This window comes from Sediminibacterium sp. FW305-C-269 (assembly GCF_058231045.1).
This window is the reverse complement of sequence record NZ_JBIQXQ010000001.1, coordinates 114506-172176: the sequence shown is the minus strand read 5'-3', so window position 1 is coordinate 172176 and position 57671 is coordinate 114506. Positions and strand designations below refer to the sequence as shown.

Here is a 57671-nt window from a genome sequence, read left to right as displayed (position 1 = left end):
CATTCAATGGCAACGGTGGTGGCAATGGATGGCTCGGATGAGTTCCTGTCCCAGGCTTTTAACAAAGCGATCGGTTCCGCCAAAGATGCATCAACGGATGAATGATCCTCATATGCTTTTACAAGGGCCGGAATCAATACATCAAAAGCAGCCAGATGTGTATCGTAACCCGATGCGATGGTCTTGTCGAGGGTGTAGGCAGTATTGGCATCCAGTATTTTGGTAGCATTCACGCCACGGAAATTCTCACCCATGGGTGCCATGTAGGCCGGGAAATTTTCTTTTTTAGGAGAGCTGCTTCCCGATACGGTGAAGGGGGTGGAATTACAGTTCTGGATCCATCCCGTGGCCGGATTTTTTACCTGTATCAGTTCATCCAGTGTGTGCAACCCTTTCCACTCGGTAAGCGGGGTGGTGCCGTCCACGGGTTTTGACCAGTTGTATCTGGGATCACGCTTTGGCATGAAATTACCATGCCAGTAAGCGATATTACCCTTGTCATCCGCATACACGGTGTTGTTGGAGGTGTTGGCCAGCAGCTCCATGGTTTTTTTGAATTCCACATAATCCCTGGCTTTAGTCCGTTCCCAGGATTGTATGATGCCTTTTACGGAACGGTTATTGGCTTTTACGCTGATCCAGTTACCGTTTCGCCGGGCCATCACCGGACCATGATGCGTATAGTAAGTGGTGATGGTCTTGCTTTGCAACTGCCCGTTACTGAGGTACCTGAGTGTGATGTTCTTTGTGCCCACAGGTTTTGTGGTACCATCATATTCATACACCCATTGGTTGCCTTTTTTGCTCACTTTCTCTATATAAGCGTCGGCCACATCGCTGTAACTGCTGGTGTGCATCCATCCCAGGTGCTGGTTAAATCCCTGGTAGATGAAGAACTGCCCCCAGGTAACGGCCCCGTATGCATGTAAGCCCTCCTCACTCTGAACGGCCACTTCGGGACGGAAATAAAAAGTGACATGCGGATTGATATACAGTATTGCATTACCCGATGCGGTCTTAGCAGGTGCAAGGGCAAAACCATTGGAACCACCCGGTAAGGGATCCACTTCAGGTGTGATCAGGGCTGCGGTCACTGCCGGTTCACCGGAATAAAAACTTTTCAGTTCATTCACGCTGATGTCTGCCACATCAATGGCGCCAATGCTGCCATCGGTCCATAACATGGGATACCAGGGCTGGAACCGGGTTAGCAGGGCAGGTTTTACCGAAGGGTGTTTGTAGAGATAATAGTTGATGCCATCTGCATAGGCATTGAGCAGTTTCTGTAACCAGGCGGGACTGTTCCGATAATCCTTTACCGCATCGGCCGAATCGATGATCATCCGGATCTGCAGGTCGTTGTACAGGTCTTTTTCTCCGTTCACTTCTGACAGTCTGCCCAGTTTTTCAATGTAGTTCATCTCCACTCTTTTGAAATCGTCTTCGCATTGTGCGTAGAGCAGTCCGAAAACAGCATCGGCATCAGTTTTTCCGTATATATGCGGGATGCCCCAGTTGTCGCGGATGATGGTTACTTTTTTTGCCTGCTGCTCCCATTGGCTGATCTCCGTTTTTGAAAAAGGCTGTGCCAGCAAATGGATAGGTGCAATCAGCAATAAGAATAGCTTTCGCATGTTTAGTTTCTTTTCTGGTGAATCTTATTTGAGTTTTCGCATAAAGTATTCTGCTACCGCATTGTATACGGTGACCGCGTTGTTCCAGTTCATCCAGTGATGGGTATCGTCTACGACCATCATGGTCTCAAAAGGTACACTGTGTTTTTCAAGGCGGTTGATGAGGTCTACACTCTGGTTGAATCGCACGTTCCTGTCATCGTCTGCGTGGATGATCAGTACCGGCGATTTCCATGTTCTAACAGACGACACGGGTGAGGAGGCCCAGGCGGTCTGTAAGGCTTTTTCGTAATCGGGTGCTTTCTCATATTTCTCTCCCGCAGTCATCAGGGCAGCCTGTGTTCCCCAATCGTGCACACCATGAATATCTACCCCGGCGGCAAATATTTTTGAATCTCTGGCCAATGCCATAGCGGTAAGATACCCTCCGTAGGAACCGCCGTAAATGCCAATACGTTTGGCATCCACAAAGGATTGTTCCTGTAACCATTTCCCGGCAGCCTGTATGTCCTGGTATTCGGCAGCCCCGAAAGCACCGCCGTTTTTGGCCTGGTGAAATTCATACCCATAACCAATGCCCAGGCGATAATTCACTACCAGTACCACAAATCCCTGACTGGCCAGGTATTGGTTGGCCGCATAGGCATTGGAATAATAGTCTGAATAGTTCCAGCCCAGCAGCATTTGGCGCGGTGGTCCTCCATGTACGTATACAATGGCGGGTTTTTTTGAAGGGCTTGTTCCTTCGGGCATGAACAGGTCTGCATGTACCGTTACTCCATCGGCAGCTTTGAATAATACCTGTTTGGGTGTCACCAGTTTGTGACGTGGGAAATCTGCAGGAACCCTGTCTTCGCAGAGTAAGCGTATCTTTTTATCGCCGTTCAGCGGCATGACAGCTGGTAATGGACTCTGCTGTGCGGTTGCACTGATAAAAGCCAGGCTGTTACCGCCATCGGTTACAACAGGGGTCCACTCAAGTCCGCTGCCGGGTGTCAGTACCTGCATATCCGCTTTGTCTACACTTACGATGGCTGCATGCCTTCTTTCTATATCCAGCGGATCATTACCGGTATTGGCGCTGAAGGTCAGCTTTTTCCTGTCAGTGCTTAGGGTGATGTGTTCACACATGAAATTACCGGGTGTCAGCAACAACTCTTTTCCACCGGTAGCAGCTATGGAGTACAAATGCGGCCAGCCATCCTGGTAAGATAGAAAAACGATCCGGCCATTGGTAGCCCAGTGCAGGTTGGTACCACCATGTGTGGTGGGCGCAGAGCCGCGCAGGGTGGTGGGTGCTTTCCACAAAAGCGTTTCTTTACCGGTATGTACATCGGCCGTATAGATGCTCCATGGCTGGTGTTTTTTAGCCATCAAAGAATCGGGCTCTCCACCAGCCCCCGGTCTTCTTACAAAAACGATCTGTTTGCCATCCGGTGACCAGCGTGGGCTGAGGTCGCGGTAAAAAGATGCCGCGATCCATTTGATGGGACTTGCCGCATCCGTATAGATGCCGATAATGGAATGATCGCCCCGGTTGGATACGAACAGGACTGCGGTTCCGTCCGGATGCCATTCCAGTGAGCTTACCGATCCTCTTGTGGTAAATAGATTTTTGGCAGCAGCAGCGCCATCTGTCGGGGCCAGCCATACCTGCCCGTTTTTGATAAAGGCAACTGTTTTGCCGTCGGGAGAAATTTCCGGTGCATCGCCTTCTGACAGGTATTTGGTATCTCCACCGGCAAAGGGCACACTGGCTATCTGCACTTTAAAAGGGTTCACATCGTGTGAGGCGTTGATGGGCAGACCTGCATCGTAATTGGAACCATGATCGCCGCCACGAACAAATACCACCCATTTACCATCATCCGAAAGCGTAAGGCTGGTGATCTCCTGTCCGTCGTTACGGTTGAAAGCGGTCAGCTTCCTGGGTGTAAATGCGGGACCTTCTGCAACGTATACATTTCGAACACCCTGTTCGTCCAATGACCAGGCTATCCGTGAACCTTGAGCGGCAGCATGTAATTCGGTAGGGAAGGGATAGTTCTTGTAAGATCGAAAAGGAATGTCCTGTGCCCATACCTGCAGGGGCAGCAATAACAGCAGCAGTGCTTTTCTCATGTGTGTTTATTTTGGAAGAATACAATATGGCTTGGAGCGTTTGATAACGCGTTCCTGCTATTTTTCGTTCGCCTGTAAAACCCTGAGGATATTGCCGCCCATGATTTTAGTGATATCCTTTTTGCTGTATCCTCTTTCCAGCAATGCCTTGGTAATGACGGGATAGGTGGTTACATCATCCAGCTGCTGCGGGGCGGAATTGATGCCATCGAAATCAGAACCCAATCCTACATGGTCAACCCCTGCCAGCTTTACGATATAATCCAGGTGATCCAGTAACATGGATAAAGGGGCCCTGGCAGCCTGTGCCTCTTCCACATATTTATCAGCGATCAGGGTAATGGCATATTCCCGCTGCATGCCTGTTTTCACCAGTGAATCGAGTTCTGCCATGTGCGACCGGATAAACAGCGTTTCTTTTCTTTTGGAACTGCTGTCTACAAAACCGGAATAGAAATTCAGGTCGATCACCCCTCCGTTCTTACCTACGGCAATGATCTGTTCGTCTTTCAGGTTCCGGAACGAAGGACAAAGTGCATACGCATTGCTATGCGAAACGATGACGGGTTTGGTGGTGGTCTGTATGGCATCCCAGAAAGTCTGTTCGCCCACATGTGAAAGATCCACCATCATACCTAACTCATTCATCCGTTTGATCACCTGTTTGCCAAAATCGGTAAGTCCTTTGGTGGTGGCGGCCAGGCTGTCTTTTTTTCCTGTTTCCAGCATGGCCGATGTTGCCCAGGAGGGAGAATTATTCCAGGTCAGGGTCATATACCGGGTTCCACGGGCATAGAGTTTGTCCAGGTTCTCCAGTTTGTCTTCGATCATGTGCCCGCCTTCCACACCGAACATAGCCGCCAGTTTCCCCTGCCTGATAGCGCGTTTCAGCTCTTTTGTATTCTTTACGATGGCGATCTTATCTGGGTTGCGCGCCACTACTGCATCCAGTGTGTCCATTTCACGGTTGGCCCAGGCAAATGGGTTCTCTTTGCTGCCATCGCACCATACGGAAAAGATCTGTACATCCACACCTCCCTCTTTAAAACGGTTCAGATCCGAGTGGGTCCTGCCTTTCAGGTTATCATCCATACTTACTTTTTTCTCCATACAGGCAGTAAGGATATCGTTGTGCGAATCGATCACGATCGCATTCTTGTGGATCTTCTGGTACTGTTGTGCCTGAACGGTGAAAGGGATGAGGAGGAGTGCTAGTTTTTTTAACATGGTAAGTTATTAACGGGTGAGCAGGTTACGGATCTGTTGGATGGTATTCTCGAATTGGTCAGATGCATTGTTGCAGAGGATGATCAGTGTTTTCTGTTTGCCGATGAAACGCATGATCTCTGTCTTGTAGCCGGGATTGTCTCCATTGTGCCATACGATCAGACCGGATGGGTCGTTGGTGACGGGGATCCATCCAAAACCATAATTGGAGATACTTCCGTTGTTCAACACCATGGGTTTGAAGGCTTCTGCCAGCGTGGATTGTTTGACGAGTTTTTCCGTGTAGAGAGCCTGGTCCCATTTCAGCAGGTCCTGTGCAGTGGAACTGATGCGCCCGGGTCCTTTTCGGTTACCCAGCCAGATGGTGTAATCGGAGGATGGGAAAGAATCGGCACGGATAAAATCATTTTTTTCCTTCACATAGATATGCCCGATGGCGAAATTCTGTACCGCTGCTTTTTCCGCCAGCGTTCGGATGGCGGTATGTTTCATGCCGAGTTTCCGGAAGATCTCTGCCTGGCAGAATTCTATGAAGTCACGACCGCTCACTTTTTCAGCGATGCTGGCCAGTAATACATACCCGGTGTTGCTGTACTGGTATTTCTCTCCCGGCTCAAATAGCTTGGGTGGGGCATACCGGTTCAGGTATGCCAGTATATCAGGGTTCCCGGCTACCTTGCTCTTATCCCAATGGGTATCCATGATCTCCTGGTAGTCGGGTAATCCGCTGGTATGGGTAAGCAGGTGGCGTATGGTAATGCCTTTGTAAGGGATGTCCAAATATTTCTCCACCAGGTCGTCGTATTGCAGCAGGGCTTTCTCGTGCAACATCATGATCACCATGGCGGTGAACTGTTTACTTACCGAAGCCAGTTCAAATACATCGGTTTTTTGCAGGGGTTCCTTATCTGCGAATCTCCGGTACCCCATTACTTTTTCATACACGACCTTCCCTTTCTCTGCAATCAATACCACAGCATTGATAGGTTGTTTACCGGCTGCGGGAAGTAAAATGGAATCAATGCCCCTGTATTCCTGTTTCTGGGCATATCCCAGTGTACAGGCAAATAACAGTGTTGCCAAAAAGTATGTTCTCATGGTCAGTTTTTCAGACGTAAAGTAGTGCCGGCCCGGGTACCATTGTGTTTGCCCTGGTCCACCGTTACCTGCCCGTTCACCAGCACGTATTGAAAACCGGTGCTGTACTGGTGTGGTTTGTCGTAGGTGGAGAGGTCCTGCACTTTCTGCTCATCGAACAACACAATATCTGCTGCAAAACCTTCGCGAAGTAATCCACGGTCGTACAGCTGGAACTTCTGTGCGGGCAGGGATGTCATTCTGCGGATGGCTTCTTCCAGTGAGATCACTTTTTCTTCACGCACATATTTGCCCAATACCCTGGCATTGGTGCCATACCCCCTGGGATGCGGGTTGCCCGAAGCGTATACACGGATGCTGGCATCGCTGGCAAACATGTTGAAGGGATATTGCATGATGGCTTTCACATCTTCGTTACCCATACCATGGAACACCATACCTGCGCCGCCCTGCTCCATCATTTCCATAATGGTCTCGGTCTCTTCTTTGGCCTTGTGTTTTCTGCCTTTCATCAGGTTCACTTCCTCAATACTTTTTCCGTTAAAAGTGCTGTCTGCCCGGAAAGAAGCCACCACCGGGTAACTGAAATGTTTGAGTTTGCGTTTCTTCAACCGTTTCAGCATATGTTCTGCAACCTGTTTCCTGATATCGGGGCGGGCCAGTCTGGCCTTAATGGAGTCCTGCCCGTCGGCCAGCACCCAGTCCGGTAATAAGGTACTCAGTGAAGTGCTGCTGGCAGTATAGGGATACTGGTCGATGGTGACATCCAGCCCTTCCTCCCGGGCTTTGATGATCATGGGTAGGGTTTCCCTGCTGCGTCCCCAGTTCTGTTGGCCGCTCAATTTAAAATGTGAGATCTCTACCGGTATCCTGGCTTCCCTGCCAATATGCAGGGCTTCTTCAATGGCCTGGGTAACGCTGTCGCCCTCATCGCGCATATGGCTGGCATATACACCATGGTATTTGGCGGCCGCTTTGGCCAATCGAACCACTTCTTCGGTCTTGGAATAGGTTCCGGGAATATAAATGAGGCCGGTAGACAACCCTACGGCACCGTCTTTCATGGCCTGTTCCACGATCGATTCCATCTGCTGCATCTCCGCTTCGTTGGGGTCACGGTTGGCCGAGCCCATGGCGGCTTTGCGCACATCATTATGACCGATCAGGGTGGCTACATTGATGGAGAGTTGCAAACTGTCCAGCATGGAGAAATACCGGCCTATGTTCACGTTGGAGCCACCACAGTTACCGGTGACTACAGAGGTCACGCCATCATAAATGAAATTATCGGCCGTGGGTTGCCTTTTTTCTTCCCCTTCAATATGGGTGTGTACATCGATGAACCCGGGGGCAACCACCAGTCCGCTGGCATCAATGGTCCTGGGTGACGACCAGCGGCTAAGCTTGCCTACGGCTGCGATCCGTCCTTTCTGTATGGCAATATCGCCATAGAACCAGCTGTTGCCGGTACCGTCCATGATCTTGCCGTTTTTGATGAGGATATCGGCCTGCTGGCCATATCCCAGGGCCGTCAGCAGCAAACAGGTGCAAAACAGAAGCAATCGCATAATCAATCGTTGAGGGTCATGAAATTAAGTAATCTCTGAATAGTCTGCGCGCTTCCCCGGTAAAACTGTAGTTTTGCCAACTTTAATAGAAGGATATGCTGAATAAGCTTGATGCGATAAAAGCGAGATTTGAACAGGTGGGTATTGCCCTCACCAACCCGGAAGTGATTAATAACCAGAAGGAATTTGGCGCTTACAGCAAAGAATACCGTTCTCTGGAGAAGATCGTGAAACCTTACGAGGAATATAAGAAAGTACTGGCCGACTACGATTTTGCCAAAGAGGCCCAGAATGGTACCGATGAGGAGATGCGCGAACTGGCCAAAATGGAGCTGCCCGAACTGGAGCAGCGAAAGGAAACGCTGGAAAAAGAACTGACCAAACTGCTGATACCCAAAGATCCCCAGGACGATAAAAATGCGATTCTCGAGATCCGTGCCGGAACGGGTGGTGATGAGGCCAGCCTGTTTGCCGGCGACCTGCTGGGCATGTACCTCCGTTATTGTTCACGTAAGGGCTGGAAAACAGCGATCGTAAGTGAAAGCGAAGGAACGGTAGGCGGTTATAAGGAAGTGGTGGTGGAAGTGACCGGCGAAGACGTATACGGAACCCTGAAATTCGAATCTGGTGTACACCGGGTACAGCGGGTGCCGGATACAGAAACACAGGGCCGCGTGCATACCTCCGCTGCAACCGTTGCGGTGATGCCTGAAGCGGAAGAAGTGGATTTTGAACTGAAAGAGAGCGATGTAAAAATGGAGACCGCCCGAAGTGGTGGTGCGGGTGGACAGAACGTAAACAAAGTAGAGACCAAAGTATTTCTTACCCATATTCCCACAGGTGTGGTAGTGGTTTGCCAGACCGAACGTTCACAGCTGGGCAACCGCGAAAAAGCCATGGCCATGTTGCGTACCAAACTCTACGAAGAGCAGGTGCGTAAGCAGGAAGATGAGATCGCGCGGCAACGTAAAACCCTGGTCAGCACAGGAGACCGAAGTGCCAAGATCCGCACCTATAACTGGCCGCAGGGACGCGTTACCGATCACCGGATCGGGCTTACTTCCTATAACCTGGATGCCGTGATCAATGGTGATATCGATGAATTCATCGAAGCCCTGCAGATGGCAGAGAATGCCGCCAAAATGGTGAACCAATAAAAGGTTCCTGTAACTTTAGCAGTGTATCCAAAAACCTGCTGAATGAAACCTTCTGTATGCTTCTTATGGTTCCTGTTGCCTTTGCTGGGTATTGGCCAGGGACAGAACCTTCAGTTCATGAAGGAATCCAATGCTTTTTTGCAGGATGTGAACGGCCATCCACTGATGCTGCGCTCGGAGTATGCCATTGAAGGCAGCCCTTTTTTCCATAGCGAATATTGTACGGCAGAACTGAAGGTGCGTAACGGAAGATCCTACAGCGGGATCAAGGTAAAACTGAACCTGCAGGAGAACCTCGTGATCTATGATGCGGGCGACGGGAAGGAAATGGTGTCGGTACCCCCTATCGAAAGGATCCTATTCACAGACTGCAATGATGTATCTAAAAATACGATACTGCAAAGCGGTTTTCCCGCAGTGGATGCACAGACCACAAACAGTTTTTACCAGTTGCTGGACTCAGGCAGGCTGCAGTTGCTGAAACATATCGGGATCAACTATAAGGATATCAAGTATTATGGCAGCAACCAGACCACCCGCGTATTCACGCAGAAGGAAACCTATTATGTGTACAGCCCTGAGAAAGGCATGCGGAAAATAGCTGCGAAAGACAACAGCTCGGTCATCGCTTTGCTGGGCGATCATGGGCAGGAACTGGCTGCCTATGTTTCATCCAATGACCTGCGATGCAAAAAAGAGGAAGACCTGCTGAAACTGGTTCGCTATTACAACGGGTTAGCGCGTTGAATTCAGTGCTCAGTTGTTCTTTACCTGTTCTTCTGTTTCCCTGATCTTACGTTCCCATGCCCAGGCGGTCTGCATCATGTCCCGCAGGTTGTAACGGATCTTCCAGCCCAGCTCTGTAACGGCCAGGTTATTGTTGGCGTAGATGGCAATCACATCGCCTGGGCGTCGAGGACCGATCTCGTAATTCAGTTTTACGCCGCTCACTTCCTCAAACATATGAATGGCTTCGAGTACGGTCACACCATCGCCGGTGCCCAGGTTAAAGACATCGCAGCGGGTCTTGTTCTTTCTGGATGCCAGGTACTGGATCGCGAGTGTGTGTGCATGGGCAATGTCACAGACATGGATATAATCACGGACACAGCTGCCGTCACGGGTATCGTAATCATTTCCATGTACCCACATTTTCGGCAGTTTGCCGATAGCGGTCTGTGTGATCACGGGTACCAGGTTCTGGGGTTTGCCAACCGGGATCTCGCCGATCAGCGTGGAAGGATGTGCACCTACCGGGTTGAAATAACGCAGCAGGATGGTAGACAGACCAGGTAAGGCTTTGGTAAAATCCTGCAATATCTGTTCTCCCATCTGTTTGGTGGCGCCATAGGGCGATTCTGCTTTTTTGATGGGGGATGCTTCTGTTACCGGTATCTCATCAGGGTTGCCATAGACCGTACAGGAAGAGGAGAAAACGAAATTCGGGATATTGAACTCCTGCACACATTTGAGCAGGTTGATCAATCCGAAAATATTGTTCTCGTAATAACGTATGGGTTCCTCAACCGATTCGCCAACGGCTTTGTAAGCAGCAAAATGGATGATGCCGCTGATGTCAGGATTCTCCTGGAATACGGCACGTGTTTCGTCGAAATTCTTGAGGTCCACCGTATAATTCTTGACCTTTTTACCGGTGATCTGTTCAATACCGTTCAGGGCATAACTGGTTGACCTGGAATTATCATCCACAGAAACCACAGAGAAGCCGTTTTCTAACAGATCTACAATGGTGTGTGAACCAATAAAACCGCATCCGCCGGTAACGAGGATCTTAGACATACTGATAAGTTATCCTGCAAGATAATTTGATATGCAGAATAAAATTCATTTTACCGTCGGGCTTAGATAAATAGTTTCAGCAGGTAGTATACCAATGCCGCAATGGCTGCGGAAATAGGAATGGTCATGATCCAGGCCCATAACAGGTTTACGGTCACTCCCCAGCGTACGGCACTCAAACGTTTGGTGGCGCCAACGCCGATGATGGAACCGGTAATGGTATGGGTGGTAGATACCGGGATCTTGAAATGTTCTGTCATGAACAGGGTAATGGCACCTGCGGTTTCAGCGGCCACACCTTCCAGCGGGGTCACTTTGGTGATGCGGGTACCCATGGTTTTCACGATCTTCCAACCGCCGCTCATGGTTCCCAGGCCAATGGCCAGGAAGCTGCAGAAAGGCACCCAGCTGTATTCATTCACGAACTGGTTAAAGTCCATGACATTGCCTTTGACCGTCTTTTCGTAATAGATCATGGCGGCACCGATGATCCCCATCACTTTCTGGGCGTCATTGCCACCGTGGCCAAGACTGAAGGCCGCCGAAGATACCAGCTGTAGTTTCTTGAACCAGTTCTCTGCCTTATACGGGTTCGATCGTTTGCATAAGTGTACAATCAGGATCGTGATCATGAAGGCGATGAACATACCGATCAGCGGGGCCATGAAAATAAAGAGGAAAGTGGGTACCACTTTTACGTAATTGATCACATCCACCCCATTCTCACTGAAACCGCCGGCATGTGCCAGCGCAGCACCAACGAATCCACCCATCAAAGTATGCGAAGAACTGGAAGGGATACCGAACCACCAGGTAACCAGGTTCCAGATGATGGCGGCAATGATACCCGCCAGGATCACTTCCAGGGTGATGAATTCTCCATGAACCCATTTGGCTACCGTATTACCGATGCCGAATTCCTTGAAGATATATTTTGAAATGAAAAAAGCAGCGAAGTTGAAAAAAGCAGCCCAAAGCACTGCCTGGAAAGGGGTGAGTACCTTGGTAGAGACTACTGTGGCGATCGAATTGGCTGCATCATGAAACCCGTTGATATAATCGAAGATGAAAGCGAGCGCAATAATGATGATAAGGATCGTAAACATATTGTTTAATTAGTAATCAGTAGTCAGTAATGAATAATTATTGTGCTGCTGTTGATGGTAATAAGGAATGAAAGAGGCCTTATTTCTAATTATTAATTACCAATTACCCATTAAATTATGCGTATTTGATGATAATGGATTCGATCACGTTGGCCGCGTCCTCACATTTGTCGGTAACGATCTCCATTACCTGGTAGATCTCTCTTTTCTTGATCACTTCCTTGAAGTCGTTCTCCTGCTGGAAAAGCATTTCAATACTCATATCAAACACATCATCCGCCTGGTTCTCGATACTGTTCACTTTTACCATGGCTTCTGTCATCTCGCGCAGGTTCTTCATATCACGCAGACCCAAAACGGCTTTTTTGATCTCGATAGAACCCTGCAGGATCAGGTCGGCCATCTTCTGGATACCGGTATCGTTCGGGTTTACATTATAGAAATTGATTTTCTTGGCACAGGCATAGATATAATCTGCGATATCGTCAAGCGCACTGGCCAGGTAGTGTATGTCTTCACGGTCAAAAGGAGTGATGAAATTGCGGCCCAGTTCTGTGAAGATACGGTGGGTATTATCGTCGTTCTTATGCTCCAGGTCCTCTATCTGCGACAATACCGACACGCGTTTGTTGGCATCGGGTTCACTCACCATTTCTTTGAGTTTGATACCCATCTCATGCACTTTCTCGGCAACGTCTTCAAACAGTTCATAGAAGACCTTGTTCTTTGGCATGAAAAAGCGACCGAAGTTGTTGATACCCATACATTCAAAATTTAGGCAAAAGTAACATTATGGACTGCAAAGTTGACTCCATTCAATCAATTAATGATTTGGTAACATTGGATTTTCCTGTTTTTTCGTATCAAAATGACCATTTTGAGCCCTTTTGGTAATGATTTGGTCTCTTTTTGTTCATTTTCCGGTAATGTACCTATCGCAACTTTGCAACACAGTAAGCAATGGCAATAGCATTTTCTCATGTTCGGCCCCGATGTCTATCGGGGCTTTTTGAATGATGAACGCTGAACAAGGAATGATGAATGTTGAATGGGAAAGACGGTTCAACATTCATCATTCCTTGTTCAACATTCATCATTCCCTAGTCTTTTCTCGCTTCAAGGGTAAATCCTATGGTGGTACCCACGTCCAGTTTACTGCGTACGTGCATGGTCTGGCCATGTGCTTCGATGATATGTTTGCAGATGGCCAGTCCCAGGCCGGTGCCGCCTACGTCGCGGCTTCTGCCCCGGTCGGTTCGGTAAAAACGTTCAAAAATGCGGGGTAAATGTTCCTCCGAGATACCGATACCGTCATCACTGAGTTCGATGAGCACATGCCGGCCATCGGTCTTGTAGATGCTGGCTACGATGCTGCCATCCTGTTTTCCGTATTTGGTGGCATTCTCTACCAGGTTATTCAACACCTGCCGGATCTTTTCCTTGTCTGCAAAGACCGTGATGGGCGATTCGCAGCCTTTTTTGATACTGCAGCGGATATTTTTTGCATGGGTCTTGATAGAGAGTGCTTCAAAGGTTTCGCGTATCAGGTCCTGGATCACAAAATTCACCTTGTACAGTGGCTGCTGTCCGCTTTCCAGCTTCGATATCTCGTCCAGGTCCTCTACCAGGTTCACCATCCGCTCCACATTGCGTGCCGTATTTTCCAGGAAACGTTTGCTTAGTTCAGGGTTCTCCATGGCCCCGCCCAGCAAAGTATCCACGTATCCCTGTATGGCGAAAATGGGTGTTTTGAACTCGTGTGCCAGGTTTTGCAGGAATTCTTTGCGGTAGGCTTCATTGGTCTTCAGCAGTTCTATCTCAGCACTACGCTGCTCGGCCCATTGCTCCACATCCTGCCTCACTTCATCAATACCTTTCTGGGGAAGGATATATTTATAATAGGTCTCTTCCCGTTTGCTGGCCTTGGTCTGGTAAATGAACTTGTAAATGAGTTTGATCTTACGGTAGATGAAGGACTCCAATACAAAACGGATCAACAGGTAACTGCCTACAAAAGTGATGCCCAGCGAAGTCACTGCAATGACCCAATCAGGCCGTAATATCCAGATACCCACCGAGATAGGGATCGATAGGATCAGCGCTGTAAAAGCCGATAACTGTTGCGGAGATAGGTTCTTGGTCTTGAACATCTATTCAAAGTTACTGGATTCTGGTTTCTGGATGCTGGATACTAGATGCTGGATGCTGGATGTTTAACTATAATTCAAACTTATACCCCACGCCCTTCACGGTGGTGATGCAGTCTACTCCCAGTTTCTGGCGCACTTTGCGGATATGTACGTCGATGGTACGGTCGCCCACGATCACATCGTTGCCCCATACCTGGGACAGGATCTCGTTGCGGAGGAACACTCTGCCGGGGCGTGAGGCCAGCAGGTACAGCAGTTCGAACTCTTTTTTGGCCAGGACCACTTCCTGGTTGTTGATGGTGACCAGGAATTTGACCGGGTCGATGGTGATATTACCCAGTACGATGCTCTTTCCTGTATTGTTATCGTCTTTGTTCAATCTTCTGAACAATGCGTTTACGCGGCTGATCAGCACTTTGGGGCTGATGGGTTTGTTCACATAATCGTCGGCTCCGGTCTCCAGTCCTTTGATCTGGGAGGCTTCATCACTCATGGCGGTCAGGAATATGATGAGTGTATCCTGGAACATAGGTTGTGATCGGAGGATCTGGCAAACTTCCACCCCTGTTTTCCTGGGCATCATCACATCCAGGATGATGAGGTCGGGGTGAAGCTGTTTGGCACGTTCAATGGCTTCGTTGCCGTCTTTGGCGGTGTATACCTCATAGCCTTCTTTACCAAGGTTGTAACTGACTATCTCCAGAATATCGGGCTCATCATCGGCGATCAGTATCTGTTTGGGCTTTGCTTCCATGAGTTAACCTAATGTTTACACAAAATTAATTTTAAAGAACCGCAATTGCAGGTTTTGGCTTTATTATGTTATTGTTAACTGCATTTGGCCCGAAATATGGGTCTTCTTACAAATGAACCTATTTTTGACCCCGTATATGGATAGAAAAAAGATTTTCGGTACAATATCCGCTGTATTCCTCGCAATTTTTGTCATGGCGCAGGAAGAGCTGCCCATGCCTGAGATACCGGCCGCCAGAGAGTTCCATCATGAGACCATACTGATCACTCTGAACCAGATCACGCACCTGAAAAGTAAATCGGACAGCCTGATCCCGTTTACGGGCAATGTACAGCTCGACAGGCCCATCGACCGTAATCTCCGTTTGCGTATCCATAACCTGCGTGCCAGGATCGAAATGAACAAGGACCTCAACGATAATGCCAAATTCAAATGGCTACGTGGGGTGAATGAAATGCTGACCGGTTTTTTATCCGCCTACCGTTCCAGGTCCATGACCCCCGCCATGCTGCCGGTACTGGCAAAAGCCTATGAAGATGCGATGCTGGCCGACCTGTCGGGCAATTCCATCCTGCCGGTGATCGTTGAGAACAGTATCGAGGTCGGCGACATCCTGCTCAATAATTTTGCTTTGAAGAACAATGAAGGTGTGGCGGCTGCCGGCGATTACCTGGTCTTGAAAAGCTGCCAGCGCAATCCCGACGATATCCTGAAGATACTGACCCGTTATCCCGATAACCGGTTTGCCGACAGCCTCATTGTGCAGGCCGCTTTGCGCAACCAGGAGGAACTGTATACCTATGCAGCGGTGCCCAATGCATTGGGTAGAAGGATCCAATCGTCCGGCCACCCCCTGGTAAAGATCATCGGTCGCCTGGCCCTCACCAAAACGGGCCGCATGTATTTCCCCTTCCTCGATAACCTTTACCGCAACAAGATCACGATGGATTCCATCACACCGTATGTGATCAATGACTCTTCTATGGGTTATTACCAGTTGCTTGTAAAAACAAGGATCGATTATGCCATGCGCATGCAGCGGGGCGATACGCCCATGGCCGCAGAGATATTGACCAATAAACTGCGCAGCAAGGCGGTAGAACTTTTCATCAACGAGATCAATGCCCTGCATGATGTTTCGAATGAACAGGTACGTTTCCGTAAACTGGAGCACCTGGGCCCGGAAGAACTGTATTACCTGGCAGTGATGGGCGAGGAAGAGATCTATACCTCCAGTTTTGTGGTGGGTGTCTATCCAAGGATCTTCCAGCGCATGCGGGTACCGAGGGCCGATAGCCTGTTACGGATGGTGCATGGCGATTATTATAAGAAGTTCATCAAGATCTGTGCGGCCTATAACACGCTGGACAATTTCCTGGGACGGATGGACCGGTATACTGCTGAGAACCTGATGCGCAGGTTCGTGAATGGACTGGATGTTTCGCCAACACTGGAAGATGCGGTGGATGTGGCCGATTCGTACGCCAGTATCTACCAGAAAGACCTGCGTAAGCTGATCCTGGCGCAGGTTCAGGTGAACCTGGCAGCCAGTACGGAAAATCACAATAAAAGAGGAACACTGATATATGAATTACTGAATACCATTTTCCTGTCGATGGACTCGACCAGTAAAGTGAATATCGCTGAGCGCCTGGGTATCGACCCTGTATACATCATGCCCAGAAAATCATTGCAGGATGCCACAGGCCGGATCATTGTACAGCAGTTCTCATATGGCGATAAGGATGCACGCAATTATTTTGGTGCTTTCATGAGCCGTTTCAGCAATGCCAACTGGCGCATTGTGCGCAAACCGCAGTGGGTGGAGATCAGTTCGGTGAAAGGTACCCCCATCACCATTTACGCCAACCTGCCGCTGGATGAAACCAGGGAACTGGACCTGCAGGCGCAGGACAGCCTGATCAGTTATTTTGAACATAAGAACCTGGCACCCAGTATTGTGATACACCGTGGACATAGTTATTATGTTGGGGAGACCATTAAAAGGTTACCCTCCAGCGCCAAGATCGTATTGTTGGGCAGTTGCGGAGGTTACCAGAAACTGAATGATATCCTGAAGATCTGTCCGCAGGCCCATATCATCTCTTCCAAACAGGTGGCAGCAGGCGTGCTGAACCAGAGCCTGATAGATGCCATCACCGACAGGTTACGGTTGGGTAAGGACCTGAATTGGGAAGAACTCTGGAAAACGGTGAAAGGCAGGGTAGGAGCAGGTTACCGCGAGAAATTCGATGACTATATTCCCCCGCACCGGAACCTCGGAGCCATTTTCATCATGGCCTATGATAAGGCGGCAAACAGGTAGTGATTACAGGAATGGGTTATGCGTTTTCTCGTAACCAATGGTAGTGGATGGTCCATGCCCGGGGTACACCACCACTTCATCGGGTAATACAAAGAGTTTTTCGCGGATGTTTTTGAGCAGGGTCTCATGGTTCCCGCCCGGCAGGTCGGTGCGGCCAATACTTTCGCGGAACAGCACATCGCCACCTACCAGGAATCCCTGCTCCTCGCAATAGAAACAGATGCTGGCGGGTGAGTGTCCCGGAGCCAATATCACTTTCAAGGCATCATTACCCAGCCGGATCGTATCTCCTTCTTCCAGAAAATGCAGCGGACCGCTATAGTTCTGGAAGGGCAACCCCCATTTTTCGCCGGATAAGGGAGCAAGTTTTAACATTTGTTCCTCACCGGCATGCAGGTGCAGCTCCAGGTTCCAGGTTTCAGAGACCCATTTGTTCCCGAAAACATGGTCCAGGTGGCAATGGGTGTTCAGCAACCTTACCGGTTCCAGCTGCGTATCATCTATAAACTTTTTTAACGTTTCCTGTTCAGCAGTGAAGTAACATCCGGGATCAATTATAATAGCTTTGTTCTGCTCATTATACAGCACATAGGTATTTTCCTGAACAGGGCTGAACGTAAAAAACCTGACCTTGATCATAGTGTATTTTACCTGCTTTTAATGGTAAATGACTAATTTTAAAATACTAAAGTTCGGATATGCAAGTGAATCGAATCGCTCTATTTGTTTTTTTTACCGGTTTTCTTTTTCCCGCCATGCTAAACGCACAGGTGAACTCTGTGGAGTTTGGCAAGAACCGGGTTCAGCATAAGAAATTCATCTGGAAATTTTACCAGTCGCCCAACTTCAATACCTATGTGGCACAGGGTGGCGTGGAACTGGGAAAATTTGTGGCGCAGGTTGCTGAGGAAGAACTGAGACCGATCGAGAATTTCATTGAATATTCATTGCAGCGCCGCGCCAATATCGTGGTGTACAACAGCTATAACGATTTTAAAAGCAGTAATATCGGATTGGGAAGTGACTGGCAGAACTCCGGCGGACTGACCAAGCTGGTCAACAATAAACTGGTGGTGTATTTCGATGGTAATCACGAACACCTGAAACGACAGATACGCGAGGGCATTGCAAGGGTGCTGACAGATAACCTGCTTTTTGGAGATGATATCGGCGAGTTCGCCAGTAACCAGGCTTTGCTGGACCTGCCCAAATGGCTGGTTGACGGGTATGTGTCGTATGCAGCCGAACCCTGGAGCACTGCTAAAGATGACGAATTGAAAAGTGCGATACTGGGCGGCCGTTACAATTCCTTTTACCAGTTCGCTTTTGAGAAACCGGTACTGGCAGGCCATGCTTTCTGGTACTATATCGGTGAAAAATACCGTAAGGAAAATATTACCTATCTCTTATACCTGGCACGCATTTACAAGAACCTCAACAATGCCTGTTTGCGGGTTTGTAAAAGAAAATTCAAAGAAGTATTGTCCGATTTCATGCAGTACCAGCAGGAACTGTATGCCAAAGATATCCGCCAGCGCCGCAACCAGCCCAAGGGGCAGCTGAACGTATCAGAAGATGTTTCCAAGAATGATTATTTCCGGTTCCAGGCCAATCCCAATCCCAAAAGCAGTACCTATGGTGTGGTGGAATTCAAGAAAGGCCAGTACCGGGTAAAGCTGATGGAGAATTTTTATGACGCACGCACTTTATTGAAGATCGGCGTACGCACCAACCAGGGAGATATCAATCCCAATTATCCCATTCTTGCGTGGGATGGGAAGGGCACCCGCTTACTGGTGGTATACTGGGAGAGCGGAAAAGTGAAAATGTTCGTGTACGATATCATCGCCAAGATCAAACGGTACAAACAGGAGATCACCGGATTCGACCAGGTGCTCGATGCTTCGTTCATGCTGGACGCCAATACACTGGTGATGAGTGCCGTGAAGAATGGCCATTCGGATATCTATACCTATAAGATAGATGCAGATAAAGCCACCCAGATCACCAATGATGTGTATGATGACCTGGATCCCAGTTTTGTGTCTTTCCCCAACCGTTCGGGGATCATTTATGCATCCAACCGCCCCAGTCCTGATGCGCCGAACCAGGATACGGTGTTGCCCAGTAAATACCCTTTCAATATTTACATGGTGGATATCCTGAACGACAGCAAACAGAAACAACTGGCCAAACTCACCGATGTGAAAATGGGGAATGCCCGTTATCCCATGCAATACAATACCAACCATTTCACTTTTGTATCCGATGAAAATGGTATCGGCAACCGTTGGGCAGGTTTCTTTGCCACCCAGCGGAACGGACTGGATACCCTGTATTATATCGGTGATGAGTTGCTGCGTAATCCATCGCCCAAAGAATTCGATTCCACGCTGGTGGCATGGCAGAAACAGGAGCCGGACAGCGTAAGTTATTTCCAGGTGTACAAAGACTCTACCTATACCTTCCCCATCACGAATTACCAGAGCACCCTGCTCGAAACCAGGATCGCCGGTAATAATGGATTGGTGAGCGAAGTGAGAAGAGAGGGCGACTTCAAATTCCTGTACAAGCTGAAAGTGGATGAGCAGGCGCTGGCCAAACGCAATGTGAATGCAAGGCCCACGGAATATGTACGCAAGCTGACCGCAGAGAAAAAAGCCAGCGAAGGCAAAGCGATCATCTACAGCAAAAAAGCGGTGGCAGATACTACGAAAAAAGTAAAAGACTTCTTTCAGAACGAGTTCGCTGATGAAAAACCTGACAGTGCCAGTTATGCGATCCAGAATCAATTGCTGGCTGCACAGCCAAAGACTTCTGTATTGAGCCGCTCCCGTTTGTTCGATTACCGTCTTAAGTTCAGTTCCGATTATGCGTTGGTCGGGTTTACCAATAATATTCTGATCAACCGCTATCAACCTTATGGCGGAGGCTCAGGACCAATCCGGCTGAACAATGGTAATGATTTCAATTTCACATTCCGCGTGGGCGCCAGCGACCTGATGGAGGATCAGAAATTTGTAGGAGGTATCCGTTTTGGTACCAACCTGAGCGATAAAGATGTGTTCTTCTCCTACCAGAACCTGCGCAGGCGTTTTGATTGGGGACTCACTTATTACCGCAGTAACGTCAGCAATTTTTACAGCACCAGTTTCAACACCATGTTGTATACGAACCTGTACCAGTTCAACATCTCTTATCCTTTCAACGAGGTAAAGAGCTTCCGGGCAACAGTAGGTTTACGAAGCGACAGGGGGGTACTCCGTTCGTACAACAACAACTCAGGGTACCCGGATCCGAATGCACTGAAATTCAATGACACGGTTACCCGGTACATCGTATCGCGATTCGAGTATGTGCATGACAATACCATCAACCCGACACAGAACATCTGGAACGGACTCCGTTACAAGATCTATTTTGATGTGAACATGCCTACTTTCAAAACAGCGATGAATAATGGGAAATCCACGCTGAATCTTGGTTTTGATGCCAGGTATTACCATAAGATCTACCGGAACTTTATCTGGGCCGGCCGTGCCGCCGGTGATTTCTCCTGGGGCGGACAAAAGATCCTCTATTACCTGGGTGGGGTAGATGGCTGGATCAGTCCTAAGTTCAATAATAACCAGCCGGCAGCCGATCAGACCTATGCGTTCCAGTCGCTTACTTTGAATATGCGTGGTTATAACCAGAATATCGCCAACGGAAACAATGCGGTGGTGATCAACAGTGAATTCCGGTTCCCTGTGTTCTCAACCTTACTCAACCGGCCTATCAACAATGCGTTCCTGCGTAATTTCCAGCTGGTACAGTTCCTTGACCTGGGAACGGCCTGGAATGGCAAATACAATGGTATCAAACGTCCGGGTGAAGTGATCACTGCGCCCAATACGCCCATCCTGGTACGAATTGATGCAGGCGGTTTAGGACCCTTTGCCGGTGGTTATGGATTTGGCGTACGCAGTACGGCACTGGGCTATTTTGTGAAACTGGATGCGGGCTGGCCCATGAAAGGATTGTTCCTGGGCAAACCGGTATGGTATTTTTCTTTAGGGTTTGATTTCTAACAGATGACCGAACGATATATAAAAAGAGCGCATGATTGCATGCGCTCTTTTTATATGCAGTAAGTAGGCTCAGAAGATCCTCGGTATAAAAATGACCGAGCCGATGATGACAGAAAAGATGGCCGACCACACAACGGCTGCCGCTGCCACATCCTTTACGATCCGGATGCGGGGATCGATATCCGGCTGAATTTTGTTGCAGAGCTCTTCCAGTGCATGGTTCAACATTTCCAGCGAGGGTACGATGGAACAGCATAAGAGCAATGCCATCCATTCGGTAGCGGATACCTGGTAATACCATCCGGCAGCGATCACCAGCAGGATGATGCCGACATGTATCCTGCCGTTCCTGTCGTTCCGGATAAAATGGAACAGTCCGCTGAATGCGTGTTGAAAGGAACGGAGCAGGCGATTGTTTTTCATACGGGCCTTTTTAATGAGCCATATCTGAACCATTGTGCGTTGTATCGTCGCTTAAATGCGGTTCACGTAACTGTACGGGTGCCACATACTTCTTACGCATCTGCATGTTCAGCAGTTCCACGATGAAGGAGAAGGCCATGGCAAAGTATACATAGTTCTTCAGGTGCAGGTCGTGTGTGCCCTGGCTGTCCCAGCCCTCTACCAGCAGCACAAAACCGATCATCACCAGGAATGACAGTGCCAGCATTTTCAGTGTAGGGTGTCTGTGAATGAATGCGGAGATCCTGGGACTGAACAGGAACATCACGATCATAGCGATAACAACCGCTGCGATCATCACTTCCACGCGTTTGGCAGTACCGCCGGCAGTGATGATACTGTCGAAACTGAATACCATATCGATCAGCATGATCTGCGCCACTGCATTGCCAAAACCCAGGGGTTTGGTAGAAATACCAGCAGCCACATCCGCCTCGCCTTCCAGTTTGTGGTGGATCTCTTTTACGGTCTTATAGATCAGGAACAGACCACCCGCCAGCATTACCAGGCTGGCCAGGTCAAATTCTTTTCCGAATGCATTGAATAAGGGTTTGCCTTTTTGCGCCAGTAACCAGCTTAAGCCGAATAATAAAATGGTGCGGGTGATCATACCGGTGACCATCCAAATGAACCTGGATTTAGCCTGAAGCGATTTGGGTAAACGATTCATGATGATGCTCACGAAGATCACATTATCGATACCCAGCACGATTTCCAGGATCACCAGTACGAGGAAACTGATCAGATTTTCAGAAGTAAACAACGCTTCCATGAAGATTTCAGGGTTTAAGGGTTAGCAGCAAGATATTGACAAATATTTTTTACGATGCAGGGGCCTTCATAGATGAATCCGGTCCAGACCTGCACCAACGAAGCGCCGGCATCCAGTTTTTCCCTGGCATCGGCGCCGGTAAAAATACCGCCGCTGGCAATGATGGGTATATTGTTTTGTGTCTGCTGCGAAAGGTATTGCACCACTTCTGTAGCACGTTCCCGAACGGGTCTGCCGCTCAGGCCACCGGCACCGATGTGTTGCAGTTTTGCATCGGGTGTGAGCAAGTGGCTCCGGCTGATCGTGGTATTGGTGGCTACCAGACCACTCAGTTGTACTTCGAAGGAAAGAGAGACGATATCATCCAGCTGTTCCTTTGTCAGGTCCGGGGCTATTTTCAGCAACAGGGGCTTGGGTTTGTTCTTACCCTGGTTCTGATCCTGCAGTTGCGAGAGGATCTTTTTCAGGGAGTCTTTTTCCTGCAGTTCGCGTAAACCGGGTGTGTTGGGTGAACTTACGTTCACAACAAAATAATCCACTTCGTTAAACAGTCCGTCAAAACAGGCACTATAATCTTTCCAGGCATCTTCATTGGGGGTTACCTTGTTTTTGCCAATATTACCACCGATGATGAGCTGCTGCTGTTGCGATTTCCTGTTATTCCATAACACCAACCGCTCCCGGATGCTGTTGAGACCCTCGTTGTTAAAACCCATACGGTTGATCAGGGCCTTGTCGGCCGGCAAACGGAACAAACGGGGTTTGTCGTTACCGGGCTGCGCTTTCGGGGTTACCGTACCTATTTCTATGAATCCGAAACCCAGCGCCTCCAGCTCGCGCAGGTAAAGCGCATTTTTGTCAAAACCGGCGCCCAGTCCCACGGGGTTAGCGAAGGGAAGCCCGAAGACCTCTTTCTGTAAAACTTCTCCCTTGAACGAGAAACCGTTGTGTATCAATGAACGGATCGGACCAATGCTGCATCCCGCTCTTAGCAGGTTCATCGATAGATAATGGGCTTCCTCCGGTGGAAAACAGAATAGGATTTGCCGGATAAGAGGGTAGATCATACTGCGAAGATACGGAAGCCGTTTTGGGATTTAGACCTGAGAATCAGACCTGCATACCGGATAAGCCTGTTTTACGGTCTGCTGATACCCATTCAGAACGGCTGGTAAAATTCCCTCAATTTGGTTGCATAAACAACCTTTTATTGGTTTTTTCCCTACATTTGATTCAGTAAAATCCTTTCTTATGCAGGAAGCATATATTGTAGCCGGTTACCGAACCGCGGTAGCAAAGAGTAAAAGAGGCGGTTTCCGCTTTTACCGCCCGGATGACCTGGCGGTGGAAGTGATCAAAGGCCTGATGGCTTCCGTGCCACAGCTGGATGCCAAACGTGTGGATGATGTGATCGTAGGCAATGCTGTTCCGGAAGCGGAACAGGGACTGCAGTTTGGACGAATCATTTCAGCGCGGGCACTGGGTATTGATGCAGCCGGCATCACCATTAACCGGTATTGCGCCAGCGGACTCGAAAGTATCGCCATGGCTACGGCCAAGATCCGTACGGGTATGGCTGAGTGTATCATTGCAGGTGGTACGGAAAGTATGAGCCTGGTACCCACTGCGGGCTGGAAAACTGTTCCTTCCTATTCCATTGCCAAAGATGAGCCCGATTATTACCTGAGCATGGGACTGACTGCCGAAGCAGTGGCTAAAGAATACCAGGTCAGCCGCGAAGACCAGGACCTGTTTGCCTACCATTCGCACCAGAAAGCGATGAAGGCCATTGAGAATGGATACTTCAAGAGTGGTATTTTACCCATCAACGTAGAAGAGACCTATGTGAATGAAAAAGGGAAAAAAGCAACCCGCTCTTATATGGTAGATACCGATGAGGGTGTAAGGGCCGATACTACGGTAGAAGTGCTGGCAAAATTAAAACCTGCATTTGCCATGGGCGGTTCTGTTACAGCGGGCAACTCGTCACAAACCAGTGATGGTGCGGCTTTTGCGCTGGTCATGAGCGAGCGCATGGTGGTGGAACTGGGACTGAAACCGATCGGTCGTCTGGTGAACTGTGCTTCTGCAGGTGTGCATCCGCGCATTATGGGAATTGGCCCGGTTGCTGCTATTCCGAAAGTATTGAAGCAGGCCAATATGAGCCTGGCCGATATTGACCTGATCGAGTTGAATGAAGCTTTCGCTTCCCAATCGCTGGCAGTGATCCGTGAGCTGGGTCTGAATCCCGATATTGTTAACATCAATGGCGGCGCCATTGCATTGGGGCACCCCCTGGGTTGCACCGGCTGTAAACTCACCGTTCAGGTGTTGAATGATATGAAAAGACTGAATAAAAAATATGGAATGGTTTCGGCCTGCGTAGGTGGTGGGCAAGGTATTGCAGGAATTATCGAAAACTTATAACCTGAAGTAATTCAATCGTATACGAAAAAAGACCCTGCTGCAAAGCGGGGTTTTGTTTTACCAGGGCAGCCAATTGCCGTAAAATCGTCAGAATAAAGCATGATGAATATCATTTATTTGAGGTGGTATTTGGTGTAACTTTATAGTCATAAATAACAGCCATGAAAAACATTTTGGTTCCCACCGATTTTTCTGCCACCGCGCAAAATGCTGCGAAGTATGCATTGCAACTGGCAGGACAGCTGGGCACTCCCAAAGTGATCCTCTACAATGCCTACCAGGCACCGCTGATGATCGATCCCATGGTGCCCGCTGTTCAGTTGCTGGACGAGGAGCAGTTGCGTAAAAGCAGCCAGGAAGCCCTGGATAAATTCAAACTGCTGTTAACACCTTTCTGTCCGCCTAACTGCACACTGGATACTTTTTGCGAATATGCTTTGCTGAATAACGGACTGGATACGGCCTGTGTAACCAATGATGCAGGATTGATCGTGATGGGTATCACCGGTGGAGGTGTTCTCGAAGAAAAACTGATCGGCAGCAATACGGTTTCGGTTGCGCAGCATTCCAATACACCCGTGATCATTGTTCCCAGGAACACTACTTTTTCCCCGATCAAATCTGTGATGTTATTGAGTGATTTTGATAAAGCCGATAAGACCATTCCGGTAAAGGCTGTGAAAAGGGTTATAGAAGAAACCAAGGCAAAACTATTGGTGTTCAATATGGAAGAACCACCACACGAAGATGCGTTTATGTATCCCTCTAAAATGATGGGTGAAAGCTATGCAGTGCATACACTGCTGCAGGACCTGAACCCTGAATATCATTTCTCGCCGAACAAAAACTATGTAGAAGCTGTGAACAATTTCGCACTGGAATTCCAGGTCGACCTGATCATTACGATCCCGAAAAAGCACAGTTTCTTTGAGAGCCTGTTCAGTACGAGTCATACCACACAATTGGCTTTTCATACCCATGTGCCGCTGATGGTAGTGCATGGATAATAGTGTACTTATTAAGCAATCTGGTCCTACGGAAAGCCTGAATACATAGTTCAGGCTTTCTTATTTTTCCCTCTGCAGTAATCAGCTGTTTATCGTGGCTGTTAGTAAGATCCCGTTTCCTGATTTGTGTTTTATGCAATAATCGATCAACATTAAAAGAAGGGTGAGAGACATTACAGGTACAAAAAGAATGCTTGCCATTAATCTGATTGGTACGGGAGCAGAAGTGATCGATAATATAAAAATTCCCTGGATCTCGTGACTGATTCTTCCGCAATAACCGTAAGTGAAGCGAATGTTCTCGATACGGAAGCCAGCGTGGATCAGTTTGTTCGTGAGCGCTTCTTCCTGGTAGATCCTTTTTCGGTCATTGATCGTTTCGTAATGTTCGTAACGGTTAAGCAGATATTTGTAAAGCGAAAGGTGCAGTCTGCCATTAACGGGTGAATACAATAGAAATTTCCCGTTCGGTTGTAGCATGCTGGCAATGTTCTGTAACGCTGCGTCATCTTTGGCTATGTATTGCAAAACACCGACACAAGTAATAATGTCAGCTTTGTTTTGATCAGCCGAGATTTCGATATCTGAAAGAATCAGGGATGTGTTGGCAGGAGCCACCTTTGTTAAGAATTGGATATTGGATATATTGTTATCTATGCCGATCGTTTTCCAGGCCGGGAACGCTTTGCTGATAGGGATCAGGTACTGTCCTTCGCCACATCCAATATCAATCCAGGTGCCAGGGTTGGTGGCAGACCGAAGCATATGCTTGATCGCAGGAAGAACATGCCATTTGCGGAGCTGTAAAAGAAAATTGAATTGGTAAATGGCATGGATCAATCCCGGGAATCGAAACAATGCCGGCGGGTATTCAAACTTGGAAATTTTGGTAAGGGGAGGACCTGTAGGATTTTTATATTTCATGTATGGTTATGACTTTCTACCCTGCAACGTATCAGTTCAAATAGCGTATTCATCATGAATACGCTGTTAAGAAAGGTATTTCCCCACGATCGGCACCCTTCTGCCCACACCAAACGCTTTGGGCGATACGCGGATGATGGGACAGAACTGATTGCGCTTGTATTCGTTGGTGTTCACCATTTTCAGTGTTCGGTCTACCAGTGCGGCATCAAACCCCTGGGCTTTGATCTCTGCCGGTCCGAGGCGTTTTTCAATGTATTGATACAGGATCTGGTCTAAGACCGAATAGTCAGGTAAACTGTCGCTGTCCTTCTGGTTCGGCCTCAGTTCTGCACTGGGTGCTTTGGTGATGATATTCTCCGGTATGATCTCCTGGTTGCGGTTGATGTAACGTGCCAACGCATACACCTGCAGTTTGTAACAATCGCCCAGTACGCCCAGTCCGCCGGCCATATCGCCGTACAATGTTCCGTAACCGGTAGCCAGTTCACTTTTGTTGGAAGTGTTGAGCAATATATAACCGAACTTATTGGAAATGCCCATCAACAGGTTACCCCGGCTGCGGCTCTGGATATTTTCTTCTGCCAGTGAAAAAGGCAGGTCGCCAAAAACAGGTTTCAGCGTTTTCAGGACAGCATCATACACATCATTGATGCGGATAATATCATACGGGTTGCCGAGGTTTTTACTCAGTTGCACGGCATCATCCACTGAATGTTCGGTAGAGTAGGGCGAGGGCATCAGGATGGCGCGCACATGCTCTTTTCCCAAAGCATCGCAGGCAATGGCCAGGGTTACGGCAGAATCGATCCCGCCGGAAGATCCAAGGATGGCTTTGGTGAAACCCATTTTGCCAAAATAATCCCGTATGCCCATGATCAGGGCATCGTATACCTGTTGGATATTGAGTTCGGGCTCCAGGGTGGCAGGGTTCAGTTCCTTATCGGGTACACGGCTGGCAGGTTCAATAATGGGAGCATCGATACTGCCATCGTCCAGCAATACCACACTGTCCATGGCTTCCTTGAACATGGGGAAGGCTTTGCAGAGATTGGCATCTTTATCAAATATGAGCGAAGCTCCATCGAATACCACTTCTGTCTGGCTGCCGATGGCATTGCAGTAGAACATCGGTAGCCTGTATTTAAGCACATTGGCCTTGATCACCGATTTACGGTCTTCGTCGTGGGTATAATCGAATGGCGAAGCGCTCAGGTTCAGCATGATATCGGGTTGCTGCTCCATCAGTTTGTCCATGGGACAGATACGGTACAGCGGATTATCGCCCAGATTCCATATATCCTCACAGATCGTGATCGCTAATTTTTTCCCTTTGAAAGGAACTACCTGCCAGTCGAATGCGGGTTCAAAATACCGGTATTCATCAAACACATCATAGGTGGGTAACAGGGTTTTGTGGATCTCGGCCTTGATCTCTTTTTCGTACAGGAAAAAAGCGGCGTTGAACAGGCTTTTTCCCCGCTGTTTTGTATTCCTGGCCGGACTGCCTATCAGCACACCGATCGTGTCGGCCTCCTGCCTGATCTGGTCAACAGCTGCATAACATTTATGGATGAAATCGTCGAACTCTACAAAATCCCTTGCCGGATAACCGCTTACACACATTTCGCTGAAAAGGATCAGGTCACCGCCCTGTGCTTTCGCTTCCCTGATGGCGCTGATGATCTTCCGGGTGTTGCTTTCAAAATTGCCGATATGATAATTCTGCTGTGCTAAAAATACCTTCATGCCGTAAAGTTGCGTAACTTTTTGGGAGTTTTTCATTTTTCGGTCTACAACCTTCCGCCAATGGTCACCCTTTGTACCAAAAGAAAAGTACTGTTATGCTGGTCCTGTTTTGTTATGGCGATCGCGTTGCAGGCACAGACCAATGACTTTCGTTTCTTTCCTGTAAAAGAACAGGCTGTTCTGCAACAGGTTATGGCAGGTATGTTGGGCAGCCGTTTCTTTTTGATGAACCCGCAGTCACTGCCGGGCCTACGGTTACATATTTATGATACCGTTACAAAGACAGGAACTACGCATAGCTATCCGTTTCCTCAGCCCATATCTGCCGTACAGGTACAGGATACGCTGATCCGTTTCCTGGCAACTTCCCGGGAACAGGATGGCCTGGTGGCCTCTCTGCTGGAACTGGACAAAGATGGCCAGGTCATTCGCCGGCAGCAATTGCCGCTACCCGGATTACAGGGGCCTGTTCGTTTGCTCACCAGCAACGACTCGCGGTTTTGGTTATTCAGCCAGGTGGTCAGGAAAAATGCAGACTCTGCCATACTGCGTGCGGTACTTGCCGATGCGGATGGTAAGATCCGGAAACAACTACTGTACAGTTTCCGTCATCACGCAGAACTGGAAGCCGACCCGGAACTGTTCCTCGATAACCAGGGTAATACACATGTACTGGTGTATGATAAGTATACCAATTACCGCATGTCTTCCGGTCTCACCGTAAATACGGTTCCTGCCAATGAGGAACTGATCGTAAGTGAAACATTCACTTTTGAGAAAGTGAAACTGAAGACCATGCGCGTGTTCCAGAACAACAGCTGTAACTGTTTGCAGGCCGAAGGGATGTATGTGGACGGCACCACCAAGAACAATAAAGGCATTTACAGCATGGCATTCCCTGAGGGCAGGAAGAATGAACTGGTGCCCAGGTTTATTCCTTTTACTGCAGACATGATCCGATCTTTCCGGAAAGGTTTTTCGGCTACAGATGCCATGGTGCAGAACAGCCTGCAGCTGCAGGATATCCTGTATACCGATAGCGGCAGTTTTGCGATCCTGCGGTTGGCGGTTGGTATGCCGCAGCGGGTAGATGACCTGCGTTTTCAGTCGGGTGCGGGTTCGATGGATGCACTCAGCAGGTCACTGGCAATATCGCGGGCTTCTGATATTTCGGTACCGGTGTCTACGGGAACCGGTACCTCCAGGGCCAGCAGCACCACTCCCAGGGTAAGGACAGTTACGGGGGGAGATAAATATGCCAATGCGGCTCCCCTGCAAAGCGGCATGCCTGCTAAAACATCGCCCTTATCGTCGAGGTCAACAGGCAGGAATGCGCCCAAACTGCTCTTCATCAAATTGGACAAGGACCAGGGTTTTGCCTGGTACAGTGGCCGTCCACTGGATGTGTTCAGCCTGCCGGGGGAAAGTTACAACCGGCAATTCCTTTCTGCAGGATCCTCTGCAGAGATACAGGTATTGTTATACCAGGCTGATCAGCTGGAAGAACCCTATCCTTACCTGATCACGCTGCGAAACGGGCATCAGATACAGCAGAAGTTACCGGAGAAGAAAATGCTGTTCTCGCCCCTGCAGTCCTTGTACCGGAACCAGTATGTTTCACTTTACCTGAATATGGAAACGGGTGAGGGAGGTATCTTTCTGATCAGGGAAGAGGAATGAACCGCTTTAACATACCCTTGATAAAAGGAAGATTTTTGTTGACGGTCGACCATTATTTTTGTCCCTACAATACAGGATATGAAGTACAGGATCGGATTCATGATGGTGATGGTGTTGCTGCTGGCATGCCAGTCAAAAAAAAGGATCCCCGATGTTTCGGGTATTGTGGTGAAACTGCGGACAGAACGGTTTGAGAAAGATTTTTTTTCGATCGATACCCTGCAGCCGGAAATAGCTTTGCAGCAACTGAGGAGGCAGCATCCGGGTTTCACAGAGGATTTCCTGTTCAATATATTGGCAACTTCGCCCGACAGTGCTGCAAAAGATACCCGGTTGTTTATCCAAAGTTACCGCGGCATGTACCTGGCTTCGCAGCAAAAACTGAAAGATTTTGCCGTGGTGGAAGCAGCAGTTAAAAAGGGCTTACAGTTTGTGAAATATTATTTTCCGGGTTATAAACTTCCGGAAAGATTGATTACGTTCATCGGCCCCATCAACAGCTACGGCAATATCATTACACCCAATGCACTGGCTGTGGGTTTGCAGGTGTACCTGGGGAAAGACTACCCACTGTACCTGAGCAGCCAGGGACAACAGATGTATCCAACTTTCATTTCACGCAGGTTTGAACCGGAATATATTCCTGTGAACTGTATGAAGAATATCATCGACGATATGTATCCGGACCAGACCATGGGTAAACCATTGGTGGAACAGATGGTGGAAGCCGGTAAGCGGCAGTTTGTGCTCGATAAACTTTTACCTGAAACAGCGGATACACTGAAAACCGGGTACACAAAACAGCAACTGGACGGTTGTTATGCCAGTGAAAAAAATATCTGGAGTTTTTTTCTGCAGAATGATATGTTGTACAGTACAGACCCTAACCTTACCCGGGATTATATGACCGATGCGCCGAATACGCAGGCGTTAGGTGAAGCTTCTCCGGGAAATATCGGGCAGTTCGTGGGAACACAGATCGTGAACAAGTGGATGGAAAAACAAAAGGACATCAGCCTGGAGGCATTACTGCATACTCCCGCGAGAAAGATCTTTGACGAAGCAAAATACAAACCTCACTAAATAACTGTTATTAGTTCTGTCTGCCATCTGGTTGCATATAATTTTTTTCCTGATATCCCCTTTTTACATTTTCCGAAAACTCTTGTCAGTATTGGGTTTCCGCAAAATATAAATGTTGATTTTGCGTCTTATTTTATTTTGTCTACAAAAATGTAGCTGAAAGATTACAGAGAAAAACTCTACTTTTATTTCCGTAATCCTTGCTATGCCGTATAAACGTATGCATCTTCCTGAGCTTCAGCATGCGATCGCCACAGATGACGACCAGGTGGCTTATGCGGAGTTATTTGCACGTTTTAGCCCGCCGTTACTACGGTTCACTTTATCTATTGTTCACCGGAAAGAAGAAGCGGAAGAGATTGTTTCAGATGTGTTTATCCGCATCTGGGAGAAACGAAAAACATTGGACCAGGTGCAGAACCTGCGAATGTACCTTTACGTTTCTGCCAGGAATTACGCGGTGAACAAACTACGGAGCAAAAATCACCGGCTGTCCTTACAGGTAGAAGAACTGTCGGTAGACCTTCCCTGTTTTTCTGTAGATCCCCATGAGCAGGCCGTGATGGCCGAGATCCAGGAAAAACTGCATGGGGCTGTGAATGACCTCCCCGGTCGTTGTAAAATGATCTTCAAACTGGTAAAAGAAGACGGCCTGCAACAGAAAGAAGTGGCAGAACTGCTCCATCTTAGCCCAAAAACTGTTGAAAATCAACTCGCTATAGCTTTACGAAAGCTGGCAGAGACCATCCGCTCGGTTACCGGAAGAAAATTCCTGAAAAATAATTGATCCTGTTTGGGGGATTGGGCGTGAAATCTTGTCCTTGTACCTGAACAGATTGTTATGCCAGATAGGATATGGTATTTATTAAGCGTTAAATTATCAGGTGAAGCCACACAGGCGGAGCTGGATGAGTTTCATACTTTGCTGGACGAGCAGCCCGAATGGGAAGAAGCCGTTCAGCATATTACCCGTTATTGGCTCCAACCAAAAGTTCCCCCAACTTTATCTCCCACGTCCAGCTGGTTACAGCATGTAGAGCGGCTGAAAACTTCTGGCGTTGAATGGAATGAACCGGGTTTTTCTGAAGTGGAGATCATTCCGGAAGCAACTCCAGTGATCGGCAGCCCCCGCAGGTTTACCAGGTGGTGGATGGCCGCCGCCGCTGTAATGCTGATCAGTTTGGGTGTGGGATGGTTGGCATGGTACCAGTCGGTCCCTGTTTCAGCAGATTCGTTTTTACTGGCTCGTAACAAACGTAATGAAGTGGTTACCCGTCCGGCTTCCCGTTCACAACTTACCCTGCCCGATGGCAGTAAGGTATGGCTGAATGCCAGCAGTAAACTTTCTTATGGCAATGGTTTCGGAGAAGATAACCGCAATGTTTGGCTGGAAGGCGAAGGTTTCTTCGAAGTTTACAAAAACAAGTCACTTCCTTTTATCATTCACACATCCCGTATGAATATCCGGGTAACCGGTACCATATTCAACGTACGTGCTTATCCGCAGGAAGCCACTTCAGAAACAGCGCTGATAGAAGGGGCGGTTGAAGTAGCGCTTCCCGGGGAAAAAGAATGGAAATACCATCTGCGCCCGCACCAGAAACTGGTAGTGGATGATAACGGCATCTCTGCCGATAACAGTATGGCGGTCAAAGGCAAATCCTTTGTACCAGCCAAAACCATCCCTGCTTATACAGCCAGTTTGCAGAGTCTTGCCAAACCGTTGCCTGATAATCAGGTAGTGGAAACAGCCTGGGTATACAGTCTGCTTTCTTTTTCGGATGAATCGTTCCGGCAGGTGGCCAATAAAATGGAAAAATGGTATGGGGTCAGTATCCGATTCATGGAATCGGATATGGAGGGTTGGCGTTTTACCGGGAGCTTTAAAAATGAAACTCTGACTGAAGCGTTGACTGCTTTAAAGCTGTCAACATCCTTCCGTTTTGTAGTACAGGACAATACCGTATTTATTTCCAAACCAGATACTAAATAAGCAGCTGCATATGAGAAAGAATCTGCGTGAAGATTCCGGATAAAACAAAGGGGGCGGCTCTCACACCTCACCCCCCTGTTAGATGGAAAAATCACAGATAGTAAAGCCGTAATCAGCGATCCCCGCTAAGGAATCCGCCATTACACCAACCCTTTAATTTTTCAAGATGAATGTACAAAAAAGACTTTTGAAACCACGAAGAAATCCCGTTACACCAATAATTTTTAAAATTATGAAACTAACGATCGCTCTTCTTTTGTTTGTTAGCATGCATGTGTATGGTAACGGGTTTTCACAAACCAAGATCACCCTTACCCTGCAGTCGTCTAATCTGAAAGATGCGCTGAAGCAGATTGAGAAGAAGAGCCAGTTCAGGTTCCTGTACAACCAGGAAACCCTGAAAAAGGCAGGAAAAGTATCCCTTCAATTGACCAACGCCAGCCTGGCAGAGACCATGATCAAATTGCTGGATGGCACCGGGATCAGTTATCAACTGCTTGGTAATGACCTCGTTGTATTAAATACACAAACTGCTTCCGGAAAACCCACCCCCCCACCCGTGAAAGTTACCGGTAGGATTGTCGGTGCAGATGGTGTCCCGGTTGCCGGAGCAAGCGTTGTGGTAAAAGGCAGTAAAAACGGAACTGCCGCTGATGCCGACGGCCGTTTTACGCTGACTGTTGCCGATGATGCAGTACTGGTGATTTCTGCTATTGGTTATGTTACGCAGGAACTGGCTGTAGGCGGAAGATCTGAGATCAACCTGACCTTGCAAGCCGTTGCCAATAACCTGAACGAAGTAGTGGTGATCGGTTATGGTACCGCCAGCAAAAGAGACCTTACCGGTTCTATTGTAAAAGTAGATGGTAAAGAGATCGCCGATAAACCCAATGTTAACCCGGTTTCCTCCCTGCAGGGTAAAGTGGCCGGTCTGTCAGTAGTGGCTTCCGGTACCCCCGGTGCAGAACCGGATATCCGTATCCGTGGTACGGTCAGTATCGGTGCGGTAAAACCGCTGTATGTGGTAGATGGTATTTTCAATGATAATATCGATTATATCAACCCTAACGATATCGAGTCCATCGAGGTGTTGAAAGATCCTTCTTCACTCGCCATCTTCGGGGTGCGTGGTGCTTCTGGTGTGATCGCACTGACCACCAAAAAAGCGAAAGCGGGCCAGCTGGTGGTGAACTTCAACAGCAGCTTTGGTACCAAACAACTGGTAGATAAGATCAAAATGGTGGATGCAGCAGGCTTTAAACTGCTGTTCGATGAGGAGCAGACCAATATCGGCGTTCCGGTAGCGCAGCGTTTTGATTACAGTAAATGGACAGGCAATACGGATTGGGTGAAAGCCATGACACGTACTGCCCTCTTCAACAGCAACAATATCAGTCTTACTTCCAGCACTGAAAAGAATAAATTCTACATGGGTGTGGGTTATATCACCGACGAAGGTGTAGTAAAACACGAGAAACTGGATAAGCTCATCTTCAATGTGAACGATGAATTGCGCGTGAGCAAGAGCATCAAGTTCGGATTTAACCTGAATGCTTTCCGCCAGAAACTTCCGTTCAGCCAGGCCGACGGATTGCTGTACGATGCACGCCGTGTATTGCCGATCACAGAACCCTTTAATGCAGCCAATGGCGTATACACCCAGCTGGCCATCCAGGCCGCACAGATCGGTAACCCCCTGATGAACCTGGAGAACAAATGGGACAAAGAGATCCGCACAGAATTCCGCACCGTGGGTAGTGTATATGCAGAAGTTAATTTCCTGCGTAATTTTACCCTGCGTTCCACTTTCTTTGCCGATATCTCTAACCTGGAAGAAAGAAGATACAACCCCATCATCAATGTATATAACCCTACCGTAGGTGCTTCAGGTTCTGTGTTTGTTGAACCAAATAACAGAACCACTTCTGTGAACCAGGGACAGGGTAACTGGAAAAAATTCCAGCAGGACCATATTCTTACTTTCAAGAAAAGTTTTGGAGACCATGGTCTTACCGCCATTGCCGGTTTCACTACTTATTTCAGCAGCTACAATGGCCTCTTCGGAAGTGTTAGCCAGCGTGTGAACGGTGATGCGATCCCGAATGACAAACGTTTCTGGTATGTAGACAACGGATTTGGTGATCCCACCACCAAACGTTCTTCTTCTGCACAGTGGGAGCGGGCAACTGTATCGAGCCTGTTCCGCGTATTGTATAATTACAAGGGCAGATACCTGCTGAACGGTTCATTCCGTCGCGACGGTTCTTCACAGATCTCTCCGTTCAACCGTTTCAAGAACTTCTATTCAGTAGGTGCCGCATGGGAACTGACCAAAGAGAAGTTCATGGAAAAACAGAACGTATTCAACTTCTTCAAGCTGAAAGCATCATGGGGTATCCTGGGTGTACAGAATACCTATGGATATGATTATCCGTTCTATCCTGCCTTACAGTCAGGTAATACAGCGGTATTCGGAAGCAATATTGTACCTGCCTATTCACTGTCATATGAACCACAGCGTGACCTGACATGGGAAACCGTGAATGCAAAAGAGATCGGTTTCGAATTCTATGCGCTGAACAACCGTTTGCATGCAGAAGCAGCTTACTATGATAAGACCACCAAGGATATCATGACCATCGTTCCAACCGGATCAGGCCGTTACAGGCTGGATAACGTGGGCGATCTGCGCAACAAAGGTTTTGAATTCTCTGCAGGATGGAACCAGAAACTCACCAAAGACTGGTCTTTCGCTGTGAACGCCAATATCACCACTTTCAACAACAAAGTGGTTGACCTGGGAGGTAACCGTTTACCAGCCAGTGAAGAACGTCCTAACCAGACAGAAGCCGGTTATCCTATCGGTTACTTCTATGGGTATGTGGTAGAAGGTCTGTACCAGTCATATGCCGACAAACTGGCTTCACCCAAAGTGATCGGTTATGATTATGGTCCCGGGGATTTCAAATACAAAGACATTAATGGTGATGGCGTGATCGATACCAAGGACAGGACTATGATCGGTAATCCAACACCCGACTTCATGTATGGTATTTCATTACAGGCCAATTACAAAGGATTTGATTTCGGTATTGATTTCAATGGAGTATATGGTAACGAGATCTATCGTTTCTGGGGTAGTTCAGAACTGCCATTCACCACTTTCAACTATCCTGCATTCAAACTGAACCGCTGGACAGGAGAGGGTACTTCTAACTGGGATCCGATATTAGGAGCGAACCATACCATCAACCGTCTTCCTTCTACCTATGGTATCGAAGATGGAAGTTATTTCAGGATCCGGAACATCCAGCTGGGTTACAATTTCAAACCTGAGCTGCTGAAGAAAGTGAGCATCAAGAGCATCCGCGTATTCGCCAATGTACAGAACCTGAAAACGTTCAAACGCAATTCCGGTTATACACCTGAATTTGGCGGAACGGCCACTTCATTCGGTATCGATAATGGTAATGGACCGGTTCCACTTGTATTCACCGGTGGTATCAATGTAACCTTCTAAAAATTTAAAAGAGCATATACTATGAATAAGATGAAAAAAATAATAACCGGTGCCTTCTTCGCAGTTGTGTTGGCGATGATCATCCCCGGTTGTACAAAATATCTCGACAGGAAACCGCTTTCTGCAACACTGGACGACCTGAACCAGGGTGGCCTGGAAGGACAGATCTATGGTCTCTATGGCGCTATCCGTAATGGCGACGTAGCAGGGCAGGGTTTTGGAGGAATTCCCTGGCTGGCCATGAACAATTTCCGCTCGGATGATTCTGAGAAAGGAAGCAGTCCTTCAGACGGTGCCGACTGGGGTGTGATCTACGATCAGTTCCAGTATGTAAAAGACCACTGGTCATCCAACACTTACTGGGACCAGCACTATGTACTGATAGGCCAGGCGAACACAGCCCTGCAGCTGGCAGATTCACTGAAACTGACCGATGCCGCTTCGCTGGTGAATATTGCAGAAGCCAGGTTCTTCCGTGCTTTTGCCTACTTTGACCTGGTGCGTGCTTTCGGTGAGGTTCCCAAGATCGATTTCCGTGTATACAATCCTTCAGACAGTAAGAAACCCAAAGCGAAAGTGAGCGAGATCTATGCATTGATCGATGCAGACCTTGCTTATGCGGAAGCCAACCTGCCTGCTACCTGGGCTGCCAAATACATTGGCCGTTTAACCAATGGTGCCGCCAAGAGCCTGCATGCGAAAACCATGCTGTACAGGCAGAACTGGTCAGGTGCCCTGACTTTGTGCCAGCAGGTCATCAATTCGGGTCTGTATTCTTTGCAGTCTGATTATGCTAAAATATTTACCGATGCCGGAGAGAACAGTTCCGAATCTATCTGGGAGATACAGGCATATGTAGGTCCAAACGGATCTGATAACTATTTTTCCTGGTATGCCATTGCGCAGGGTGTGCGTGGTGCAGGCGAATGGGACCTGGGCTGGGGCTGGAACACGCCTACCGAAGAACTGGTGAGCGCTTTTGATGCCAATGACCCAAGAAAGAATGCCACCATCCTGTATTCAGGACAGGCCGATGGCGTGTATGGTAAAGTGTTGCCGAGCTTCCCGGGTATACCACGCAAATACTGGAACAAGAAAGTATATCCGGATCCTGCCATGCAGGCAGCCACCGGTAATCGCCAGGGAGGATGGATCAACCAGCGCGAGATACGTTATGCAGATGTATTGCTGATGGCAGCGGAAGCGGCCAATGAAGTGGGCGGTGCCGCCAATGCAGCATTAGCCGCCAATTACCTGGAGCAGATCAGGGCCAGGGCCAGAAAAGGCGCAGCCGGTGTTTTACCTCCGATTGCTTTTGTTGACCAGGCACAGATGCGTACCGCTATCCAGAACGAAAGAAGATTTGAACTGGCAATGGAAGGTGAAAGGTTTTATGACCTGGTAAGATGGGGAATGGCACAGGCCGTATTGGGTGGCCAGGGCTACCAGAATAAACACAGGTATTATCCGATACCGCAACCTGCTATTGATTTTGCAGGAGGTGTACTGGTGCAGAATCCTGAATGGCCATAAACATCCGTTACAACTACTTTACATTCAAATCAGATACAATGAAAAATAAATCATATTTACTGTTTGCCGTTCTGGTGATGCTGGCTGTGACCGCCTGTCAGAAAATGGACAAACCCGCATTAAGTAATTATCTCAAAGATGCCAACCCACCGGGTGGCCCGCTGAAATTCTATGCAGCATACGATGGCAGTGATGTAGACAGTATCCGCGCCAATTTTGCAACGGATAATCCCTATTCATTTGTGGCAGGTGTATCCGGGAAAGCAGTGAAAGCGGTGGATGGCAAAGCGATCGTGTATCCTTCGGCCAACGATTTTAAGACCGTTACCAGTTTCTCTGTTTCTTTCTGGCTCAAGAATACGGCACAGGCAGGCAGAACAGAGTTCCTGTTCTCACTGGTGGATCCAAGTTACGGGTGGCATAACAGCGCCCTCTTTCTGCTGATGGAGAACCAGACCGCCACCAAAGCTACCATGAAGCTGGGCCTGATGGACCAGTGGCTGGAAGGCGATTTTCAGAAACCGGTTTTTGATGGTAACTGGCACCATATCGTATATGCATATGACCAGACCACTTCAAAAATGACCTATTATTTTGATGGAACGGTTGTGACTGGAATGACCGCTACACAGACAGATGTGAAAAAAAGCGGTGCGGCCCGTGGTGCGGTTGATTTCTCTAAAGCTGCCCAATGGATCGTTGGCGGCTGGAACAAACATGCCAATGCAACAGGTCCTACGGATGACTGGATCAAATCCTATTCCGGCACACTGGATCAGTTCAGATTATATGGAAAAGCGCTCAGTGCAGCAGAAGTTTCAGCCTTGTATAATAGCAAATTATAGCAGCAGTTGGTTGTTTTGATTAAGGGGGTGTATCATCAGCAGATGTACACCCCTTTTTAACTCTATTGAATTTTTATTTATGCGTACTTATCCCAAGCTGTTCCTGGTTGCCTGTATAATCACCCTGTTGTTTTCCTGCAAGAAAACAGAACAGCTGTTTGAGAGCGTGCCTGCCTCCAAAAGCAATATCGATTTTATGAACACGCCCTTCCAGAAAGACACTTTCAATATTCTCTATTATCTCTATTATTATAACGGAGGTGGTGTGGCTACGGGTGATATCAACAATGACGGGTATATCGACATCTATTTTACCGGAAACAACAAAGGCATCAATAAACTGTACCTCAACAAGGGAAAAGCTTCTGCAGAAGGGGCAGGGTTTGAATTTGAAGACATCACCGAAAAAGCAGGTGTAGCCGGCAGTTCCGACTGGTGTACCGGCGCCACCATGGTAGATATCAACGCAGATGGTTTCCTGGATATCTATGTTTCTGCCGTGAACGGTATCAGGGGTTTGCAGGGTAGGAACGAACTGTTCGTCAACAAAGGCGATGGCACTTTTAAAGAAGCAGCTGCAGAATATGGACTGGATAATGCCAGTTTTGCCACACAAGCCGCTTTCTTTGATTACGATCATGACGGCGATCTCGATTGTTATATCTTAAATCATTCGCAAAAACCGCATCAGAATATTGCCGACACCAGCGCCCGCCGCTTGTATAGCAAAGATGCGGGCGACCGTTTATTGCGGAACGATATTGCCACCACCGGAAAATTTACTGATGTATCAGCTGCTGCCGGAATTTTCCAGAGCAGCCAGGGTTACGGATTGGGCATCAATACCAGCGATATCAATAACGATGGCTGGGAAGATATTTATATCGGCAACGATTTTCATGAGAACGATTACTACTATATGAACAATGGCAACGGTACTTTCACGGAAAGCGGTGCAGCGCATTTCAGGCATTACAGCCGCTTCAGCATGGGCAATGATGTGGCAGATTACGATAACGACGGCCAGCCGGATGTGATCACCGTTGATATGCTGCCTTATGATGAAAAAGTGCTCAAGACCTATGGCAGTGATGAGAACCTTGACATTTACAAGGTAAAGATCGAGAGCAATGGATACCAGCACCAGTTCTCGCATAACAGCCTTCAACACAATAATGGTAACGGTATCAGTTTCAGTGAAGTGGGTATCATGAACCAGCTATCGGCCACGGACTGGAGCTGGGCGCCGCTGTTCGCTGATTTTGATAATGACGGAGTGAAGGACCTGTTCGTATCAAGCGGTATCGTAAAAAGACCGGTGGACCTGGATTATGTCCGTTTTGTATCATCGCTGTATGCAAAACATTCTGTAGACAACACCGACATCTACGATCAGGAAGCCATCGATAAAATGCCCGATGGGGCTTCGCATCCCTTTTTCTTTAAAGGCAACCTGGCAAACGGATTCTCCGATGTGAGCAAAACCTGGGGAACCGCTGGCATGAAAGGTTATTATACCGGTGCTTCTTACGCAGACCTGGATAACGACGGCGACCTCGATGTTGTGATGAACTGTATCGGCAGTAAAGCCGTATTGCTGAAAAACAACAGTTCCAAACAGAACCAGCTTTCCATCTCATTCAAAGGAGAAGGACAGAATACATTCGGGATCGGTTGTAAGGTATACCTGTTCCAGAAAACAGGTATGCAGTACCAGCAACTGATGCTGACACGGGGTTTTCAATCCTCCGTTTCCCCGGTACTGTCCTTTGGTTTGGGTACCACCAATATCATCGACAGTATGCTGGTGATCTGGCCCGATCAGCGTTACGAGATCATGCGCAATGTGGTACCAGGCAACCATGTGCTGATGAAGCAGTCAACAGCATCCGGTCAGTTCAATTATGCGGCATTTTTCCCCCGGAAACCGTTGGCATTAAAGGATGTGACACAGGAAACAGGGTTGGGCTGGAAACACCAGGAGAATGATTTTATCGATTTCAACAAACAATACCTCATCCCTCACGAAATGTCTACACGCGGTCCCGCACTGGCCGTGGCCGATGTGAATAAAGACGGGCTTGATGATATCTATGTCAGCGGTGGCAAAGGTCAACCCGGCACCTTGCTGCTGCAAACAGCTACCGGAAAATTCCTGGCATCAGACACGGCATTGTTTGCGAGGTACCGGAATTCGGAAGGCGTAGCCGCAGTTTTCTTTGATGCCAATGGCGATAAAAACCCCGACCTCTATGTGGTAAGTGGCGGTAATGAAACAGAGGATGGCAATCCGAATCTCGCCGACCATCTTTTCCTGAATGATGGTAAGGGGCATTTTACAGAAGCAGAAAAAGCATTACCCGCACTACTGGTCAATAAAACCTCTGTGGCGGCAGCGGATATTGACCAGGATGGCGATATTGACCTGTTTGTAGGCGGTATGGCAGATGCCACCCATTATGGGATAGCACAACCTTCTTACCTGTTGCTGAACGATGGGAAAGGTGTGTTTACCCAGGCACCGGTCTCGCAGATTGGCCTGGAAAAAGCAGGGATGATCCTTTCTGCTTCGTTCGCTGATATGAACCGGGACAGCTGGCCCGACCTGGTGATCGCAGGGGAATGGACGCCGGTACAGGTGTTCATCAACCGGAAAGGGATCTTTAAAGAGGCCGCAATACCTGCATCCACAGGACTTTGGCAAACCCTGCAAACAGCCGATGTGAACGGGGATGGTAATATTGATATACTGGCTGGCAACTGGGGCTATAATTCCAAATTATATGCTGGCAAAACCGGTCCCTTGAAATTGTTTGTAAAAGATTTCGACCGTAATGGTACTCTGGAACAGATCATGACCTATTCCGTGAATGGGAAAGACTATACCTTCCTCGCCAAAGATGAATTGGAAAGGCCACTGCCTATGTTGAAAAAAGCCTATCTCACTTACGGGGAAGTGGCAGGCAAAACGGTCAACTTCATGTTTGACGATCTGTTTAAAGAGTATATTGAGCTGAAAGCGGAAACACTGGCGTCTACCTGTTTCCTGGGCGATGGCAAAGGAGGTTTTACAGCCATGGCCCTGCCAAGGGATCTGCAAATGGCACCTTTGTTCAGCTTTACACCGCTGGACGAACAACGGCCCTCGCATGGCTTCCTGGCGGGCGGAAACCTGTATGGGGTAGTACCCTATGAAGGAAGATATGATGCCATGAACCCCACCGCCGTCTCTTTTGATATAGCTGCTAAGGAATTCAGGACCCGGTTTTCACTGCCTGCTATCAGTGGGGAACTTAGAAATGCACGCTGGATCAGGACTGCAGGTGGTACGCAAACACTGGTGATGGCTAGAAATAACCAACCGTTGCTATTCTTCCGGAACTGCCAACCCTGAGTTTTACAGTTGATCATAGAAGCAGCACGATGAACCTGGCCGGAATACCCGGTCAGTTCATTTTATTAGGTACGATCATCTCAAAAGAAGGGATATTAACGGAGAATAACTGTTTGCTGTTCTCGTTCAGCATCTGGTAAGTACCATGCATCTTGCCCATTTCGGTACGGAGGTTGCAACCACTTACATACTGGTAGTTTTCGCCGGGTTTTAATACCGGCTGTACCCCTACTACTCCCTCACCCTCCACTTCCCGGCGTTCCCCATTACTGTCGAAAATGAACCATTGACGGCGCAGCAGTTTGATGGTAAAAGGATTGTGGTTTTCTATCGTGATCCGGTAGGCAAACATGTATTCACTATTCAGCGGGTTGCTGTAATCGGCCTGGTAAAAGGTCTCTACGGTTATCTCAACACCCTCTGAAATTTTGGATACCATGGCGTTTGATTGGATTGCTTTCAGTAAAAATAAGGAATTGGGGTAAAGTTTTCCGTTTAAAATTACAGCAGCGGTAAAGCCTGTTCAGACTATTGTCTGAAGCATTCGGCCGGCAGGAAATTCTCCTTTGATTTAACACTACCATGTCCGGTTTTGGCCGTAATTTTGCACCACGAAAAAATCAATTATGACCAAGATTGCCGTAGCAAATGGGGATGGGATCGGTCCAGAGATCATGGACGCCGTCCTTTCTATCTTTAAAGCAGCCAAAGTGCCCCTGGAATATGAGTTTGTGGATATGGGAAAATGGGTGTTCGACAAAGGATACAGTAATGGAATGACCCCGGAGGCGCAACAGGCCATCGAATCATTGGGTATCCTGTTCAAGGGCCCGATGGAAACCCCGAAAGGCAAAGGCGTAAAAAGTGTGAATGTTACGGCAAGAAAGACCTGGAACACTTATGCCAATAAAAGGACTTTCCAGACCTTGCACGGGGTGGATACCGTTTTCAGTAAAGCCGGTATCCCGATCGATATCACCATCGTCCGGGAGAACATTGAAGATACCTATGGGGGCGTGGAGCACCTGCTTACGCACGATGTGGCCCTGAGCCGTCGTTTCATTACCCGCCCGGGCAGTATGCAGGTGATCAGGTATGCCTTCGAAATGGCCAAGAAGAAAGGCGCCCGCCGCATTACCTGCGGTCATAAGGCCAATATCATGAAACTGACCGATGGCCTGTTCCTGGAAGTATTCTATGAAGTGGCGAAAGACTACCCCGAACTGAAAGCCGATGATGTGATTGTAGATGATCTCTGTATGAAACTGGTTAGCCGTCCCGATCTGTTCGATGTGGTGGTGCTGACCAACCTGCAGGGTGATATCGTAAGTGATCTTTGTGCCGGACTGGTGGGGGGACTGGGTTTTGCACCTTCTGCCAATATCGGCGACCATATCTCTATTTTTGAAGCCGTACACGGCACCGCACCGGATATTGCCGGTAAAAATATCGCCAATCCTACAGCCCTCCTGCTCAGCGGTTTTGGTATGCTGCACCACCTGGGACTGATGGAAGCCGCTATCATGATGGAAAATGCGTTGTTGTATACATTGGAAAGTGGGGTACATACAGGCGATTTTGGGGACCGTTCTACCAAATCGCTGAGTACCACAGAGTTCGCAGCGTCTATTATTGCTAATTTTGGAAAACTGCCGGCGCATAACCCTAAAGCCTCCATTGCTAACCAGCCCCCTACACCTACCCATTTCAAGCTGGAAAAAAACCCCATGCTGGAAAGTGAGGAATTACGTGAGGAAGTGATCGTTGGGGTGGATATGTTCATTGAAAGCAATCTCCAGCCATCTGCCATCGCCGAAAAATGTCTGGCACATACTTCTGACCTGTTCAAATTGGTAACCATCAGTAACCGGGGTACCCAGGTATGGCCCAAAGGCTCCTCTTACACCAACCTTGTGAACCAGTATACCTGCCGTTTTGAGAGCCTGGGCGAAGTACCATTGACACAGGTGGACGTATTGGAACTGTACAAGCGACTGATGCAGGACTTCAAGGTCTGCTCAACTGAACTGCTGAATATGTGGGGTGATAAAAAGGCTTACAGCCTGGCACAGGGCCAATAACCAAAGGAAACCACAGGATTATTACAATTTTTTTACGGATAACCGGGGTAGAACGCGCTTCTGTTCCGGTTATCCTTTTTTTAGCCGGGTTAGCGTAGTTCTCTTTTTTACCGTAATTTCACGGCTCATTTTAAAAGAGCAATCGAACTATGGCTGAAGCGATCTTAATGCCCCGCCTGAGCGACACCATGACCGAAGGTGTTATTGCCGCCTGGCATAAAAATATCGGGGATACCGTGAAGAAAGGTGATCTGTTGGCAGAAGTAGAAACAGACAAAGCCACGATGGAGCTGGAAAGCTACCAGGACGGCGTTTTATTACATATAGGGACCCCTACCGGCGGTAAATTACAGGTGAATGACCTGTTGGCTATTTTTGGTAAACCCGGAGAAGATATTTCAGCCCTGCTGGCAAAACATGCCGGTGGTGCCAAAGCTGCTGAAGCAGCTCCACAAGCCGCCCCTGCCACACCAGCCGCTGCTCCTGCAGCCGCTCCAGCTGCATTGGATGTGTCTGCTATGGAAGAAGTGGTGCTGATGCCCCGCTTGAGTGATACCATGACCGAAGGGGTCATTGCAGGCTGGCACAAAAATGTGGGCGATACCGTAAAAAAAGGAGAAGTACTGGCCGATATCGAAACCGATAAAGCCACTATGGAACTGGAAAGTTATAAAGATGGCGTGCTGTTGTACCAGGGTGCCCAGCCTGGTGAAAAGATACAGGTGAACGACCTGCTCTGCATCATCGGTAAACCAGGCCTGGATGTAAATGGCATTGTGGCCGCGGTGAAAGCCGGCGGTAGCCAAACAACGGAAGCGGCACCGGCAACGGCTGCAACTGCTTCTGCGCCAGTCGCTTCTCCGGCCCCTGCACCAGCTGCAGCACCTGCCGCCGTAGTGAACGAAGGAAGGATCTTTGCTTCGCCACTGGCTAAGAAGATCGCCAGTGAAAAAGGGATCGACCTGCGTTACGTAAAAGGCAGCGGTGATAATGGAAGGATCACCAAAACAGACGTAAACGCCTACACCCCTGCAGCCAGCGCAGCCCCTGCGGCCCAAAGCAGTTCACCTGTAGCGGCAGCACCAGCGGGTGTGGTAAGTTTTGATGAAGTGCCCGTATCGCAGATGCGCAAGACCATTGCCCGCCGTTTGAGCGAGAGCCTGTTCACCGCACCGCATTTCTACCTCACCATGACCATTGACATGGATGCAGCCGTAGCTGCCCGCGCCAGGATCAATGAAGTGGCCCCGGTTAAGATCAGTTTTAACGATATGGTGTTGAAAGCAACGGCACTTGCCCTGAAACAACACCCGAAAGTGAACAGCAGCTGGCTGGGCGATAAGATCCGTTACAACCATCACATCAATATCGGTGTGGCCGTAGCGGTGGAAGATGGTCTGCTGGTTCCGGTGGTTCGTTTTGCTGATACCAAATCGCTGAGCCAGATCGGAGCAGAAGTGAAAGAATACGCACAGAAAGCAAAAGATAAAAAATTACAACCCGCCGATTGGGAGGGAAGCACGTTCACGATCTCTAACCTGGGTATGTTCGGTATTGACCAGTTCACTGCCATCATCAATCCACCGGATTCCTGCATCCTGGCAGTAGGGGGTATTTCACAGGTGCCAGTGGTGAAGAACGGACAGGTGGTTCCGGGTAATATCATGAAAGTGACCATGAGCTGCGATCACCGCTCGGTGGATGGCGCTACCGGCGCCGCTTTCCTGCAAACGCTGAAAAGCCTGCTGGAAGAGCCGTTGAGGATGTTGGTGTAATGACAATGAGTGAATGAGTGGATGAGTGAATGAGTGAATGGGAATACTATGTTGTATATAAGAGAAAGGCCTTTCCGATCGGGAAGGCCTTTCTCTTATATGCAACATTCGCTATTGCCATTGAACCGTTAATGGTGAGTGGTGAGTGATTCACAATTCACCATTGCCCATTCACTTCCTACTCACCACTCACTACTCACTACTCACCATTGCCATCAATCAAGATCACAGCCGATGGGTGCTCCGGGGGCGATCTCTTTGGGTTGTGGTAATGTGATATCTTTTGGATGAGTGATCCGCTCTATGGCATAACTGTAATGCGCTTTCAGCCCGGGAATATTTTTCATCTGGGCGGCATATTGCTTCAAAGATTGCAACCTGTCGAAACAGATGGCTTTCACATTATAGTTGGCAAGGGTACTCTGGCTTAGGCCCAGTAACCAGGTAAGTACTAGCTGCTGTGTTTGTAATTGTATTTCTCCTTTCAGGCCTTTTTGTAAGGGTGTTTTCCAGGTTTTGGCAATGATGGCATCCAGCACATCATCCCAGCCGATGGTACCTGCCTGTGCTTTGAACTGGGCAAGTCGGTTGGCCCTTTCGGGATGGAATAGAAAAGATAACTCGAAATCTGCCAGGGCTTCTGCAGCGGCAACAGGGTCAAAACTCATACCGGTCCTCTTGGCAAACAATTCACCTACACCATAGTACAATGGCGGACGGGGTGGTATCATTTGCATGATCTTATCAGGCATGGTCAACTGTTCGGGTGATAAGCAATCCAATGCAGCCTGTAATGCTTTCTGCTGCTGGGCATTGGGCAATACCTGTGGAGTGGGTTGTTTGTCGCCACGCACACTGTAACTGTAATTCATGCCACCAATGAGTTTGATGGTTGCCTCCAATTGGTAACGATGGTAATTATAGACAGGCACCAGTACATCTTCCAGCTTCGACAGGGGTGTGTTTAGCTGAATAGCTTGTTCTGAAAACTGTTCCAGCGCTTTCTGCCGAACCTGTAATACATTTTTCAACTCATCTGTTGCATCAGAGCCATTGTCCCATAAATGCGCTTTTGGATGAAAACCGCCTGCGGCGCGGGCATCCGCATCGGCAATGAAGAGCAATCCATTTTGTGTGTTCTCTTCCAGTAATGCATTCAGGGCCTTGTTCTCATCGGTGCCGGGGGCAAAATGGGCATAGCCGTAGGTGATGGCGCGTTTGTCCCAATCGCCGATCTCGTTGGTATATACCTGGCTTAAATCGATCTGTCCTTTGCTGTTCAATACCACATTCGGATGCGGGTAATCCATCACCGAAGCACGGTTGTTGAAACTGGATGCATAGTTGTGCTGCAGGCCCAGCGTATGACCCACTTCATGGGCAGCCAGTTGACGCAAACGTTGTAAAGCCGCATGCTTCATGGTTTCGGGTGCGGGTTTGCCGTTCTCGTAAGGAGATAGCAGGCCTGTGAAAATGAGGTAATCCTGACGTACACGTAATGAACCCAGTGTCACCTGTCCTTTAATGATCTCGCCGGTGCGTGGGTCCGTTACGGTGGCTCCATAACTCCAGCCGCGTGTGGATCGATGTACCCAATTGATCATGTTGTACCGGATATCCATGGGGTCGGCCGAATCGGGCAATATTTTTACGATAAATGCATTTTTAAAACCGGCTGCTTCGTAAGCCTGGTTCCACCAGCGTGCACCATCCAGCAGGGCGGACCGGATGGGTTCGGGAGTACCATTATCCAGGTAATACACAATCGGTTTTACGGGTTCGCTCACTGCGGCGGAAGGATCTTTTTTCTCCAGCCTGTGCCTGGCAATGAACATTTGTTCAATGGGTTCTGTGAACGGACTGCTGTAATCGAAATAAGAGATCCCGAAATAACCGCTGCGGATATCATAACGGCGCGGCTGGTAATGGTTATCGGGTAGCTGTACAAAGGAATGGTGCATCCGTACCGTAATGGCTTCAGCTGAAGGGGTAACACTGGTCACATTACGTCCTGCATCGCTGCCGCCGGTAAATGTGATGCTTGCCTCAAACTCACTGTTCAATGGAAAATTCCTTGTATTGGCCAGGTAGATGGCAGAACGGGGTTCACTGAATGTATAGGTTCCCTGGCGCATGGTGCGGATTCGGTCAGCAACATTCTGCGCATCGCGTACAAAAAAAGAAGTGGCATCTACGAGCAGTTTATCAGCTTCCTCTTCCTCAACAGTGAAGACGGCGATGGTCGACTGGGCAAAGGATTCTTTCACCGCTTTCTGTTCATTGATATCCTGAGAACTGGCCCGGTAGCTGTAGTTAGGCTGAACCAGAAAAAGTTTTTTGCCCACTTTGTGAAAAGCCACTACCCGGGAACCACCGATCAGCCCCCGATCGAGACCGATATCGTTGGAACCCAGTCCGGCAGGAAGCGAGTTCACATAGAGGAATTCTTTGTCCAATTTATCAACCAACAACCACAGCTTACCGCTGGAAGCATCCCACCAGAAAGTGAAATACCCATCGTAGCGTTTCATGTTTTTGGTCTTCTCGGAAATCTTGGAAGGACTCTGTGCCATACCCGTCAGGCAGCACAAACATAGCAGGGCAAGAAAGAAACTGCGCATCGTAAATAGTTTTGGTAAAAAAAGCTGTCCGGTATTCGGCTTTGAAGATAAGAAGCGGAAGGGAACCGGCATAAAAAACTCCCGTCAGTTACGGACGGGAGTGAATGCTTTAGTGGGATCAGGTTGTTTATCCAAACAGCGTGCCGTCTGAAGAAGGTGTTTCAGGAGCCGGTGTTTCCACTACGGGAGCGGGAGCTGGAGCCACTGGTGCTGCAACGGGTGCAGGCGCTGGCTTCCTGGCTGCTGTTTTTTTCTTAGCTGCTGCTTTTTTGGCAACGGGTTTAGCGGCTTTTTTAGCAGGCGCTTTTTTCACTGCTTTTTTGGGAGCAGCTTTTTTAGCAGGTTTCTTGGCCGCAGCTTTCTTCACTGCTTTTTTTACGGCTGCTTTCTTTTTAGCAGGCGCTTTTTTTGCCACTTTCTTAGCAGCTTTTTTTACCGTTTTTTTAGCAACAGCTTTTTTCTTAGCGGGTGCTTTCTTTTTAGCAGGTGCTTTTTTAGCGGCCTTCTTGGCGGCTTTCTTTACTGCTTTTTTGGGAGCAGCTTTTTTGGCGGGTTTTTTAGCAGCCTTTTTTTTACTTGCTTTTGCCATGATGGTATGGATTTGTGTTTTGGTAATGATGATAGAGGGAAGTTAAAAAAATATTTCTGTAAATCACATCATTTTTCACAAGTTAAATTTTGATCCGTTCAGCGGAAGCCCTGTCTTTGCAGCCATTGCACCGCCTGCATAGGCCATTGGCTCAGCAGTGGATCAGTGGGCGCCATACCAAAACCATGGCCACCGTGGTCGTAGATGAGCATGCTGGCTTTTATATTGTTTTTTTTCAGGGCTTCGTAAAACACGATACTGTTCATGGGTGGTACGCCTTTGTCGTCATCGGCATGCACCAGGAACACGGGTGGGGTGGCGGTGTTCACCCTGTTTTCGGTGGAGAGTGACTGCGCCAGCGCCTCATCAGGTTTGGGACCCAGCAGGTTATTGCGGCTGCCGCGATGTCCAAAGCTGGTATCCATGGTGATCACCGGGTAGATGAGTATGGCAAATGAGGGCCTGGTATCTATCCGTAATAAAGGGTCTTGGGCTGAAGGGTCTCCTTTCTGGTGAATGGTGGCTGCTGTGGAAGCCAGGTGTCCGCCGGCAGAAAAACCCATTACCCCCGTTTTATCCGGATCGATGCCCCATTCCGCAGCCCTTGACCGGATGATGCGGATGGCCGTTGTAACATCAATGTACTGAGCCGGGTAACGATGCCCTTCCTGTTTTGGATTGTTCAGGCGGTACCGTAATACAAAAGCGTCCATACCGTTCTCATTGAACAAACGGGCGGGCAATACGCCTTCTTTTTCCCAGGCCAGATTCTGGTAACCACCACCCGGACAGATGAGTACAGCGGTCTTACCGGCAGACGGATTTTTGGAAGGGTAGTAGTCGATATAAGGAGCCGTTGTATCAAACCCCTTGATCACAATACCTTCTTCTGAAGGGTAGAGATAGATGCGTTGCTGCGAATTGGCAGATAGTTGGGCACACATAAGCAATAGTGCAATAATGGATCGGTACATGGATGTCTTATTTGGTTTCCAGAAAAGCTACTTTTCCGTCCATGGTGGAAACGATGAGCTGTTTACCACTGATGGCGTTAACAGTATTTACCATCGAATTATCGATACGGTTTGTCCAGAGATGTTGGCGTTTCTTCGGATCAATGGCATACACTTTTCCGTTTTTGGTGCCGAAGAATACCACGCCCTCTTTCTCAACCAGCATAGAAGGTACGTGTTCATAACCAAAACCACAATCTATTTTCCACTCCACTTGCTGCTTTTCACGCCCGGTGCGGAAGGCCACTACCAGGTCGTTCATGGTTTTGCCATAAATGTGTTGTCCATCTGCAGAGATACCGATCGATTCACGCACGGTTGCTTCATTGCTGCGCCATAAGGTGGCTCCTGTAAAAAAGTCGATAGCAGTCAGGTAACGGTCGGGGGCTGCTATGTATACCACATCATCATGGATCACCGGTATGCAGGCTGCGGGAGAGAAATTACGGACGGCAGAGCCATTGTTCCATTGCCAGGCCAGGTTGCCGGTAGCGGCATCCAGCGCATAGAGATTGCGGTCCCAAGCGCCAAAGATCAGTTTGTCTTTGTGCAATACGGGTGTGCTTACCACGGGACCATCCAATCCTGCAAACTGCCATAATTGTTCGCCCGTAGCCAGGTTCAATGCCCTGAAATGATGATCGCTGCCACCGATATAAACGGTGTTTCCGCTGATCAGCGGGCTGCCCAATACTGCTGCACCGGTTGGGTATTTCCAGAGCAGTTGTCCTTTATCAGCGGAGAAGCAATACACCGATCCATCACCCGATCCTAATACCACGCGGTTACCGCTGACTGCAGGTGAGGAATAGATAGCGCCACCGGTTTGGTACGACCATTGTTTCTTTCCTGTTTTACTATCCAGCGCATCTATCCTGCCGAGACTATTGCCGAATACCACCCGTTTACCCGCGAGAGCCGGTGTAGAGATCACATTGGCATCGGAAGCGTAGGTCCAGCGTGCTTTTACCTGGGGAAAACTGTCGTTGACAGCAAATGAAGGCCGGTAGTAGGTTTTAGAAGCATCCCAAACACGTTCACCCAGGGGTACAGCAGCCCAGGAGGCTTTGGTGAGTACGCCCGGTGTTCTTTCGGTAAAGATCATGGAGTCGGTCCTTACATCCACGAGGTTATAGCCGCCATAAGCCGCTTTGGCCCTGAGGTTGGATCGACCCATTACGGCAGGGATACCTTCGAAATTGAGTTTACGGTTGTTGTGGCCATGTCCGCAGAGCGCTGCCAAAGTGTTGTGTTGTTTTAAACGGTCAATGGCTTCGTACCAGTTGTCAAGGTCTTTATCCAATGGGTAATGGTTCAGGAAGATGACCGGTTTTTTAGGGTCTATCTTTTTCAGTTCCTGGTCCATCCAGTTCACGGCATCGCGTGGGATATGGCCATCGCTCATACGCACATAGGGACCCGAAGCGCAGCCCAGGAAAGTGATGCCGTTGTAATCGAAGATGAATTTATCGTACCCGAATACCTGTCCGAAAGTGACACCGCCGCTTTCGCTCCAGCCACTGTCGTGGTTGCCGGGGATGATATAGTAGGGAACTTTCAATCCGTCGAGTATCTCTTTGGCCAGCCTGATCTCGGCATTGGTACCCAGTTCGGTGATATCACCCGTGAGCACAACAAAAGCGATATCGGTCATCTGGTTGATATCGGCTACGGTACGGCGCAGGTCTTCTTCTGCCCCGCCATTGGGCGAACCGATATGGGTATCAGAAATGAAAGCAAAACGGAAGGGTTTCCATTGTGAAAAAGAAAGGGAAACCACGAACAGGAAACAGCATAATAGGAGGGATCTTTTCATGCAAGAAAGATAAGCAGGAATGGTGAATGAACTATTCCGGAATGCGTTATATCTCCGTGATTTTGTTTCGTAACTTCATTATATGAAAAAAACAGTGGTGCTCGGGGCATCTGAGAACCCCGAAAGATATAGTTATCTCGCCGTTGAAAAACTGAAACGTTACGGACATCCGGTGGTGGCCATCGGCCGGCAGGAAGGAAAAATCGGCGATACACCGATCATTGCAGCACATCCGGCAGAGAAGGAGGTGGATACGGTCACCTTGTACCTGAATCCGCAGCTGCAGAAGCAGTATTACGATTATATCCTGTCGCTGCATCCCAAACGGATCGTCTTTAATCCCGGTACGGAAAACACGGAACTTTCCAGTCTCGCTAAGGCCAATGGTATTGAACCACTGGAAGCCTGCACGCTGGTATTACTGGGTACCGGACAGTATTGATGACCGCTGCTGTTACGGTTCATTCAATCTAATGGAATTACTGACGGGTGATGTTCTGTTCCTTATTATAAAGATTCTCCGGTAACGACTGCAGCTGGGTTTTGTTTCTCATTAATCTGTAACTTCCGCTACACTGCTTATAAAACAGTGGCCGCATATGAGAAAATATTTCCTGCTCCTGAAAAGCTTGTTGTTACTGGCTGCTACACCTGTTTCTTTTGCACAGAACAAAAAGCCTTCGGTTCCCCAGCTTCCCATGAAGCTCTGGTACAACAAGGCATCCACTGCCTTTGAAGAGGCGTTGGTATTGGGCAATGGACAAATGGGCGCTACGGTGTATGGCGGTGCGGTAACCGACCTGATACATTTGAATGATATCACGCTTTGGTCCGGTGAACCGGTAGACCCTTACCTGAACAAAGATGCCTATCAACATTTGCCTGCGGTGCGCGAGGCACTGCAGCGGAATGATTATGCGGCGGCCGATACACTGGTAAAAAAACTGCAGGGAAAATTTTCGGAGTCCTATGCACCGCTGGGCAACCTCTATCTGGATTTTCCTGCATCAGATGTAACGCAGTATTACCGGGATCTAGACCTCGACAAAGCAGTGGCTTCCGTGCAGTATGAAGTGGCGGGCAACCGCATTAAACGTGAATACTTTGTATCGCATCCGGATAAGGTCATGGTAATCCGGTTAAGCGGTACAAAGGCAAAAGGGTTGTCATTCAGGGTGCGTTTTGATTCCCAACTGAAGTACAAAGCAATAGAGGGAAAACCGTACCTGTTTTTCCGTGGAAGCGCTCCTGTGCGGGCAGAACCCAATTATGTACGTAAGAAAGGGAATCCGATCCTATACCTGGAGAACAGGGGTACCCGTTTTTCCGCTACCGTTCTGGTGAATAGTACTGATGGAAAAATAACCCGCACCGATTCCACCTTATCTGTTGATGCCGCAACAGAAGCAACCATCTATGTTTCCCTGGCTACCAGTTTCAATGGCTTTGATAAGAACCCTGTCACACAGGGATTACCTGATACAGAAATAGCAGCCCGGCAGTTACTGGCGGCCAGCCGTAATACCTACCAGCAGTTACTGCAGCGACACCTGGCAGATTATCAGCGTTTTTTTAACAGGGTATCCCTGAAACTCGCGGATACGGATCCCGTAAACCTTCCTACGGATGAACGCCTGCGACGTTACAGTAAAGGCGCTGTGGACCCTTACCTGGAAACCCTGTATTTTCAGTTTGGCCGTTACCTGCTCATCAGCAGCTCGCGTACGAAAGGGGTTCCTGCTAACCTGCAGGGGTTGTGGAACCCGCATATCCAGCCGCCCTGGAGCAGTAACTATACCATGAACATCAATGCGGAAGAAAATTACTGGCTGGCAGAGAATACCAACCTCTCGGAAATGCATCAGCCCTTTCTCAGTTTCATAGAGAACCTGGAGAAAACAGGCCGCATCACTGCCCGTACTTTTTACAATGCACCGGGTTGGACCTGTCACCATAACTCTGATATCTGGGCCATGACCAATCCGGTGGGCGATTTTGGTAATGGTGATCCCGTATGGGCCAACTGGAATATGGGGGGTGTATGGGCAGCCACGCATTTGTGGGAGCATTATGCCTTTACGCAGGACAAACAATTTCTTGAAGAGAAAGCCTATCCCTTGATGAAAGGCGCGGCAGAATTTTCTCTTGCCATGCTGGTAGACGATGGCAAAGGGAATTACATCACGTCGCCGTCCACATCGCCGGAGAACCACTACAAAACACCGGATGGGTTCCAGGGAGCCACTTTATACGGGGGTACGGCAGATCTGGGTATGATTCGGGAATTGTTTATTGACTTGATCGCTGCGCAAAAAATACTGAAAACAGATCCTGCTTTTCAGCAACGGCTGCAACAGGCACTGGCAAAACTTTATCCGTACCAGGTAGGCAAAAATGGGAACCTGCAGGAGTGGTACCACGATTGGGAAGATGCGGATCCCAAACACCGCCACCAGAGCCATTTGTTTGGATTATATCCCGGCACGCATATCACCACAGAGCATACCCCCGCATTGGCAAACGCAGCCAAACGTACACTCGAGATCAAGGGTGATGAGACCACCGGCTGGTCAAAGGGCTGGCGCATCAATTTATGGGCGAGGCTGAAAGATGGTAACCATGCTTACAAGATGTACCGCGAACTGCTGAAATATGTAGAACCAGATAATGTAAAAGTGAACTATCGACGGGGAGGCGGCACTTATCCGAACCTCTTTGATGCACATCCTCCTTTCCAGATCGATGGTAATTTTGGTGGGGCCGCTGCAGTGGCGGAAATGCTGCTGCAGTCAACGCCCGATAGGATCGAAATATTACCTGCTCTGCCTGCTGCCTGGTCAACCGGCGAGGTTCGTGGACTAAAAGCGCGTGGCGGTTGGGAAGTGGGGATGCGATGGGCAGATGGAAAACTGACTTATCTGGAAGTAAAGGGGAGGCCCGGTACAACGGTCACCTGGTCATACCAGGGACAGGAAAGAAAAGACAAACTGGATAAAACGGGGGTATGGGTTACACCAGGTAAACGAATGGTAGCCTTCCGTTGACGTTGAGAGAAGGGGAAGCCCAGATTTGACCTGCTAAAGACCTGTATGCAGACAAATCAATACCTGCCAGGCAGCAGAAGCAAAGCCAGCCTGCATATTTTTGAAGCCTCTCAAAACAACAAAGTAATTGCTAAAAACAGGACTGGAAAATGACGGATGTCATTTTCGAAGCTGTTGTCTTTCAGTAAACTTTGTGTAGAAAATATAGATACCCTTAGCAAAAGTCTCTTTGCCATCGCGTACACATATTATCGCTTTCACTTTTAAATCTCCTTCGTATGAAAAGCGCTAATCTGGTTGTCACATTTTTCCTGCTGGTATTTTACCAAACGGCCTGTGTGCCTGTTAAGTATACCAATTATTTTAACAATGCCTATTATGCTTCCCTTGCCGAAAACCAGGGCAAACTGGATAGTGCCGTTTATTATTATACCCAGGCTTTGCAGAAAGAGCCAAAGAATGGCAACCTTTACCAGAAAAGGGCCATCGTATACAATAAGATGGGGCGCTATACAGAAGCGGGCGCCGACATTGAAACAGCCATCGGAATATCCAAACGGACCTGGGAATATTATTATACCCGTGCCAGCATCCTGGAAAAACAGGGACAGTATAACCAGGCCATCAATGATTACACGCAATACATCGATAAGGCCGATAAAAAAGTAGCCGATTATTATATGGGTTACTGGGGTCGGGGTAAATGCAACCTGTATGCAGGTAACCAGCTGCAGGCTGCAGAAGATTTTTCGCAGGCTATCAAATTCAAGCCAACCGATCTGAACCTGTTTACCTGGCGTGCCAGCTGCTATTATGGGCTGGACCGGTATGCCGACGCGGCCAAAGACTATGAGACTTACCTGGAGAAGAATCCAAAAAGTTATCGCGAATCTTTTTATCTGGGGGCCGCTTATACTAAAATGGGTGAGAAAGCCAAAGCTGTGAATGTTCTGAACAGACTGGCTGAAACAGATCTGACCATCCCCATTTATTTTACCGGGGCACAGCAGTTGGATTTTTTTGACCTGGCATTGCGCAATAAAAAAGTAAGGAGTGAACTGGATGAAGTAGCAATCAGTCTTGAAGGCATTGGCACTGCATCCAGATCATTGGCAGATATCAACCTGAATACTGCATTCGAAAGATTGCAGGTGGCATGGGGTTATGCAACCAGCATTGAAAAAGAGAGCAAACAGTTATTGGATTCCGTGATGAGCCAGATCTTTTTTGTGTACCCGAAACTGAAAGTAAAACCTCCTGTTCCGGAATACGTGCGCAAGCTGACCGTTCAGGCTACCAGTTTTGTGGAAGACAAAAACTATAGCCAGGCCATTGAGTATTATCAACGGGCATTAACGGCTTGTCCTTATTATCCGTTGGCGAGGTTCAATATGGCGATGTTACATGCCACCCTGCGCGATTTCAGGAGTGCCATCCAGCAAATGAATGCGTATATGCGGTTGGCGCCGGATGCGCCGGACATACGTGCGGCACAGGATAAGATCTATGAATGGGAATTGCGGGTAAAAAATTAGGTCATATGCCCGCATCTGCGGGTAGAAACAGTTCATGTATGCGTTCGGCCATCATTTATATTATATGGTTTTCTTTGTTACTGCCTGTAACAGCCATGACACAACAGATCAAACCGGTTTGTGCCTATTGTAACCGGTCTCAGTCGCAGATAGCTTCTTCGGGACATGCTTCCAGCTGCCCGTATTATGTGGCACCTAAAAAAACAGGTGCCGGTATCTCACCCAGCTATTCATCCAGTATGCAGATGATGGTCACCAGCACTTTGCTGCAGGGCATATTTTCCGACCTGTTCAGTTCCAACCAGCAACAGCAGCAGAAAGAGCAACAGCAGAAATTACTGGCAGAACAACAGAAAATAAAAGCGGCGGCGGAAGCGGCATGGCAGAAAAAAATCAAAGATTCACTCGATCAGTTGAATTACCTGAAGCTGATGTCATCATACAAGCTTTTGCAAGGTGGTTCAGTGGGCCTGCAGATGAAAAAACTGGATGGTGATATGGAAGCTTTGCGTGCCTGTGCCGCCAGCCAGTTTGATGGAGGCATACGGGTGAAAGATACCGTTGGTGTATCAGGCGGCACCAATTTTTTTGGTACCCGCATGGACTCTGCACAGATCAACACCCTGATAGATCCTGATAAGGATACGGTGATCGCAGACATTAACAATGCAGACCTTTTTCTGCGTGAGCGTAAAAAAGAAGATAGTGCACAATTGGCCCGTGCCGCCGATTCGGCTGCAAAGAATTCAGCTAAAGCAGGTTTTAAAAAGAGCCCGGAATGCGACAAACTGCAGACC

The 57671-nt window shown here is 48.4% G+C and carries 41 protein-coding genes (2 of these 41 running past the window's edge); 20 read left to right on the top strand and 21 right to left on the bottom strand.

The window, feature by feature from the left end; all coding sequences use genetic code 11:
• The 5 genes in view from ACH3Y6_RS00740 to ACH3Y6_RS00720 are tightly spaced (at most 57 nt apart) and all read right to left on the bottom strand, a layout consistent with a single transcriptional unit that may run on beyond the window.
• Nucleotides 1-1634 carry the 5' portion of a penicillin acylase family protein gene (locus tag ACH3Y6_RS00740; RefSeq protein ID WP_490833648.1) on the bottom strand. 541 nt of this gene lie to the left of the window's left edge, so 1634 of the gene's 2175 nt are visible here — the first part of the coding sequence; its start codon is at nt 1632-1634; its stop codon lies off the left edge, out of view.
• Nucleotides 1635-1658: 24 nt separating this feature from the next.
• The gene (locus ACH3Y6_RS00735; RefSeq protein WP_490833647.1) at nt 1659-3755 is read right to left on the bottom strand and encodes a S9 family peptidase; all 2097 of its coding nucleotides are present in this window, start codon (nt 3753-3755) and stop codon (nt 1659-1661) included.
• Between the two features lie 57 nt (nt 3756-3812).
• Nucleotides 3813-4982 carry a dipeptidase gene (locus ACH3Y6_RS00730; protein WP_490833646.1) on the bottom strand — a complete coding sequence of 390 codons (1170 nt, stop codon included), beginning with the start codon at nt 4980-4982 and terminating at the stop codon, nt 3813-3815.
• 9 nt (nt 4983-4991) lie between these two features.
• Nucleotides 4992-6080: a serine hydrolase domain-containing protein gene (locus ACH3Y6_RS00725; RefSeq protein WP_490833645.1), complete on the bottom strand. Its 1089-nt coding sequence runs from the start codon at nt 6078-6080 to the stop codon at nt 4992-4994.
• Nucleotides 6081-6082: 2 nt separating this feature from the next.
• Nucleotides 6083-7648: an N-acyl-D-amino-acid deacylase family protein gene (locus ACH3Y6_RS00720; protein ID WP_490833644.1), complete on the bottom strand. Its 1566-nt coding sequence runs from the start codon at nt 7646-7648 to the stop codon at nt 6083-6085.
• Nucleotides 7649-7743: 95 nt separating this feature from the next.
• Here ACH3Y6_RS00720 and prfA point away from each other — a divergent pair, with 95 nt between their 5' ends.
• Nucleotides 7744-8805: a peptide chain release factor 1 gene (gene prfA, locus ACH3Y6_RS00715; protein ID WP_490833643.1), complete on the top strand. Its 1062-nt coding sequence runs from the start codon at nt 7744-7746 to the stop codon at nt 8803-8805.
• A 42-nt stretch (nt 8806-8847) separates the two neighbouring features.
• Nucleotides 8848-9552 carry a hypothetical protein gene (locus tag ACH3Y6_RS00710; RefSeq protein WP_490833642.1) on the top strand — a complete coding sequence of 235 codons (705 nt, stop codon included), beginning with the start codon at nt 8848-8850 and terminating at the stop codon, nt 9550-9552.
• Between the two features lie 9 nt (nt 9553-9561).
• Here the strand turns inward: ACH3Y6_RS00710 and galE are convergent, their stop codons facing one another.
• The 5 genes from galE to ACH3Y6_RS00685 form a co-directional block, all read right to left on the bottom strand.
• On the bottom strand, nt 9562-10605 hold the full coding sequence (gene galE / locus ACH3Y6_RS00705; RefSeq protein ID WP_490833641.1) for a UDP-glucose 4-epimerase GalE: 1044 nt from the start codon (nt 10603-10605) through the stop codon (nt 9562-9564).
• 62 nt (nt 10606-10667) lie between these two features.
• Nucleotides 10668-11711, bottom strand: a complete 1044-nt coding sequence (locus tag ACH3Y6_RS00700) for an inorganic phosphate transporter (protein WP_490833640.1) — start codon at nt 11709-11711, stop codon at nt 10668-10670.
• A gap of 115 nt (nt 11712-11826) precedes the next feature.
• Nucleotides 11827-12474 (bottom strand): DUF47 domain-containing protein, encoded by a 648-nt coding sequence (locus ACH3Y6_RS00695; RefSeq protein ID WP_490833639.1) that lies wholly within the window; start codon nt 12472-12474, stop codon nt 11827-11829.
• 337 nt (nt 12475-12811) lie between these two features.
• Nucleotides 12812-13861, bottom strand: a complete 1050-nt coding sequence (locus tag ACH3Y6_RS00690) for a sensor histidine kinase (RefSeq protein ID WP_490833638.1) — start codon at nt 13859-13861, stop codon at nt 12812-12814.
• Nucleotides 13862-13928: 67 nt separating this feature from the next.
• Complete coding sequence (locus tag ACH3Y6_RS00685; RefSeq protein ID WP_490833637.1) at nt 13929-14615, bottom strand: response regulator transcription factor; 687 nt, start codon at nt 14613-14615, stop codon at nt 13929-13931.
• A 193-nt stretch (nt 14616-14808) separates the two neighbouring features.
• Here ACH3Y6_RS00685 and ACH3Y6_RS00680 point away from each other — a divergent pair, with 193 nt between their 5' ends.
• Nucleotides 14809-16941, top strand: coding sequence for a hypothetical protein (locus ACH3Y6_RS00680; RefSeq protein ID WP_490833636.1), 2133 nt, complete (start codon nt 14809-14811; stop codon nt 16939-16941).
• A 3-nt stretch (nt 16942-16944) separates the two neighbouring features.
• On the opposite strand, the gene ACH3Y6_RS00675 is transcribed toward ACH3Y6_RS00680, so the two are convergent.
• Nucleotides 16945-17580: an MBL fold metallo-hydrolase gene (locus ACH3Y6_RS00675; RefSeq protein WP_490833635.1), complete on the bottom strand. Its 636-nt coding sequence runs from the start codon at nt 17578-17580 to the stop codon at nt 16945-16947.
• A gap of 59 nt (nt 17581-17639) precedes the next feature.
• Here ACH3Y6_RS00675 and ACH3Y6_RS00670 point away from each other — a divergent pair, with 59 nt between their 5' ends.
• Entirely contained in the window at nt 17640-21011 is a 3372-nt protein-coding gene (locus tag ACH3Y6_RS00670; protein WP_490833634.1) for a hypothetical protein, read from the top strand.
• A gap of 69 nt (nt 21012-21080) precedes the next feature.
• Here the strand turns inward: ACH3Y6_RS00670 and ACH3Y6_RS00665 are convergent, their stop codons facing one another.
• From ACH3Y6_RS00665 to ACH3Y6_RS00655, 3 genes are read right to left on the bottom strand one after another with little or no spacing between them, the layout of a single operon-like run.
• On the bottom strand, nt 21081-21434 hold the full coding sequence (locus ACH3Y6_RS00665; protein ID WP_490833633.1) for a diacylglycerol kinase family protein: 354 nt from the start codon (nt 21432-21434) through the stop codon (nt 21081-21083).
• Nucleotides 21435-21444: 10 nt separating this feature from the next.
• Entirely contained in the window at nt 21445-22245 is an 801-nt protein-coding gene (locus ACH3Y6_RS00660) for a TerC family protein (RefSeq protein ID WP_490833632.1), read from the bottom strand.
• A 14-nt stretch (nt 22246-22259) separates the two neighbouring features.
• Nucleotides 22260-23312 (bottom strand): quinone-dependent dihydroorotate dehydrogenase, encoded by a 1053-nt coding sequence (locus tag ACH3Y6_RS00655; RefSeq protein ID WP_490833631.1) that lies wholly within the window; start codon nt 23310-23312, stop codon nt 22260-22262.
• 184 nt (nt 23313-23496) lie between these two features.
• On the opposite strand from ACH3Y6_RS00655, the gene ACH3Y6_RS00650 reads away from it, so the two are divergent.
• Both ACH3Y6_RS00650 and ACH3Y6_RS00645 read left to right on the top strand, forming a co-directional pair.
• Nucleotides 23497-24672 (top strand): acetyl-CoA C-acyltransferase, encoded by a 1176-nt coding sequence (locus tag ACH3Y6_RS00650; protein WP_490833630.1) that lies wholly within the window; start codon nt 23497-23499, stop codon nt 24670-24672.
• Nucleotides 24673-24833: 161 nt separating this feature from the next.
• Complete coding sequence (locus ACH3Y6_RS00645; protein WP_490833629.1) at nt 24834-25679, top strand: universal stress protein; 846 nt, start codon at nt 24834-24836, stop codon at nt 25677-25679.
• An 81-nt stretch (nt 25680-25760) separates the two neighbouring features.
• On the opposite strand, the gene ACH3Y6_RS00640 is transcribed toward ACH3Y6_RS00645, so the two are convergent.
• Together ACH3Y6_RS00640 and ACH3Y6_RS00635 are read right to left on the bottom strand one after the other, a co-directional pair.
• Nucleotides 25761-26603 (bottom strand): class I SAM-dependent methyltransferase, encoded by an 843-nt coding sequence (locus ACH3Y6_RS00640; protein WP_490833628.1) that lies wholly within the window; start codon nt 26601-26603, stop codon nt 25761-25763.
• Between the two features lie 66 nt (nt 26604-26669).
• Nucleotides 26670-28352 carry an NAD+ synthase gene (locus tag ACH3Y6_RS00635; RefSeq protein ID WP_490833627.1) on the bottom strand — a complete coding sequence of 561 codons (1683 nt, stop codon included), beginning with the start codon at nt 28350-28352 and terminating at the stop codon, nt 26670-26672.
• 60 nt (nt 28353-28412) lie between these two features.
• Between ACH3Y6_RS00635 and ACH3Y6_RS00630 the strand changes: the two genes are divergently transcribed.
• From ACH3Y6_RS00630 to ACH3Y6_RS00595, 8 genes are all read left to right on the top strand, one after another.
• Entirely contained in the window at nt 28413-30032 is a 1620-nt protein-coding gene (locus tag ACH3Y6_RS00630) for a hypothetical protein (protein ID WP_490833626.1), read from the top strand.
• Between the two features lie 78 nt (nt 30033-30110).
• A complete protein-coding gene (gene gldB, locus ACH3Y6_RS00625) occupies nt 30111-31115 on the top strand; it encodes a gliding motility lipoprotein GldB (protein ID WP_490833625.1) in 1005 nt (334 codons plus the stop codon).
• A 205-nt stretch (nt 31116-31320) separates the two neighbouring features.
• Nucleotides 31321-31902, top strand: a complete 582-nt coding sequence (locus ACH3Y6_RS00620; RefSeq protein ID WP_490833624.1) for an RNA polymerase sigma factor — start codon at nt 31321-31323, stop codon at nt 31900-31902.
• A gap of 54 nt (nt 31903-31956) precedes the next feature.
• Nucleotides 31957-33108: a FecR family protein gene (locus tag ACH3Y6_RS00615; RefSeq protein WP_490833623.1), complete on the top strand. Its 1152-nt coding sequence runs from the start codon at nt 31957-31959 to the stop codon at nt 33106-33108.
• Between the two features lie 232 nt (nt 33109-33340).
• The gene (locus ACH3Y6_RS00610; RefSeq protein WP_490833622.1) at nt 33341-36628 is read left to right on the top strand and encodes a TonB-dependent receptor; all 3288 of its coding nucleotides are present in this window, start codon (nt 33341-33343) and stop codon (nt 36626-36628) included.
• A gap of 30 nt (nt 36629-36658) precedes the next feature.
• Nucleotides 36659-38161, top strand: coding sequence for a RagB/SusD family nutrient uptake outer membrane protein (locus tag ACH3Y6_RS00605; RefSeq protein WP_490833621.1), 1503 nt, complete (start codon nt 36659-36661; stop codon nt 38159-38161).
• Between the two features lie 38 nt (nt 38162-38199).
• On the top strand, nt 38200-39006 hold the full coding sequence (locus ACH3Y6_RS00600; RefSeq protein ID WP_490833620.1) for a LamG-like jellyroll fold domain-containing protein: 807 nt from the start codon (nt 38200-38202) through the stop codon (nt 39004-39006).
• 79 nt (nt 39007-39085) lie between these two features.
• Complete coding sequence (locus ACH3Y6_RS00595; RefSeq protein WP_490833619.1) at nt 39086-42400, top strand: VCBS repeat-containing protein; 3315 nt, start codon at nt 39086-39088, stop codon at nt 42398-42400.
• A gap of 52 nt (nt 42401-42452) precedes the next feature.
• On the opposite strand, the gene apaG is transcribed toward ACH3Y6_RS00595, so the two are convergent.
• A complete protein-coding gene (apaG, locus tag ACH3Y6_RS00590) occupies nt 42453-42839 on the bottom strand; it encodes a Co2+/Mg2+ efflux protein ApaG (protein WP_490833618.1) in 387 nt (128 codons plus the stop codon).
• A 187-nt stretch (nt 42840-43026) separates the two neighbouring features.
• Here apaG and ACH3Y6_RS00585 point away from each other — a divergent pair, with 187 nt between their 5' ends.
• Both ACH3Y6_RS00585 and ACH3Y6_RS00580 read left to right on the top strand, forming a co-directional pair.
• Nucleotides 43027-44481 carry an NADP-dependent isocitrate dehydrogenase gene (locus ACH3Y6_RS00585; protein ID WP_490833617.1) on the top strand — a complete coding sequence of 485 codons (1455 nt, stop codon included), beginning with the start codon at nt 43027-43029 and terminating at the stop codon, nt 44479-44481.
• Between the two features lie 149 nt (nt 44482-44630).
• Nucleotides 44631-46256, top strand: a complete 1626-nt coding sequence (locus ACH3Y6_RS00580) for a pyruvate dehydrogenase complex dihydrolipoamide acetyltransferase (RefSeq protein WP_490833616.1) — start codon at nt 44631-44633, stop codon at nt 46254-46256.
• A 215-nt stretch (nt 46257-46471) separates the two neighbouring features.
• Here ACH3Y6_RS00580 and ACH3Y6_RS00575 read toward each other — a convergent pair whose 3' ends face one another.
• The 4 genes from ACH3Y6_RS00575 to ACH3Y6_RS00560 form a co-directional block, all read right to left on the bottom strand.
• Nucleotides 46472-48877 (bottom strand): zinc-dependent metalloprotease, encoded by a 2406-nt coding sequence (locus ACH3Y6_RS00575; RefSeq protein ID WP_490833615.1) that lies wholly within the window; start codon nt 48875-48877, stop codon nt 46472-46474.
• 127 nt (nt 48878-49004) lie between these two features.
• Nucleotides 49005-49466, bottom strand: coding sequence for a hypothetical protein (locus tag ACH3Y6_RS00570; RefSeq protein WP_490833614.1), 462 nt, complete (start codon nt 49464-49466; stop codon nt 49005-49007).
• 98 nt (nt 49467-49564) lie between these two features.
• A complete protein-coding gene (locus tag ACH3Y6_RS00565; RefSeq protein WP_490833613.1) occupies nt 49565-50440 on the bottom strand; it encodes an alpha/beta hydrolase in 876 nt (291 codons plus the stop codon).
• Between the two features lie 7 nt (nt 50441-50447).
• A complete protein-coding gene (locus ACH3Y6_RS00560) occupies nt 50448-52295 on the bottom strand; it encodes an outer membrane protein assembly factor BamB family protein (protein WP_490833612.1) in 1848 nt (615 codons plus the stop codon).
• 82 nt (nt 52296-52377) lie between these two features.
• On the opposite strand from ACH3Y6_RS00560, the gene ACH3Y6_RS00555 reads away from it, so the two are divergent.
• The 4 genes from ACH3Y6_RS00555 to ACH3Y6_RS00540 all read left to right on the top strand — a co-directional run.
• Nucleotides 52378-52737, top strand: coding sequence for a CoA-binding protein (locus ACH3Y6_RS00555; protein WP_490833611.1), 360 nt, complete (start codon nt 52378-52380; stop codon nt 52735-52737).
• 157 nt (nt 52738-52894) lie between these two features.
• Nucleotides 52895-55339, top strand: coding sequence for a glycoside hydrolase family 95 protein (locus ACH3Y6_RS00550; protein WP_490833610.1), 2445 nt, complete (start codon nt 52895-52897; stop codon nt 55337-55339).
• Between the two features lie 278 nt (nt 55340-55617).
• The gene (locus ACH3Y6_RS00545; RefSeq protein WP_490833609.1) at nt 55618-56874 is read left to right on the top strand and encodes a tetratricopeptide repeat protein; all 1257 of its coding nucleotides are present in this window, start codon (nt 55618-55620) and stop codon (nt 56872-56874) included.
• A gap of 38 nt (nt 56875-56912) precedes the next feature.
• Nucleotides 56913-57671, top strand: the 5' portion of a protein-coding gene (locus tag ACH3Y6_RS00540; RefSeq protein ID WP_490833608.1) for a hypothetical protein. Its footprint extends 732 nt past the window's final position; only the first 759 of its 1491 coding nucleotides appear in the window; it begins with the start codon at nt 56913-56915; the stop codon falls past the right edge of the window.

What these genes read in the sequence shown, in the direction of transcription:
- ACH3Y6_RS00600 (WP_490833620.1), top strand. Translation starts at nt 38,200, where the DNA reads ATGAAAAATAAATCATATTTACTGTTTGCCGTTCTGGTGATGCTGGCT.
- ACH3Y6_RS00545 (WP_490833609.1), top strand. Translation starts at nt 55,618, where the DNA reads ATGAAAAGCGCTAATCTGGTTGTCACATTTTTCCTGCTGGTATTTTAC.
- prfA (WP_490833643.1), top strand. Translation starts at nt 7,744, where the DNA reads ATGCTGAATAAGCTTGATGCGATAAAAGCGAGATTTGAACAGGTGGGT.
- ACH3Y6_RS00720 (WP_490833644.1), bottom strand. Translation starts at nt 7,648, where the DNA reads ATGCGATTGCTTCTGTTTTGCACCTGTTTGCTGCTGACGGCCCTGGGA.
- ACH3Y6_RS00595 (WP_490833619.1), top strand. Translation starts at nt 39,086, where the DNA reads ATGCGTACTTATCCCAAGCTGTTCCTGGTTGCCTGTATAATCACCCTG.
- ACH3Y6_RS00575 (WP_490833615.1), bottom strand. Translation starts at nt 48,877, where the DNA reads ATGCGCAGTTTCTTTCTTGCCCTGCTATGTTTGTGCTGCCTGACGGGT.
- ACH3Y6_RS00685 (WP_490833637.1), bottom strand. Translation starts at nt 14,615, where the DNA reads ATGGAAGCAAAGCCCAAACAGATACTGATCGCCGATGATGAGCCCGAT.
- ACH3Y6_RS00560 (WP_490833612.1), bottom strand. Translation starts at nt 52,295, where the DNA reads ATGAAAAGATCCCTCCTATTATGCTGTTTCCTGTTCGTGGTTTCCCTT.
- ACH3Y6_RS00555 (WP_490833611.1), top strand. Translation starts at nt 52,378, where the DNA reads ATGAAAAAAACAGTGGTGCTCGGGGCATCTGAGAACCCCGAAAGATAT.
- ACH3Y6_RS00665 (WP_490833633.1), bottom strand. Translation starts at nt 21,434, where the DNA reads ATGAAAAACAATCGCCTGCTCCGTTCCTTTCAACACGCATTCAGCGGA.
- apaG (WP_490833618.1), bottom strand. Translation starts at nt 42,839, where the DNA reads ATGGTATCCAAAATTTCAGAGGGTGTTGAGATAACCGTAGAGACCTTT.
- galE (WP_490833641.1), bottom strand. Translation starts at nt 10,605, where the DNA reads ATGTCTAAGATCCTCGTTACCGGCGGATGCGGTTTTATTGGTTCACAC.
- ACH3Y6_RS00605 (WP_490833621.1), top strand. Translation starts at nt 36,659, where the DNA reads ATGAAAAAAATAATAACCGGTGCCTTCTTCGCAGTTGTGTTGGCGATG.
- ACH3Y6_RS00585 (WP_490833617.1), top strand. Translation starts at nt 43,027, where the DNA reads ATGACCAAGATTGCCGTAGCAAATGGGGATGGGATCGGTCCAGAGATC.
- ACH3Y6_RS00695 (WP_490833639.1), bottom strand. Translation starts at nt 12,474, where the DNA reads ATGGGTATCAACAACTTCGGTCGCTTTTTCATGCCAAAGAACAAGGTC.
- ACH3Y6_RS00700 (WP_490833640.1), bottom strand. Translation starts at nt 11,711, where the DNA reads ATGTTTACGATCCTTATCATCATTATTGCGCTCGCTTTCATCTTCGAT.
- ACH3Y6_RS00615 (WP_490833623.1), top strand. Translation starts at nt 31,957, where the DNA reads ATGCCAGATAGGATATGGTATTTATTAAGCGTTAAATTATCAGGTGAA.
- ACH3Y6_RS00670 (WP_490833634.1), top strand. Translation starts at nt 17,640, where the DNA reads ATGCAAGTGAATCGAATCGCTCTATTTGTTTTTTTTACCGGTTTTCTT.
- ACH3Y6_RS00680 (WP_490833636.1), top strand. Translation starts at nt 14,809, where the DNA reads ATGGCGCAGGAAGAGCTGCCCATGCCTGAGATACCGGCCGCCAGAGAG.
- gldB (WP_490833625.1), top strand. Translation starts at nt 30,111, where the DNA reads ATGAAGTACAGGATCGGATTCATGATGGTGATGGTGTTGCTGCTGGCA.
- ACH3Y6_RS00690 (WP_490833638.1), bottom strand. Translation starts at nt 13,861, where the DNA reads ATGTTCAAGACCAAGAACCTATCTCCGCAACAGTTATCGGCTTTTACA.
- ACH3Y6_RS00580 (WP_490833616.1), top strand. Translation starts at nt 44,631, where the DNA reads ATGGCTGAAGCGATCTTAATGCCCCGCCTGAGCGACACCATGACCGAA.
- ACH3Y6_RS00635 (WP_490833627.1), bottom strand. Translation starts at nt 28,352, where the DNA reads ATGAAGGTATTTTTAGCACAGCAGAATTATCATATCGGCAATTTTGAA.
- ACH3Y6_RS00620 (WP_490833624.1), top strand. Translation starts at nt 31,321, where the DNA reads ATGCCGTATAAACGTATGCATCTTCCTGAGCTTCAGCATGCGATCGCC.
- ACH3Y6_RS00725 (WP_490833645.1), bottom strand. Translation starts at nt 6,080, where the DNA reads ATGAGAACATACTTTTTGGCAACACTGTTATTTGCCTGTACACTGGGA.
- ACH3Y6_RS00710 (WP_490833642.1), top strand. Translation starts at nt 8,848, where the DNA reads ATGAAACCTTCTGTATGCTTCTTATGGTTCCTGTTGCCTTTGCTGGGT.
- ACH3Y6_RS00655 (WP_490833631.1), bottom strand. Translation starts at nt 23,312, where the DNA reads ATGATCTACCCTCTTATCCGGCAAATCCTATTCTGTTTTCCACCGGAG.
- ACH3Y6_RS00630 (WP_490833626.1), top strand. Translation starts at nt 28,413, where the DNA reads ATGGTCACCCTTTGTACCAAAAGAAAAGTACTGTTATGCTGGTCCTGT.
- ACH3Y6_RS00570 (WP_490833614.1), bottom strand. Translation starts at nt 49,466, where the DNA reads ATGGCAAAAGCAAGTAAAAAAAAGGCTGCTAAAAAACCCGCCAAAAAA.
- ACH3Y6_RS00675 (WP_490833635.1), bottom strand. Translation starts at nt 17,580, where the DNA reads ATGATCAAGGTCAGGTTTTTTACGTTCAGCCCTGTTCAGGAAAATACC.
- ACH3Y6_RS00730 (WP_490833646.1), bottom strand. Translation starts at nt 4,982, where the DNA reads ATGTTAAAAAAACTAGCACTCCTCCTCATCCCTTTCACCGTTCAGGCA.
- ACH3Y6_RS00565 (WP_490833613.1), bottom strand. Translation starts at nt 50,440, where the DNA reads ATGTACCGATCCATTATTGCACTATTGCTTATGTGTGCCCAACTATCT.
- ACH3Y6_RS00640 (WP_490833628.1), bottom strand. Translation starts at nt 26,603, where the DNA reads ATGAAATATAAAAATCCTACAGGTCCTCCCCTTACCAAAATTTCCAAG.
- ACH3Y6_RS00610 (WP_490833622.1), top strand. Translation starts at nt 33,341, where the DNA reads ATGAAACTAACGATCGCTCTTCTTTTGTTTGTTAGCATGCATGTGTAT.
- ACH3Y6_RS00645 (WP_490833629.1), top strand. Translation starts at nt 24,834, where the DNA reads ATGAAAAACATTTTGGTTCCCACCGATTTTTCTGCCACCGCGCAAAAT.
- ACH3Y6_RS00660 (WP_490833632.1), bottom strand. Translation starts at nt 22,245, where the DNA reads ATGGAAGCGTTGTTTACTTCTGAAAATCTGATCAGTTTCCTCGTACTG.
- ACH3Y6_RS00550 (WP_490833610.1), top strand. Translation starts at nt 52,895, where the DNA reads ATGAGAAAATATTTCCTGCTCCTGAAAAGCTTGTTGTTACTGGCTGCT.
- ACH3Y6_RS00650 (WP_490833630.1), top strand. Translation starts at nt 23,497, where the DNA reads ATGCAGGAAGCATATATTGTAGCCGGTTACCGAACCGCGGTAGCAAAG.
- ACH3Y6_RS00735 (WP_490833647.1), bottom strand. Translation starts at nt 3,755, where the DNA reads ATGAGAAAAGCACTGCTGCTGTTATTGCTGCCCCTGCAGGTATGGGCA.